The sequence below is a fragment of the Vibrio sp. CUB2 genome (assembly GCF_001557945.1).
GTDB lineage: Bacteria > Pseudomonadota > Gammaproteobacteria > Enterobacterales > Vibrionaceae > Vibrio > Vibrio owensii.
The window spans coordinates 403699-461369 of record NZ_LNRB01000003.1 but is presented as its reverse complement, the minus strand read 5'-3'; the positions used below and the strand labels follow the sequence as shown (position 1 = coordinate 461369).

Annotated in this window: 57 protein-coding genes (2 of these 57 only partly in view); 25 read left to right on the top strand and 32 right to left on the bottom strand. The window is 45.3% G+C overall.

Annotation, left to right across the window (positions count from 1 at the left end):
• The 3 genes from ATB78_RS06835 to ATB78_RS06825 form a co-directional block, all read left to right on the top strand.
• Window positions 1-459, top strand: partial view of an HlyD family secretion protein gene (locus ATB78_RS06835; RefSeq protein ID WP_049535877.1) — the end only. 648 nt of this gene lie to the left of the window's left edge; only the last 459 of its 1107 coding nucleotides appear in the window; the start codon falls outside the window, past its left edge; it ends in the stop codon at window positions 457-459.
• Window positions 449-1450, top strand: a complete 1002-nt coding sequence (locus tag ATB78_RS06830; RefSeq protein ID WP_049535876.1) for a DUF2955 domain-containing protein — start codon at window positions 449-451, stop codon at window positions 1448-1450. Before ATB78_RS06835 ends, ATB78_RS06830 begins: the two co-directional genes overlap by 11 nt.
• Before the next feature lie 133 nt (window positions 1451-1583).
• A complete protein-coding gene (locus ATB78_RS06825; RefSeq protein ID WP_061008178.1) occupies window positions 1584-2603 on the top strand; it encodes an FUSC family protein in 1020 nt (339 codons plus the stop codon).
• A gap of 66 nt (window positions 2604-2669) precedes the next feature.
• Here ATB78_RS06825 and ATB78_RS06820 read toward each other — a convergent pair whose 3' ends face one another.
• Window positions 2670-3539, bottom strand: coding sequence for a LysR family transcriptional regulator (locus ATB78_RS06820; protein WP_038868612.1), 870 nt, complete (start codon window positions 3537-3539; stop codon window positions 2670-2672).
• 112 nt (window positions 3540-3651) lie between these two features.
• On the opposite strand from ATB78_RS06820, the gene ATB78_RS06815 reads away from it, so the two are divergent.
• From ATB78_RS06815 to ATB78_RS06800, 4 genes are all read left to right on the top strand, one after another.
• Entirely contained in the window at window positions 3652-4863 is a 1212-nt protein-coding gene (locus tag ATB78_RS06815; RefSeq protein WP_061008177.1) for an MFS transporter, read from the top strand.
• An 82-nt stretch (window positions 4864-4945) separates the two neighbouring features.
• On the top strand, window positions 4946-5527 hold the full coding sequence (locus ATB78_RS06810) for a DUF1415 domain-containing protein (protein WP_039974541.1): 582 nt from the start codon (window positions 4946-4948) through the stop codon (window positions 5525-5527).
• Between the two features lie 108 nt (window positions 5528-5635).
• Window positions 5636-6211 carry a nucleoside triphosphate pyrophosphohydrolase family protein gene (locus ATB78_RS06805; RefSeq protein WP_061008176.1) on the top strand — a complete coding sequence of 192 codons (576 nt, stop codon included), beginning with the start codon at window positions 5636-5638 and terminating at the stop codon, window positions 6209-6211.
• Between the two features lie 235 nt (window positions 6212-6446).
• Window positions 6447-6770: a hypothetical protein gene (locus ATB78_RS06800; RefSeq protein WP_032802701.1), complete on the top strand. Its 324-nt coding sequence runs from the start codon at window positions 6447-6449 to the stop codon at window positions 6768-6770.
• A 53-nt stretch (window positions 6771-6823) separates the two neighbouring features.
• Here the strand turns inward: ATB78_RS06800 and btuD are convergent, their stop codons facing one another.
• The 9 genes from btuD to ATB78_RS06755 form a co-directional block, all read right to left on the bottom strand.
• Window positions 6824-7591 carry a vitamin B12 ABC transporter ATP-binding protein BtuD gene (btuD, locus tag ATB78_RS06795; RefSeq protein WP_081096572.1) on the bottom strand — a complete coding sequence of 256 codons (768 nt, stop codon included), beginning with the start codon at window positions 7589-7591 and terminating at the stop codon, window positions 6824-6826.
• The gene (btuC, locus tag ATB78_RS06790) at window positions 7578-8573 is read right to left on the bottom strand and encodes a vitamin B12 ABC transporter permease BtuC (protein WP_061008175.1); all 996 of its coding nucleotides are present in this window, start codon (window positions 8571-8573) and stop codon (window positions 7578-7580) included. The genes btuD and btuC overlap by 14 nt, the downstream gene beginning before the upstream one ends.
• A gap of 102 nt (window positions 8574-8675) precedes the next feature.
• Window positions 8676-9704, bottom strand: a complete 1029-nt coding sequence (locus ATB78_RS06785) for a succinylglutamate desuccinylase (protein WP_005439838.1) — start codon at window positions 9702-9704, stop codon at window positions 8676-8678.
• A 238-nt stretch (window positions 9705-9942) separates the two neighbouring features.
• On the bottom strand, window positions 9943-11742 hold the full coding sequence (locus ATB78_RS06780) for a M3 family oligoendopeptidase (protein WP_061008174.1): 1800 nt from the start codon (window positions 11740-11742) through the stop codon (window positions 9943-9945).
• Between the two features lie 82 nt (window positions 11743-11824).
• Window positions 11825-12439 carry an alpha-ribazole phosphatase gene (gene cobC, locus ATB78_RS06775; RefSeq protein ID WP_061008173.1) on the bottom strand — a complete coding sequence of 205 codons (615 nt, stop codon included), beginning with the start codon at window positions 12437-12439 and terminating at the stop codon, window positions 11825-11827.
• On the bottom strand, window positions 12436-12984 hold the full coding sequence (gene cobU / locus ATB78_RS06770; protein ID WP_061008172.1) for a bifunctional adenosylcobinamide kinase/adenosylcobinamide-phosphate guanylyltransferase: 549 nt from the start codon (window positions 12982-12984) through the stop codon (window positions 12436-12438). The genes cobC and cobU overlap by 4 nt, the downstream gene beginning before the upstream one ends.
• On the bottom strand, window positions 12981-13787 hold the full coding sequence (locus ATB78_RS06765; protein WP_061008171.1) for an adenosylcobinamide-GDP ribazoletransferase: 807 nt from the start codon (window positions 13785-13787) through the stop codon (window positions 12981-12983). The genes cobU and ATB78_RS06765 overlap by 4 nt, the downstream gene beginning before the upstream one ends.
• Complete coding sequence (gene cobT / locus ATB78_RS06760) at window positions 13787-14830, bottom strand: nicotinate-nucleotide--dimethylbenzimidazole phosphoribosyltransferase (protein ID WP_081096571.1); 1044 nt, start codon at window positions 14828-14830, stop codon at window positions 13787-13789. Before cobT ends, ATB78_RS06765 begins: the two co-directional genes overlap by 1 nt.
• A 19-nt stretch (window positions 14831-14849) precedes the next feature.
• Window positions 14850-15461: a flavin reductase family protein gene (locus ATB78_RS06755; protein WP_009701845.1), complete on the bottom strand. Its 612-nt coding sequence runs from the start codon at window positions 15459-15461 to the stop codon at window positions 14850-14852.
• Window positions 15462-16136: 675 nt separating this feature from the next.
• Here ATB78_RS06755 and ATB78_RS06750 point away from each other — a divergent pair.
• The 8 genes from ATB78_RS06750 to purT all read left to right on the top strand — a co-directional run bounded on the left by ATB78_RS06750 (window position 16137) and on the right by purT (window position 24477).
• The gene (locus ATB78_RS06750; protein WP_061008169.1) at window positions 16137-16832 is read left to right on the top strand and encodes an NAD(P)H-binding protein; all 696 of its coding nucleotides are present in this window, start codon (window positions 16137-16139) and stop codon (window positions 16830-16832) included.
• 192 nt (window positions 16833-17024) lie between these two features.
• Entirely contained in the window at window positions 17025-18398 is a 1374-nt protein-coding gene (locus tag ATB78_RS06745; protein ID WP_061008168.1) for an L-cystine transporter, read from the top strand.
• A 226-nt stretch (window positions 18399-18624) separates the two neighbouring features.
• Complete coding sequence (locus tag ATB78_RS06740; protein ID WP_061008167.1) at window positions 18625-19305, top strand: DUF1826 domain-containing protein; 681 nt, start codon at window positions 18625-18627, stop codon at window positions 19303-19305.
• Between the two features lie 162 nt (window positions 19306-19467).
• Window positions 19468-20889: an exodeoxyribonuclease I gene (gene sbcB / locus ATB78_RS06735; RefSeq protein ID WP_061008166.1), complete on the top strand. Its 1422-nt coding sequence runs from the start codon at window positions 19468-19470 to the stop codon at window positions 20887-20889.
• Window positions 20890-20947: 58 nt separating this feature from the next.
• Window positions 20948-21322 (top strand): CidA/LrgA family protein, encoded by a 375-nt coding sequence (locus ATB78_RS06730; RefSeq protein WP_061008165.1) that lies wholly within the window; start codon window positions 20948-20950, stop codon window positions 21320-21322.
• Between the two features lies 1 nt (window position 21323).
• Window positions 21324-22001, top strand: a complete 678-nt coding sequence (locus ATB78_RS06725; RefSeq protein WP_009705896.1) for an LrgB family protein — start codon at window positions 21324-21326, stop codon at window positions 21999-22001.
• Between the two features lie 265 nt (window positions 22002-22266).
• Entirely contained in the window at window positions 22267-23154 is an 888-nt protein-coding gene (cdd, locus tag ATB78_RS06720; protein ID WP_061008164.1) for a cytidine deaminase, read from the top strand.
• Between the two features lie 147 nt (window positions 23155-23301).
• Window positions 23302-24477 (top strand): formate-dependent phosphoribosylglycinamide formyltransferase, encoded by a 1176-nt coding sequence (gene purT / locus ATB78_RS06715; protein WP_041055525.1) that lies wholly within the window; start codon window positions 23302-23304, stop codon window positions 24475-24477.
• A 79-nt stretch (window positions 24478-24556) separates the two neighbouring features.
• On the opposite strand, the gene ATB78_RS06710 is transcribed toward purT, so the two are convergent.
• Window positions 24557-25207: a thiopurine S-methyltransferase gene (locus ATB78_RS06710; protein WP_061008163.1), complete on the bottom strand. Its 651-nt coding sequence runs from the start codon at window positions 25205-25207 to the stop codon at window positions 24557-24559.
• Between the two features lie 336 nt (window positions 25208-25543).
• On the opposite strand from ATB78_RS06710, the gene ATB78_RS06705 reads away from it, so the two are divergent.
• Window positions 25544-26320 carry a RelA/SpoT domain-containing protein gene (locus ATB78_RS06705; protein WP_041055522.1) on the top strand — a complete coding sequence of 259 codons (777 nt, stop codon included), beginning with the start codon at window positions 25544-25546 and terminating at the stop codon, window positions 26318-26320.
• A 144-nt stretch (window positions 26321-26464) separates the two neighbouring features.
• Here ATB78_RS06705 and ihfA read toward each other — a convergent pair whose 3' ends face one another.
• The gene (gene ihfA / locus ATB78_RS06700; RefSeq protein WP_005427969.1) at window positions 26465-26761 is read right to left on the bottom strand and encodes an integration host factor subunit alpha; all 297 of its coding nucleotides are present in this window, start codon (window positions 26759-26761) and stop codon (window positions 26465-26467) included.
• Window positions 26762-27287: 526 nt separating this feature from the next.
• On the opposite strand from ihfA, the gene ATB78_RS06695 reads away from it, so the two are divergent.
• Window positions 27288-28166, top strand: coding sequence for an AEC family transporter (locus ATB78_RS06695; RefSeq protein WP_061008162.1), 879 nt, complete (start codon window positions 27288-27290; stop codon window positions 28164-28166).
• A gap of 11 nt (window positions 28167-28177) precedes the next feature.
• Here ATB78_RS06695 and ATB78_RS06690 read toward each other — a convergent pair whose 3' ends face one another.
• The gene (locus ATB78_RS06690) at window positions 28178-29173 is read right to left on the bottom strand and encodes a LacI family DNA-binding transcriptional regulator (protein WP_009705891.1); all 996 of its coding nucleotides are present in this window, start codon (window positions 29171-29173) and stop codon (window positions 28178-28180) included.
• A gap of 236 nt (window positions 29174-29409) precedes the next feature.
• Here ATB78_RS06690 and ATB78_RS06685 point away from each other — a divergent pair, with 236 nt between their 5' ends.
• The gene (locus ATB78_RS06685; protein WP_061008161.1) at window positions 29410-30327 is read left to right on the top strand and encodes an aminoimidazole riboside kinase; all 918 of its coding nucleotides are present in this window, start codon (window positions 29410-29412) and stop codon (window positions 30325-30327) included.
• 84 nt (window positions 30328-30411) lie between these two features.
• Here the strand turns inward: ATB78_RS06685 and ATB78_RS06680 are convergent, their stop codons facing one another.
• Window positions 30412-32043, bottom strand: coding sequence for a glycoside hydrolase family 32 protein (locus ATB78_RS06680; RefSeq protein ID WP_061008160.1), 1632 nt, complete (start codon window positions 32041-32043; stop codon window positions 30412-30414).
• A 337-nt stretch (window positions 32044-32380) separates the two neighbouring features.
• On the opposite strand from ATB78_RS06680, the gene ATB78_RS06675 reads away from it, so the two are divergent.
• Window positions 32381-33106: a metallophosphoesterase gene (locus ATB78_RS06675; protein WP_061008159.1), complete on the top strand. Its 726-nt coding sequence runs from the start codon at window positions 32381-32383 to the stop codon at window positions 33104-33106.
• 87 nt (window positions 33107-33193) lie between these two features.
• On the opposite strand, the gene pheT is transcribed toward ATB78_RS06675, so the two are convergent.
• The 17 genes from pheT to thrS form a co-directional block, all read right to left on the bottom strand.
• A complete protein-coding gene (pheT, locus tag ATB78_RS06670; protein WP_005439803.1) occupies window positions 33194-35599 on the bottom strand; it encodes a phenylalanine--tRNA ligase subunit beta in 2406 nt (801 codons plus the stop codon).
• An 18-nt stretch (window positions 35600-35617) separates the two neighbouring features.
• A complete protein-coding gene (gene pheS, locus ATB78_RS06665) occupies window positions 35618-36601 on the bottom strand; it encodes a phenylalanine--tRNA ligase subunit alpha (protein WP_005439802.1) in 984 nt (327 codons plus the stop codon).
• Between the two features lie 284 nt (window positions 36602-36885).
• Window positions 36886-38010 carry a GGDEF domain-containing protein gene (locus ATB78_RS06660; protein ID WP_061008158.1) on the bottom strand — a complete coding sequence of 375 codons (1125 nt, stop codon included), beginning with the start codon at window positions 38008-38010 and terminating at the stop codon, window positions 36886-36888.
• Window positions 38011-38186: 176 nt separating this feature from the next.
• Window positions 38187-39368 (bottom strand): hypothetical protein, encoded by a 1182-nt coding sequence (locus ATB78_RS06655; protein WP_061008157.1) that lies wholly within the window; start codon window positions 39366-39368, stop codon window positions 38187-38189.
• A gap of 9 nt (window positions 39369-39377) precedes the next feature.
• Window positions 39378-40169, bottom strand: a complete 792-nt coding sequence (locus ATB78_RS06650; protein ID WP_041055497.1) for an outer membrane lipoprotein-sorting protein — start codon at window positions 40167-40169, stop codon at window positions 39378-39380.
• A gap of 40 nt (window positions 40170-40209) precedes the next feature.
• Complete coding sequence (locus ATB78_RS06645) at window positions 40210-42588, bottom strand: MMPL family transporter (protein ID WP_061008156.1); 2379 nt, start codon at window positions 42586-42588, stop codon at window positions 40210-40212.
• Window positions 42589-42790: 202 nt separating this feature from the next.
• Window positions 42791-43579 carry a TetR/AcrR family transcriptional regulator gene (locus tag ATB78_RS06640; protein ID WP_009705882.1) on the bottom strand — a complete coding sequence of 263 codons (789 nt, stop codon included), beginning with the start codon at window positions 43577-43579 and terminating at the stop codon, window positions 42791-42793.
• Window positions 43580-43749: 170 nt separating this feature from the next.
• Window positions 43750-44559, bottom strand: a complete 810-nt coding sequence (locus ATB78_RS06635; protein WP_009705881.1) for a helix-turn-helix transcriptional regulator — start codon at window positions 44557-44559, stop codon at window positions 43750-43752.
• A gap of 547 nt (window positions 44560-45106) precedes the next feature.
• Window positions 45107-45421: a heavy metal-binding domain-containing protein gene (locus ATB78_RS06630; RefSeq protein WP_005443150.1), complete on the bottom strand. Its 315-nt coding sequence runs from the start codon at window positions 45419-45421 to the stop codon at window positions 45107-45109.
• A 1-nt stretch (window position 45422) separates the two neighbouring features.
• On the bottom strand, window positions 45423-45812 hold the full coding sequence (locus ATB78_RS06625; protein ID WP_020194858.1) for a VOC family protein: 390 nt from the start codon (window positions 45810-45812) through the stop codon (window positions 45423-45425).
• Between the two features lie 10 nt (window positions 45813-45822).
• Complete coding sequence (locus ATB78_RS06620) at window positions 45823-46203, bottom strand: RidA family protein (protein WP_061008155.1); 381 nt, start codon at window positions 46201-46203, stop codon at window positions 45823-45825.
• Between the two features lie 15 nt (window positions 46204-46218).
• Window positions 46219-46503 carry a MazG nucleotide pyrophosphohydrolase domain-containing protein gene (locus tag ATB78_RS06615; protein WP_061008154.1) on the bottom strand — a complete coding sequence of 95 codons (285 nt, stop codon included), beginning with the start codon at window positions 46501-46503 and terminating at the stop codon, window positions 46219-46221.
• Window positions 46504-46562: 59 nt separating this feature from the next.
• Window positions 46563-47108 carry a GNAT family N-acetyltransferase gene (locus tag ATB78_RS06610; RefSeq protein WP_061008153.1) on the bottom strand — a complete coding sequence of 182 codons (546 nt, stop codon included), beginning with the start codon at window positions 47106-47108 and terminating at the stop codon, window positions 46563-46565.
• Window positions 47109-47343: 235 nt separating this feature from the next.
• Window positions 47344-47697: a 50S ribosomal protein L20 gene (rplT, locus tag ATB78_RS06605; protein WP_004727974.1), complete on the bottom strand. Its 354-nt coding sequence runs from the start codon at window positions 47695-47697 to the stop codon at window positions 47344-47346.
• Between the two features lie 40 nt (window positions 47698-47737).
• On the bottom strand, window positions 47738-47932 hold the full coding sequence (rpmI, locus tag ATB78_RS06600; protein ID WP_009705876.1) for a 50S ribosomal protein L35: 195 nt from the start codon (window positions 47930-47932) through the stop codon (window positions 47738-47740).
• A gap of 117 nt (window positions 47933-48049) precedes the next feature.
• Window positions 48050-48601, bottom strand: a complete 552-nt coding sequence (infC, locus tag ATB78_RS06595) for a translation initiation factor IF-3 (RefSeq protein ID WP_074050532.1) — start codon at window positions 48599-48601, stop codon at window positions 48050-48052.
• A gap of 3 nt (window positions 48602-48604) precedes the next feature.
• On the bottom strand, window positions 48605-50533 hold the full coding sequence (gene thrS / locus ATB78_RS06590) for a threonine--tRNA ligase (RefSeq protein ID WP_009705874.1): 1929 nt from the start codon (window positions 50531-50533) through the stop codon (window positions 48605-48607).
• A gap of 295 nt (window positions 50534-50828) precedes the next feature.
• Here thrS and ATB78_RS06585 point away from each other — a divergent pair, with 295 nt between their 5' ends.
• The gene (locus ATB78_RS06585) at window positions 50829-51818 is read left to right on the top strand and encodes a DUF3187 family protein (RefSeq protein WP_061008152.1); all 990 of its coding nucleotides are present in this window, start codon (window positions 50829-50831) and stop codon (window positions 51816-51818) included.
• 5 nt (window positions 51819-51823) lie between these two features.
• On the opposite strand, the gene ATB78_RS06580 is transcribed toward ATB78_RS06585, so the two are convergent.
• Window positions 51824-52567 carry a sporulation protein gene (locus ATB78_RS06580; protein ID WP_061008151.1) on the bottom strand — a complete coding sequence of 248 codons (744 nt, stop codon included), beginning with the start codon at window positions 52565-52567 and terminating at the stop codon, window positions 51824-51826.
• Between the two features lie 193 nt (window positions 52568-52760).
• Here ATB78_RS06580 and hutC point away from each other — a divergent pair, with 193 nt between their 5' ends.
• From hutC to hutH, 5 genes are all read left to right on the top strand, one after another.
• Window positions 52761-53468 carry a histidine utilization repressor gene (gene hutC, locus ATB78_RS06575; protein ID WP_005536165.1) on the top strand — a complete coding sequence of 236 codons (708 nt, stop codon included), beginning with the start codon at window positions 52761-52763 and terminating at the stop codon, window positions 53466-53468.
• Between the two features lie 120 nt (window positions 53469-53588).
• On the top strand, window positions 53589-54839 hold the full coding sequence (hutI, locus tag ATB78_RS06570; RefSeq protein ID WP_061008150.1) for an imidazolonepropionase: 1251 nt from the start codon (window positions 53589-53591) through the stop codon (window positions 54837-54839).
• A 1-nt stretch (window position 54840) separates the two neighbouring features.
• The gene (hutG, locus tag ATB78_RS06565; protein ID WP_061008149.1) at window positions 54841-55854 is read left to right on the top strand and encodes a formimidoylglutamase; all 1014 of its coding nucleotides are present in this window, start codon (window positions 54841-54843) and stop codon (window positions 55852-55854) included.
• Between the two features lie 69 nt (window positions 55855-55923).
• Window positions 55924-57621 (top strand): urocanate hydratase, encoded by a 1698-nt coding sequence (gene hutU / locus ATB78_RS06560; RefSeq protein ID WP_020194865.1) that lies wholly within the window; start codon window positions 55924-55926, stop codon window positions 57619-57621.
• 11 nt (window positions 57622-57632) lie between these two features.
• Window positions 57633-57671 carry the start of a histidine ammonia-lyase gene (gene hutH, locus ATB78_RS06555; RefSeq protein WP_039985177.1) on the top strand. The gene runs 1497 nt beyond the window's last position, so only the first 39 of its 1536 coding nucleotides appear in the window; it begins with the start codon at window positions 57633-57635; its stop codon lies beyond the right edge, outside the window.

The window sequence follows — 57671 nt, the reverse complement described above, 5'->3', positions numbered from 1 at the left end:
TCTGATGGCGCTGTGACCAATTTTAATTTGTCTCAAGGGGCTTATGCCACAGCAGGTTCTCCTTTGATGACGTTTGTCGAAAGCGACGGCTTATGGCTTGAAGCCTTCTTCCGCGAAAACAGCATGGGCAATATTAACGCCGGAGATAAAGTTGAAATTGCACTCGATTATGCTCCCGGACAAACCTTCTCTGGCACAGTATCTTCAGTAGATTTAGGGGTTGCATGGGGCGCGAATAATCAGCCAGGCACCTTAGCCACCGTGAAAAATCAAAATAGTTGGCTGCGCGATACACAACGTATGCCGGTGACCATTAAGCTCGATGATAAACATGCCGCTGACTTCATGCGCATCGGTGGACAAGCAGATGTGGTGATCTACACAGAGAGCAACGCTCTATTTAACTTTCTGGGTAAGGTTTGGATCAATCTAGTGAGCGTGTTCTCTTATGTTAGATAGTCTGACTCAAGCACAAGAACGTCGAATCCTGCGCTATGTTGTCACTGTAGGTTTGGCTACTTTTATCGCGTTATGGTTTACCTGGCCTTTGGCATTTTGTACGCCTCTTTTGACGGCAAAATTCATCGTCGATAAACCGCAATTTCATATTCTGCATGTCAAACAACTTGGCTATGCGTTGATCTCCACCGCGGTCATTGGCTTTTTGGTATCGAGTGGCTTGCCAGAGTACAAAATAGCTTTTCTGGCTGTACTGTCGTTGGGCATGCTGTGGAGCTATTACCTATTTACCGACCCGAAATGGGTAATGTTTGCCACTTTCTTAATGATTGCCCTGATTTTGATTCCATCGGTTACCATCATCGACAAGCAAGCAGCGTTAGACGTAGGCATCGGTTTTGCGTTTTCTGGTATCGTCGCTGTAGCGCTTTACGGGGTGTCGCATGTTTACTTCCCAGAAGAGGATGCGACTGAATTTGCTGGCTTCCCTCCCTCCCCTTTAACTCAAGGAGTTCGTTGGAATGCTGCGATTCGAGCTTGGATGATGTCGTTTCCCTTGGTTTGTTTTTATTTCTATTTCCAACTGTCACAAATATTACTCACCGTTGCGTTTGTCATGCTGCTTTCTCTGATGGCAACCAGCGACAAAGCGGGCAAAACATCATTGTTTTTTGTTATCAGTAATGTGTTAGGAGGACTACTCGCTTTCGCCGCTTTCGTTACCATTTCTCTGGTGCCAAATATGTACATCTACATGCTAGTGATGTTGGTGGTTATTACGTTACTTGGGACCAAGATTTACACCGAGCCCGCCAAAGCCCCAGTCTACGCCACTGCATTTACGGGCTTTATGGTGTTAATGGGTACCTCCATGAGCAGCGGTGCGCTAGACGATAAGTTTTACGTTCGGATATGGCAGTTAGTGTTGGTCGTTGCCTACATGGTATTTGTGACCTATTTCTTCGAATCTCGCGACAAGAAGACCGCGTAGTCGCATTAAGCTTGGGCACTTTATGCTGCTCAAGCTTTCATCACTATTGTCGCAAACTGGCAATGAATATTTCATCAAATTAGTAATCTCATACCTTCCATATTGTTATTCACTGAAGGATGGGAAATACGCCATGCTCGATTCACTCGCTCAAAAATTCATCCCGCCAAAGCCTTACCTTGTGCTAGGCAACCGCATGTTTTTGCTTTCTATCGTGCTGCTTATCATCAGTGCGTATTTTTATGATGTCGGAGAAGCTTTTGTGGCGGTGGAAGTGGGGATCATCCACTACCTATACAATCTCAAATTCAGTACGACCAAAGACACCCTACTAGGTGGCCTTCATCCTTTGGTCATGACATTAGTTGCGGTACCACTTTCCACGGTGCCTATCACTTATGCACCTTTTACTAGCGCGCTGTTTGCCTTCTTACTCGTCATAACAGAGCGCGATAAACACCACCAAGGAGTACCAAAGTACATTCTGCCGCTGACGTTTATGTTGTTATCGATGATGATGCCGGTAGATATCCCAGCCACAGAACTCATGCTACAACGCTCAGTATCGGTTGTGCTTGGCATCACTGTGGCGATCATTGCTAGTACGTTGGTTTGGAGAAACACCAACGCCCAGAGCGGCTCGACGAACACTACACATAAAATAGGTCGCGTTGATCTCAAGTACTCCAGCCGCAAAGCGCTAGGGATTGGCTTGGTGCTGTCGCTAGGTATATGGGGTGGCACAGGAGCCGTTTTAGGTGCTTACCTATTTATGATGATCCACAGCCCGTTCAGCAAAGATTTAGCACCGAAAGCTTGGCAACGTTTGAACGGAACCTTGCTTGGCGCATTAGTTTATTTGCCTGTGGGATTGCTATTGGGCTCGTTCAACTCCGACATGGCAATGACAATAACCATGTGGGTTTTGGTCATCGCTTCGCTTTATGGCATCCTTGTGTATCTCGAACACAACTACACCATTGCCACGGCTTGTATCATGCTGCTTATTCTTACTGTATCGGTAGGTCCTTTTAATCCGGAAATGGCAGAATTGATCTTTTCGCAGCGGGTATTGTTCACCGTAATCGGTGGCGCTGCCATGGTGGCTCTTGGGGTATTGATACCACTTAATGAGAAAGAGATAACTGCATAAAAAAGAAAAGCCTCCCAATTAAAGGGAGGCTTTCCATTGAACAGTTTGGTTTTAATTGGATGCAAATCAAACATACCGCTTCACAAAGTCAATAAAAGTACGGTCGGCAATGGATAGATAGCCTTGTTTTCGCCACGCGAGTGCAAGGTCGAGCTTAACGCTCGGTTCAAATGGAATACCCACCACACCCTGTTCATGTTGTGTCACCAGTTCTAGGAGAGCGGTAATAGCAAATTCTTGTTTAACGATACTCAGAATGAGCGGCAGCAAGTTGGTTTCGAATGAGGACTTCATCGTAAAGCCATGCTCTTCACTCACGTGGTCTAAGAATTCTCGGTGGAAGTAGCCATGTTGGAACATCACCAAATCATGCTCGAAAAACTGATCAAATGTGATGGCATTACGCTGAGCTAAATCATGTTCCGGAGCCACGACGGCAACCATTTGGCTAGTAAACAAGTGGTCAGTTTCTAAGTCGTCTGGTACATCGTCACAGCTGATCACGCCAATATCGAGCTGACCATTAAGTAACATTCGACGAATAGACTGAGTTCCCGCCTCCACCAGCGTCAGCTTTAAATCTGGATACTGGCTCTTAAACGCCATAACAATTCGAGGGAAAAAATAGCTGCCCATCATTGAAGGCGTGCCAAGGCGCACTTCCCCTTTGGCTAAACCCTTGAGTTCATCAATCGCTAACTGCGCATCGTGTAACTGCTGAATTACTCGCTTAGCATGAACCAACAGGGTTTCCCCTTCTTTGGTTAAGCTGATTTTCTTTTCTTCTCGGCGAAACAGCGTCACACCAAGAGACTGTTCGAACTTCTTAATTGAAATACTTAACGCTGGCTGAGCAATGTGCAAAGCCTTAGCTGCATGAGTAATGTTGCCGTGTTCCGCGACCGCCAAAAAGTGTTTGAGTTGTTTCGATTCCATTAGATCAAAAATATATACCAACCATATTTTTAATATATTTTTTCAATCCACAACTAACTGATAGATTGATCACAGTTTCTTTATGTTTGCTCGCTCGCATTAGGCAGGACTCATGGTCAGTTTCGGCACTCCGGAATACAAACGCATTACGCTATCTCTGGCGCTCGGCTCGTTTTTGGTTTTCTCGAACCTTTATCTCCTTCAGCCGATGCTGCCAAGCTTTGCGGTGCACTTTCAGATCTCGGAAACGCAGGTCAACTGGCTATTCGCCGCCACCACATTGGCTATCTCCTTTAGCTTGGTTCCGATGGCTGTGCTCTCTGAATCGATTGGGCGCAAACCCGTAATGATGTTTGGTCTGTTCTCGATCCCTGCTATCTCCGCATTAATGCTGCTTGGCGATTCGTTTTTGTTCTTAGTGGTTTGTCGCGCTTTGATCGGTATTGCGCTTGCCGCTTTTGCTGCTGTTACTGTTGCTTATATGGCGGAAGAGTTAGATAAACACGCATTTTCAATGGCGATCGGTACTTATATCGCAGCCAATTCATTGGGAGGAATCGCAGGACGTATCAGCGGAGGATTGTTGGCAGACAACTTCAGCATCGACGTCGCCATCGAAGTCATGATGCTATTCACCCTTATCGGTGTGGTCAGCGTGCATTACTTGCTGCCAAAACAGAAAAACTTCACCCCTTCTTCGAGCAGTTTAAGGCATCACAATCGAGCTATTATCGGACACTTCAAAAATCAACGTGTGTGGTTCGCTATGCTAATTGGCGGTTTGAACTTTGCCTTGTTCGTTAATCTTTATTCGGTAATGGGATTCCGCTTGGTTAGTGCACCACATAATGTGCCTGTCGGGTTAGCTTCTCTCATCTTTGTTTGCTATTTGGGTGGTACGTTTTCTTCCCGTTGTGCCGGACATTGGAGTAAACGCTTTTCACCGATACTTGGCATGTTTTTAGGCTCTATCGTCAGTATGGCTGGCATGTGGATCGCAGTAATTGAAAGCATACCTGCAATGTTGGCAGGTTTGTTATTGATCAGCTTCGGTGCGTTCTTCACTCACACGCTAGCCTACGGTTGGGTTGGACAAAACGCAACACAAGCAAAAGCGACGGCGACCGCATTGTATCTCGTGCATTACTATATTGGCGGCAGTTTAGGTGGATTCCTATTGCTCTATTGCTGGCAAAACGGCGGTTGGTCGAGTGTACTAATTGGCGGTAGCACACTGTACATTGCCATGTTCGCTGCTATCGCATTCTTAAAACACATTACAGAGCGAATTAACGCTGGCGATAACGCAGACATAACGGCTTAACAAAGCGTTAAGCCCTATAGATTTTATGTTGTGGCGTTGGTCTGCTATGCTTGCGCCACATTCATAAAAGCAAGAAAGTCGTATGCCAACGCGCTCAACACAAGAATCACCAAACACCGATATCAATGCGATCACAGAGCAAGTCGATCAATGGCTCAATGATGTCGTGATCGGGTTAAATCTTTGCCCTTTCGCCGCTAAGCCTCAGCGCAATAAACAAATCAAAATCTTCGTAAGTGAAGCCTCGCAAGAAGAAGCTCTACTTGAAGACATTTTGCTGCAACTGATCGAACTCAGTAGTACCGAGCCAGAAAAACTGGAGACAACCTTGGTTGTGGTTCCAAACATGCTGCAAGATTTCTGGGATTACAACTTCTTCATTGATTGGGTTGAAGGCTTGATCAAACAGCAAGATTGGGAAGGTATTTTCCAAGTTGCCACCTTCCATCCTGATTACTGTTTTGGCGGTGCAGAACCAGAAGATGATGAAAACCTGACGAATCGCTCTCCATACCCAGTGTTTCATTTGATCCGCGAAGAGAGCATGGAAAAGGTACTTAAGCACTACCCTGATCCAGAGTCCATTCCAGATACCAATATTGCACGTGTCTCAGCGCTTTCAGAGGAAGAACGTCAGAAGCTCTTCCCTTACCTATTCCGCTAAAACTAACTCCCCAAGAGACAGATTTCTAACCAGTTAGAATGGGAGCGCTTGGGGATTAAAGTTCGGTTTGATATGATTGCGACTTCAATCGATTCAATGGACATTAGAATGCAACTGTCAAAGCTAACCCAAGAGATTTTTGATCACCTATACCGTGACATCACCGAGTTCCGTAGCACTTTCGACCTACCAGTGGCGGATGTTGCAAGCCTAGACGCACAAGCAGATACGCTACACACTTCTCTTGCGATCGAAGAGCTTACTGAACTAGCGGAAGCGGATTGCAAAACAGAGCAAGCAGACGCAATCATTGACAGCGTTTACGTTCTAATGGGCCGTCTAGTGCACACTGGTGATAGCAAAGTTGAAGATAACCTAGCGATCAGCTACTTGATCGATCTACTGCTTAACGTAGCAGTGAACCGTGGTATCGACTTTATTCCTTGCTGGGACGAAGTGCACTCAAGCAACATGAGCAAAGTGTGTCGCAACGAGCAAGAATACGCAGAAACAGAAGCGTTCTACGCTGAACAAGGCATCAAGCTGATGGCGGTTCAAAAAGGCGAATACATCATTGCGAAATGCGCAGAAGATTTTGTATCTGAAGGCAAAACGGTACGTAAAGGCAAGGTTCTAAAGTCGGTTTACTACCGCCCTGCAGACCTTAAGCCACTTACACAGTAAGTCGTCGATTAGGCACTACAGATAAAATTCAGCGCCCACAATACTCGATATTGTGGGCGCTTTTTTATGTCCGCTCAGAGCCTCATTGCTTAAAAGTTAAGCTTCATTGAATCTCTGGTCAATGAAGCTAAATCCATGCTTTTAACGCCACTAAACATCTGTTCAGTATTTATTGATATTTCTGAGGTCTATCTCTCTGATAACCTTATCTCAGTTACCATATCGTGGATTACTTATGATTCATATATCTCAGGTGTTGCCGATAGTCGAAAAACAGCTCAAAGAATTGCAGCCTAAAGAGGCGGTAGAGTTTAAGACTTACAAAAGAGATCGCGGCTTTCTGATTTACTGTCTAGCAGATAGCGAGTTCCAAGTTGTTGAAACGGGGTATCACAATCAGACGATGATAGGAGATTTGGTCAGTACGCGTAAACACATTAAGAAAGCCCTCCGACGAGAGTTTCCGAGAAGTAATAAAGTTTGGGTGGAGTACTTTCAGGGAGTCGATAACCCATTAGATATCAAGAAGTCCCATTCACATCAGATGCCTCTGTTTTAGTCTCGCAACAAATAAACGCTTGGCATCTGGATGCTCTGTATTTCTTTAGGATACTAATCAAAAATCAGATACGGCCTTTCTTCTACCAAGACCTTCTTAACTTGAGTTTGGAACACCTCGGCTAATCCTTCTTCTGATAGCACTTCATCGGCGTTTCCGGAAGAATGCAATACGCCGTTATTGAGCAGCAGTACCTTGTCAGCATGCTTAAGCGTTCGGTTTAGGTCGTGGTTTGCGACCAACACCCCGATGCCTTGCGCAGCGACGGCATTAATGAGCTGATATAGCAGTCCTTCTTGGGCAATATCGAGCGGCGCTGCGGGTTCATCCAAAATCAATAGCTGAGAGTAAGGGTTAATTGTGCGCCACACTTGCAAACACACTCCGGCTAAACGGACACGCTGCCATTCACCGCCGGATAATGTCTGAATACTTCGATGAAGCTTGTCTTGCAGTTGTACTAGCTCAATAACAATATTAACGGCATCTCGTACTTTCGCGTCGCTGATATTGGCACCAGTTGGCAATGAAAGTGCTAAGTATTGAAAGACATCAACATTGAATGCAGGTCTTGATTGCTGACACAAATACCCACGGATATGCGCTTGTTCTGAAAGTGGCATTGTGAGCAGGTCGTTATTATCGACAAGTACTTCCCCACTCACGCCTTCACGCTGAGTTAAAGTGCCAGATATCGCGCCAAGTAATGTACTCTTTCCTGAGCCGTTTGGACCCACGACATGGACAACCTCACCCGGCTTACATTCAAAGGAGAGCGGTAGCAGTCGACTTCCCACTGCGATGTGCTTAACGTGCATCATGACTTTTCACCAGCATCCAAATGAAGATAGGTGCGCCGATAGAAGTGGTCATCACTCCAAGCGGCAGCTCAGCAGAATCGAGCAACAAACGCGCGCCGATATCAGCAAACACCAATAAGGCTGCGCCAGATATTGCAGAAAGAGGCAACAGGTAACGGTTTTCGGTACCAAACGCTAATCGAAGCAAATGCGGTACGACTAAGCCCACAAAGCTAATGATTCCCCCCAATGCAACGGAACCACCAACGAGAATGGAAATTGCCAAAATGAGCTTCCAACGCATCTGATGAACATCAATACCCAGTTGAGTGGCATGGATTTCCCCGAGCATCAACTTATCAAGCGGTTTGCCCTTGCAGCAGAGCCAAATCAGCACAGGTAGCATGACCAAAGTAACGGTATGCTGATACCAACTTGCCCCACCAATGCTGCCCATTAGCCAATACATTAACTGACGCAGGCTCAAGTCATCGCTAAAATAGAATGCCCACGTCACAATCGCACTCGACAAAATCCCCAGAGCTACACCGACGAGCAGTAACCTTGCGGTAGTGAGATGCATCGCACGCGCAATGCCAACCAATATGACGGTAAACAACATCGAACCGGCAATGGCAGCCAACATAAAAATCATTGGAGAAGGCAAAACCGGCAAGGCAAACATGGCTAGCACCATTGCCAAGCTCGCGCCACCGGAGATCCCGAGAACGCCGGGTTCGGCTAATACGTTGCCAAGCAGAACTTGTAAGGTAGCACCAGAGACCGCCAATGCAGCCCCGATAATGGCGGCAGAAACCAAACGTGGCAGACGTAGATCCAACAAGAGTTTTTGTTCAAATGCAGAGAGAGACTGAAAAGGAGAAAGGAATACCTCTCCGACCATCAAGTGGATAGCAGAGAGCAGCACGAGAATCACTGACATAATCAAAAGATTGCGTTGCCAGCGTCGTTCCTTGTTCAGGATAAGTTGTTGAAAATCCATAGTAGCCGATAAATACAAACGAGGCTTAACCTTACAGTTAAGCCTCGGTAAATTGCAAATGTGTTCTTACGCTTTATTCGCCGAAATTAAAGCGATATGGCATTAATCGTAGACTAACTCGCCATCTTCGTAGCGCGTTTTCACTTCACACACCATTAATGCTGCGCGTTGACCAATCGCGACGTGGCGGTTTGGGAAAACAACGGCTTCGTTATCGTTCTTCGCCATCAATGGTTTGTCACCATCGTGACCAAACACTTCGCCGTGAACGAATGAGGTAAAGTTCTCGACGTTGTCATCAAACATAAAGTCGAAATCTTCGTGCAAACGCACAATCGTACGACTGACACGGTACTTGATACATGGTTTAGACAAGTGCTCCGCTTTCGCCTCTGCAATTAGGTTACGCAGTGACAAATCGAATGCTGTCAGTTTGTCTAAGTCGTTTTCACCAATGCGAGCCACTCGACCCAGTTCCATCGTCAAAGCTTGAGCGCCGTAGTTCTCTGCACTGAACCAGCTAAATGTACTGGTTGGCGAGTTAGAAAGCAGCACCGCTTCAATATGCGCGCTGTCGAGAAAATCAATCAAAGCTTTGCTACGAACAGGATGACGCGTTTTCGGACTCACCGCAAAGGTGTAGTGCTTTGAATCACGGATCGCACAGTGCAAATCTAAGTGCCAGCGTGTTTCCGCTGCCGTATCTTGATAGAAATCTCTTACTAACAATTTGAGAGTATCAGCAATCGCGAGCTCTTTGGTCGGCTCGTGCTCTTTCTCATCAAACAGTCGGTTAAGGTTTTCTTCTAAAAATCGCGTGTGCGCCAGAGTCGATTCTGGGTGAGCGATAATGAATAAGCATCGAGCCTCGACTTTCTGGAAGCCAGATTCGATGTCTTTGATAATTGAATCCACCAGCTCCATCGGTGCGGTTTCATCCCCGTGGACACCACAAGAGATGATGACGTTCTTTGTTTCCTGAGTGTATTCGTCAGGAATCACTTCTAGCACACCACGCTGATAGAGTTTAAGTTTTACACCATTAGACAGCACCTGCTCCGCTGGCGCGACATCAATATGAACATCTAACGTGTCAGTTAAAAACGATTGGCGAAAGAGAGACTTCGTCATGCGTTACTCCTTAATAGCACGGCGGGTATGTTAATAAATTGTACAAAGGATTTTTGTTGTTGCGATCCCACTTATGAGTAGAAGCCACCAAATTTATTTAAAATCCCATACCTTTTCGCGCCATGCACTCAAATCAAGCATTGAGGCGTTTATTTTTTGAACAATTACAAAGTGTTAGGGCTGTGAACTTTACCACAGCCCTAAAGAAGATCATTATGATTTGATCAACTTTTAGCGTTTATTCACCACGTTGTGCGAGTAAACGTTCAAATTCGTCTACTTTGTCACGAACTAGCTCCACACTCTGCTGCCAAAATTCTGGTTCCGTCAGATCCATTGAAAGATGCTTGTCTACAACTTCTTCAGCCATCATGTTGCCAGTGTCACGTAATAGTTCTACGTAATCGTCGTAGAAACGCTCCCCTTTAGCATCACGTTGAGCGTAGATACCTTTACTGAACAAGAAGCCGAATAGATATGGGTAGTTGTAGAAGCTCACCCCAGAGATGGAGAAGTGCAGCTTGCTCGCCCAGAAATAAGGATCAGCTTCGCTCATCACATCGCCATACCAATCTTTCCACGTTTCTGACATCAGCTCACAGAAATCATCAGCTGTCAGTTCGCCCTCTTGGCGACGCTCGTAGAAAGCTTTTTCGAATTCGTAACGAACTGGAATATTGATCATCAGCGCTAACGCCGAAGAGAGCTCTTCCCACAGCATTTCGAGCTTATCATCCACAGTTTCTGCTTTTGAAATCAGATGATCGCGAACGATGTTTTCAGCGAAAATCGAGGCGGTTTCTGCCAACGTCATCGGGTAGTATGTTTGGCAAAGCGGCAAATCACGAATCACCCAGTTGTGGAAGGCATGACCAAGCTCATGAGCAAGCGTCATCAGGTCTGAGCGGCTACCACTCCACGTCATAAATACGAGCGGCGTGCGCGTCGCCGGCAGCTTAGTACAGTATGCGCCAAGGCGTTTGTTGGCATTAGGCGCGGCATCAATCCAGCCGTTTTGTACCATCATGCGGACAAACTCGGACATGTCTGGATTCACGGTTTCGAACGCTTCACAAATGACGTCGATTGCTTCATCAAATGGATAAACTTTCGCTTCGCCACTCAAAGCAGGCATCGCAGCAAGATGATTCCACGGTTTCATCTCATCCAAACCGTGGACCTTCGCCATTAGCAAACCGGCTTTTTGACCAATCTCACGGCTGTCTTTAGCGACTTTCATCATGGCATCCAATGTTTCGGCTTTGATTCGGCTGCCATGTAAGCTTGGATCAAGGAAATGAACATCACGTTTGGTAGAACGCTTTTTGTTCTCTGTTAAACGCCAACCTGAAAGCGCGTTAAGGATAGAAGCAAAAGACTCTTGGTGTGTCGCCATCGCCTTCTGAACACCACGCCACGCAGCTTCTTGGCGATCAAATTCAGAGCCATAAAGAATGCTTGCGGCTTGCGAGAAGCCGAGCTCTTCACTTTCACCATCAGCGTAGTCGAGCTTCACTTTCAAAGAGCCCGTGAGATTGTTGTATAACTTACCCCATGCAGATTTTCCATCCACGCTCATTGCCGCTAATAGCTTTTCTTCTTCGGTGCTTAAACGTGTGTCAGCCAGTTTGCGAGAGTTTAGGATTGAAAATGCCTGACCACTGATGTCTGGATTTTCATGATCCAAAACGCGAGTAATGAACTCTTCATCAGCGTGAGTCAATTTAAGCTCAAAGGCACTGTAAGCTTGAGAAAGCTCAGAGAAAATACGCGTCATACGACCCAACAGTGCTTTCGCCTCTGCATTTGTCGCATCCACTGACGCATAACAGTTAGCGAAGTTCGCAATAGTGCCAGCCAAACGGCTTGCCGCCTCGCTGGTTAAGATTGCGTTTTGCATCACTTCAACAGAGTTACAATCGGCAGACTGTTTATTGAGTAGGTCAATGCATTGCTCTACAAGGGCAATGTCATCTTGAATTCGTGGGTCAGCGAGATCGTTATAAACGATGGATAAATCCCAGCTAGGAGCGGTCATTTATGGTTCCTTTTGATGTAATCGAGCCAGCTCTTTTCTCTCTTAAACTCGGTAGAGATCCAAGCGTTGGCTACTTCCGTGACTAATTTTCAAATAGTGGTACGCCTATCGAACGAATTGAGGCGTAAATCTGATCATCGATGGTAATTGTTATATGTGTTACTGACGCATTTCCTATCGCTAATGTCGAATACCATCGCGGATTGCGCCAATCTACACCCAATACATGGGCAAGAATCATTCTAATTACGCCACCATGCGTGACAATTAGCAAGTTGTCATTGATATCATTAATGATTTGAGACCAAGCACAAGTTACACGATGAGAGAAATCATCCAAGCTCTCAGCATTCGGTAAGGTGTATTGTGCTGGTGCTTTCCAAAACGCATCGAGCTTATTCCAGTGCTCGGAAAGCATGTCAAATGGGATGCCGTCGAAATCACCAAAATCCAATTCTTGAAGTTGCGGCTCCACACTTAAAGGTAAAAGTTGCTGCTCAGCAAGTATCTCAGCAAGGTCGTGACAACGTGACAAAGGAGAGCTGATGATCCCTTCCACTTCTCGACCCGTTTGTTGCCAGGCTTGAGCAATTTTGCGCTGCTCAGCTTCATCGACTTTTAAATCGGCTTGTCCGTGTAAACCTGGGGCTGCGTTCACTCTTCCGTGTCGCAGTAAGTAGATATTCAACATTTTCATCTCTTCCCTTCCTGTGGTTTGAGCTCAAGTGGCAAGCCCGCAGCGACAAACGTGACTCGCTCACATACGGTCGCCAGTTTTTGATTCATCCGTCCCGCATTATCAACAAAGTAACGACTGACGGCGCCGAGCGGCACAATGCCCATCCCGACTTCATTAGAGACAAAAATCAGCGTCGCTTCAGCTTGTGCTGCCGCATTCACCAACAACTCAATTTGTTCCTCTAACCGCTCATTACAGCAGTCATCACCGAGTTCAAAGATCCAGTTGTTGAGCCAAAGCGTAAGGCAGTCAACTAACACAACATCTTGAGACGAAAACTCACAAATGAGCTCTGGCAAGTTACGCGGACATTCATGTTCAATCCACCCAGCCCCTCGCTGCTGTTTATGGTGAGCAATGCGCTGCCTCATCTCGTCATCAAAAGGCAATGCCGTCGCTACATAGTGAAGCGTTCCGTTTTTATTTTGTGCCCATTGTTGCGCCCTGTTCTCTGCTAAGCTCGACTTTCCTGAGCGCGCACCACCTAGAATAAGTTGCTTCATAATGAATGACTAAATGCGATAAGAGTGAGATAAACAAGCAACTCTGCAAGCTGCTGCGCAGCACCAAGGCAGTCGCCAGTAAATCCGCCGATACGTTTGGTCAGCCAGCGTTTAAAGCCGACACGAAACAGTGCCAATACCAATACAATCACTGCAGCCTGAGTCACACCCAGTAACAACGCGACAACCCCACCTGTTAAGAGCAGTATCGCGACTTCTAAGCTCGATTGTTTATTCGCTAACGGCTTACTTTTCGAGGTGTCTGCATCACTAACATAAGGCATGTCATATATAAGAGTGGCTGCCAACGCTCGACTCACGGTATACGCCACGACGACCATCAGCCAAAACTGAGGTTCATTGGCTAACTCGCTCCAAAATACAAACTTCGCTAGCAGCGCCATCATTAACGTTGCCGCTCCGTAAGTCCCGATGCGGCTGTCTTTCATGATGGTTAAGCGGCGCTCTAACGTCATTCCACCGCCAATGCCATCCGCCATATCCGTTAATCCGTCTTCATGAAAAGCGCCGGTAAGCAACAGGCTAAATGCCATGGTTAACACGATGGAAACTGAGTTTGGGAACAATAAACTTGCCAGTGAAAACACAGCTGCGCAAAGTAGCCCAAGCAACACACCGACCAAAGCAAAGTATCGCCCCGCTTGGTTCATGCGCGTTTCACTGTAAGGTAAATCAGAAGGCACTGGTATGCGGCTAAAAAAGCTTACTGCGAGCAAGAAAAGCTCACTTTGATAGCGCAAAGAACGAGTCTCTGAATGGATTGTATTATCAGAAGCAGACACTAAACCGTCACTCCCGCACTCTCAAAGCTCGCCATGTTGTTGTAAAACTGAGCCGCCGCTTTTACCAGTGGCAAAGCAAGCGCCGCTCCGGTTCCTTCACCTAAACGCAAACCAAGATCCAAGAGAGGCTCCGCTTGCAAACATTCCAGCACAAACTTGTGCCCATTCTCTTCTGAGTTATGGGCGAACAGCATGTAATCTCGCGTCTCTTCATCCAATAAAGTCGCGACATAAGCGGCTACAGAGACGATAAACCCATCAACCAAGACTGGCGTTTTATGGCGTTTCGCTTCTAAGAATGCGCCAACCATTTGCACGATTTCGAACCCACCGACTTGAGCCAACGCGCCTTTGGTATCAAGGTCACGACAGCGATTCACACCTTGCGCGACTAGCTTGATCTTACGGTTTAGCTGCTCTTGAGTAATGCCCGTGCCATAGCCAACGCAATGGTCGACTTCCAATGGACTAAGCGCAGTTAACAATGCCGATGCCGAACTGGTATTGCCAATCCCCATCTCACCAAACATCAATAAGTTCGAGCCATTAAGAATCGCCTGTTGCGCGACTTGGGCACCATATTCCAAACCCAATGCAACTTGCTCTAACGACATCGCCGTTTGTTTAGCAAAGTTTGCCGTGCCATTTCCCAGACGTTTCTCAATCAAGTTGGGATGATTTTTAAAGTCAGGAACTAAGGTATCGATCGGTGACAACATGCCACAATCAATAACCTTAAAGTCAATTTGGTTGAGATCGCAGAAACAATTAATAGCGGCGCCACCAGCGAGGAAATTCGCCACCATTTGTTGAGTTACAGCGCTGGGTGCAATGCTTACCCCTTCTTCAGCGATGCCGTGATCACCAGCGAATACCAACATGGTTGGTTTGCGAATTTCTATTGTTTCAACCGCTTGAGGCTTATCTTGGCTTTGAATTAACGCCAGTTCTAGCGCCACTTTTTCGAGCAAGCCAAGAGCGCCTAATGGTTTGGTTTTGTTATCAATGCGAGCTTGAATTTCTGAGGCAAAAGAGCGATCCATGATGATGATTCCTTATTCTTTATTTTGGACGAGCGACAGAAAAAGTTTTTTCTAACGTGGCGTATTCATTACCGCCCAACCGAGCTAATGGGTCTACAGCTAAGGCATCAACTTTTAAACGGTCACCCTCCATGGATATGACCCGCTCATCGACATAAATGTGTTCAATCTCTGCAAAGATTAAACTTTGCGGTGTCTCCCCCATCTCTATCACTTCATGCAACTTACAGCCGAATGCAATTGGCGCGCCCTCTAAGCGTGGTAATTCGAAACCTTGGAAATCAACCGTCTCAAGTTGAGTCGTCTCCAGTTCAGATTCCCCGTGTTCTAATGTGGCAGAAGATAAAGTGACTTTATCAGCGAGAGCACTGGGTGCAATATGGATAACCAACTTACCAGTTTCTAAGGCATTTCGCGTGGTGTCCTTGATGTCCCCATTGGGCTTTTTTCCCACAGAAATCATCAATAAAGGTGGACGGCTAGAAACCGCAGTAAAGTAGGAAAATGGCGCTAAGTTGAAGTTTTGCTCACCTGAGTCTGTGAGCACCCAAGCGATTGGGCGAGGAATGACAGTTTGAGTCATCAAATGGTACACCTGCGTTGGAGCAAGCGTACTGAGATCTATGTTCATACGACGTCCTTGGTCTTAGAAAACCGCGAGAGAAATGAGACTCCCGACAAATTGAGAGAACAAGTGTACCCCTCTCCCGTGCAATTTCATCTGATTTTCTCTTTTTGACAGCGCTTTTTGTCAATTCGACAGTCATATTGATAAAAATGCCACTTAAACAAGCTTGCTCCACTAAAGAAAGCATTCAACTTAAACCAACTCAGTCTCAGTCATTTATTTTTCAGCGCTCTAATTGATAACGTCTGATGGTCAACATTAGTCTAACCAAACAACTTAAAGCATTGATAAATAAAACTATCCAATAGCACGTCTAACAAAGATTGGGCGTAAATGAAACGAGAGCTAATTTCCTCATCGCCTGTATTTTGAAAGTTGGCACGTGTGATGCTTTAAATAAATCGTCCCTAACACAAAAAGCGAGAAATTATGTTTGCCAATCAAAGTCGTCGCCCCGCTAAGAGAGGCAAGCCAAACCCACCACGCCAATCTCGGCGATCCATACCCTTATCATTCTCCTAAGAAAAAAGACCCGTTTGTCCCGCGGGTCTTTTTATTTGCCTCGTTTGAAGAGCAATCAAATGGGTCGTGCGTCAAACATTGATAGCATGCCTAATGCTTGGCTGAACAATTAAGCTACAATAGCCTAAGCAACTGTTCTCTATGAGGAAGAATACAATGAGTAACGATTCAAATGCATGTGTCATTATCGCTGGCGCAACAGGACTGGTTGGTAGAGAAGTCCTCCTTCAACTGATCTCACAGCCTAGCATCGAAACTCTGTATTCCCTTTCTCGACGAGCACTCACTGACATTGCAGACCCTGATAATAAAATCATCCCACTTCTCGATGCTGAACTCGCCATTCATGACTGGGACGAACAACAGCCTACCCCTCGTGTTGGTTTCATTTGTCTTGGTACTACATTGAAGCAAGCCGGCAGCAAAGACGGTTTAAGGAAAATCGATGTCGAGTTAGTGTGTAAAGTGGCTCAGCAAATGAAGTTGATTGGCGTAAAACGCCTTGCAGTCGTATCGAGTTTGGGTGCAAAAGCCTCTTCATCATCCCACTATCTTGCTTGCAAAGGCCACATGGAAAAAAATATTGAAAAGATGGGCTTTGAAGAAGTGGTGTTCGCAAGACCAGGGCCTCTGGTCGGGCAACGAGAAAATCCTCGTACAGATGAGAAGGTTGTTCAGACTCTTTCTAAAGTAATTCGTCCGCTTATGCTGGGAAAACTGGCTAATTTTGTGCCTATTCAAGCTCAAGACGTAGCCAAAGCGATGATTTACCAAGTTTTCAGCTATCAACAAGACCCAATCGTCTATTTGCATAGAAGAGAAATGATGGACCTCATCAAGCATTATGACTAAGTAAAATCGGATAAATCTCGTGCTAAAACGTTATTGCACGAGATGTGCGTCTCACTTTTATATTCATTTTCGATCTATCTAATACCTGTTTTTCATTTTTAAAGTTATATCCCGATCGGTATCTTACGTTACCAGTATATAGCCCCGTATAAAAAACAGTCAGCATTTGGCGCTGATTAATAAGGTCAGATTATGAATTTCGCAGTGATTGCCTCTCTGGCGGTGTTTATCGTCATATTATTCTTTCTTTTTAACCAACAACAAAAAAAGAACACGTTATCTCGTCTTGTGTTAATTGGTCTTGTGACTGGTTCACTTTTCGGTCTTGCTTTACAGCTGATTCATGGTGAAGGCAGCGATGTGATTGCTCAAACGCTTGAGTGGGTTGGCATCGTCGGCAGTGGTTACGTTGGCCTTTTGAAGATGGTCATTATGCCATTGGTACTAGTCTCTATGATTTCTGCGGTTGTTAAGTTGGAAAAAGGCGGCTCTCTGGGTAAGATTTCTGGCCTAACGATTTCTGTTCTTCTCGTTACGACCGCTATCGCTGCCATGATTGGTATTCTGGTTACCACAACGTTTGGTCTTTCTGCAGAAGGCCTCACAGAAGGTGCGCGTGAAACAGCTCGTATTGCGGTACTAGAAAGCCGTGTAGGCTCAGTAAGCGACTTAACGATTCCCCAGATGCTAGTTAGCTTTATTCCAACTAACCCATTTGCTGACCTAACAGGTGCTCGCTCTACATCGATCATTGCTGTGGTTATCTTTGGTGTGTTAGTGGGTATCGCTGCACGTAAAGTGATGACAGAAAAAGAAGAGCTAGAATCTCCTATTCGCACTTTCGTTGAGGCTGCTCAATCGATCGTGATGCGTTTAGTTAAAATGATCATGGCATTGACGCCTTACGGTATCGCTGCGCTGATGGCAAAAGTCGTTGCAACTTCAAGTGCTGGTGACATCCTTAACCTGTTAGGTTTCATCGTGGCATCGTACGTTGCTATTTTACTTATGTTCCTTGTACACGGACTGCTAGTGTCTTTCGTTGGTGTGAGCCCAGCAGAGTACTTTAAGAAGATCTGGCCTGTACTGACATTTGCATTTACGTCACGCAGCTCAGCGGCAACGATTCCACTTAACGTTGAAGCACAAATCACCAAACTAAACGTGCCACCAGCGATTGCGAACTTGTCCGCATCTTTCGGTGCTACTATCGGTCAGAACGGCTGTGCAGGTATTTACCCAGCAATGCTTGCGGTAATGGTAGCGCCAACAATGGGTATTGATCCTCTAGACATCAACTTCATTTTGTCATTGATTGCTATTATCACGATTAGCTCATTCGGTATTGCCGGTGTAGGCGGCGGCGCAACTTTTGCGGCATTGATAGTACTACCTGCAATGGGCTTGCCTGTGACAATTGCTGCGTTGCTTATCTCTATCGAACCACTGATCGATATGGCGCGAACTGCACTTAATGTGTCTGGTGCGATGACAGCCGGAACGATTACTAGCCGAGTGCTAAAGTCGACCAATAGCGAAACTGCGTTGGAAGAACAGAAAGCGTAATCGCTACCCAATAAACATTTCTTACACGAGCCGATGGTTTTCCCATCGGCTTTTTTGCTTTTCAGACTCGCTAATATAAAAGCATGACGAATCTCCCCCAACCTCTTTCAAAGACTCACCGGAGTCTAAACAACATTTGCGGCAAATGGTTTTGTTAGCAACAATTGTTATGATATAACATTTCAATAAACTAAAGCCGCATACGAATAACATCGGAGGTTATATCATGACTTCAACTTTAACCGAGTCCATTACAACTGAAGCCTTGGGAAACACGCACAAAACAGCATGTTTCAGTGCACGGAAAGAACCGACGGTGTTGGCAGACATTTATCAGGAAGACATCAATATCGCGATTTGGCAGCGTCAATTTGATCAACAACTTATTGATGCAAGCAAAGCGTTTGTTACATCAAACCCCAACTTTGGTAAGTCGTTGAGCGTCTCCCCGGAAAACGCCTTAGAAACGTTGCAATTCGCAACTGACGGAAAAGCGCCAGAAGTGCTACTAAGAAATATTGCTGAGTTGGTTGATATGTTCTGCTATTTGTTTGAACTAAAAGATGCAGGATTACGCCTTGCAACGCTTAATAGCGCAATGTGCCCCCGCTTTCACGTTGACCAAGTACCTTGCCGATTGGTAACCACATATCATGGTACTGCGACACAGTGGCTAGCCAACGATGCCGTCAATCGCGCCAAACTGGGGTACGGTAGCAATGGACTCCCAGACTCGGAATCAGGTTTGTACATGAAAGAGAATGACATTCAACATTTGTCTGTGGGTGATGTTGCACTTCTGAAAGGTGAACGTTGGAGCGGCAATGAAAACAGAGGTTTGGTACACCGGTCTCCGAACATTGAATCGAGTGAGCCTCGCTTGCTATTAACCTTAGATTTTGGGTGATACAACACCTCAATAGTCTAAGCATTAGTCAATTCCGAAATATTAAGCCGACGGTTCGCCATCGGCTTTTCCATTTTCACAACATCACCTTGCATCTTTCGTTGCGAGTCAAGGCGTTGAATGGTCTAATACCCTCAATCGGTTCCGTAAACGGTAAGCAGAATGCACCAAGATAATCAGCCCACTTTTTTCTTTTTTGATTACGAGACTTGGGGAACAAGTCCAGCCAAAGATCGTCCAAGCCAGTTCGCAGGCGTTCGCACTGATGAAAACTTCAATATCATTGGTGAACCTTTGGTCATGTACTGTCGCCCACCTGCTGATTATCTCCCTTCGCCAGAAGCTGCTTTGATCACTGGTATTACGCCACAAAAAGCCATGCAAGAAGGCCTACCTGAACCTGAGTTTATAGCCAAGATCCACGCTGAGCTTTCTAAACCAAACACAACGAGCCTTGGTTACAACAGCATCCGTTTCGATGATGAAGTCACTCGTTACACTTGTTACCGCAACTTTATCGACCCGTATGCGTGGAGCTGGCAAAACGGTAACTCGCGCTGGGATTTGCTCGATGTGATGCGAGCGTGTCATGCCCTTCGTCCTGAGGGCGTGGAATGGCCGGAGAATGATGAAGGCTTTACGAGTTTCAAGCTTGAGCATTTATCCGTCGCCAACGGCATTGAACACAGCAATGCTCACGATGCGATGGCAGATGTAATTGCTACTATTGAGATGGCGAAGAAAGTCAAAGCCGCGCAACCAAAGCTGTTTGATTACTTTTACTCGATGCGTAACAAGCGCAAGCTGAACGAGTTAGTCGATATTGTAAACATGACGCCATTGATGCACGTGTCAGGCATGATGGGACGTGAGTGCCAATACACAAGCTGGATTGTGCCAGTGGCTTGGCATCCAACCAACAATAACGCCGTCATCACGATTGATTTAGCCAAAGATCCTCAGCCGATCCTTGAGCTTTCAGCAGAAGAGTTAAAAGAGCGTTTGTACACCAAACGTGAAGAACTGGGTGACTTACTGCCTGTACCCGTAAAGCTCGTGCATCTGAACAAGTGCCCTATTCTTGCTCCAGCTAAAACGTTAACGGCAGAGAACGCAGAAGTAATCGGAATCGACCGTCAGAAATGTTTGAGTAATCTAGCGCTGCTGCGTCAACACCCAGAAATCCGTGAGAAGCTAATTAGTCTATTCTCTATTGAGCGTGAGTTCGAAAAGAGCGATGATGTGGATACGCAACTGTACGATGGCTTCTTTTCACCAGCAGATCGCGCGGCGATGGACATCATTCGTGAAACAGATCCATATAACCTTGCTGCGCTGGACATTGAGTTTGATGACAAACGCATCAAGCCGTTGCTATTCCGTTACCGTGCCCGTCACTACGCAGGCACACTGGATGAACAAGAACAAAGACGTTGGGCACAACACTGTCGTGAAGTTTTCGAAAGCCAAATTGAAGAGTACATGCTGAATTTAGAAAACTTAGTTCACGAACATGAAAGTGACGAAAAGAAGATAGCGATACTAAAATCCGTCTATCGTTATGTAGAGAGCTTAGCCTCCTAATTTCTTACCTTGTTCAAGCGCACCTTCGGGTGTGCTTGTTGTTTTATATGCTGTCAAAATGATTAAAGATCGATTACTACAGCTGGTCCATTTGCTCATTTCCCTCGCACTCATCATGGGAGCACTTGGCATCGGCAACACTATTCAAAAATTCACTGGCGTTTCTGTTCCTGGAAGTGTCATCGGCATGCTAGTGCTGTTTTTCTCTATGACCCTTGGCTTTGTCAAAGTCGAATGGGTTAAGCCTGGTGCGGCGCTTTTCATTCGCTACATGATCTTATTGTTCGTCCCAATCAGTGTTGGTTTGATGCAGCACTTTGATATGTTGTTGGCGAATGCACTGCCAATTATTGCGAGTGCAGTAGGCGGCTCACTGATCGTATTGGTCAGCTTGGCGTGGTTCTTAGATTACTTACTGAAGGAGAAACACTAATATGTGGTTACTTGTCACTATTGTGGTTTTCCTTGCCGCTCGTCAAATCGCGATCAAGGTGAACAACCCAATCGCGAACCCGCTTTTAATCAGCATTGCAGTATTGATCCCTCTACTCACCTTTTTGAAAGTGCCGTTTGAAACCTACTACGCCGACAACGAGTATATTAGCTTCTTGCTTCAACCCGCTGTTGTTGCGCTAGCGTATCCGCTCTATGAGCAACTGCCTCAAATCAAAGCCAATTGGCGCATTATCGCGCTGGCTTGCTCTTTGGGCAGCGTGATGTCTATGCTAACAGCGACACTGATTGCCGTTGCATTCAAAGCAGACATCAGCCTCATCGCAAGCTTAGTGGGCAAATCGGTAACCACCCCTATCGCGATGGAAATCTCTAGTCACTTAGGTGGTGAAGCTGCTGTTGCCGCTATTTTAGTGCTTATCGTTGGCTTATTCGGGGCGATTTTGGCTTACCCAATCTTCAACCTTATCGGCATTAAGCACCCTATCGCTCGCGGCCTGACAATGGGTACTGTCTCTCACGCACTTGGGACAGCAACATGTGCTGAAAAACAGCCTGGTGATGCGGCTTTCTCATCTCTAGCTTTGGTGCTGTGTGGCATCATCACTTCTATTCTTGCGCCAAGCTTCTTTGCTTTGGCTGTTTGGTTATACCAATAAAGACCTCAATGACCTGCTCTACTTTGCTTCCCAATAAAATGAGCAGGTCATAATCTCATCCAGAAAATTCGCAGTATGAATATACGTTGATATAGTTATTAGTGGGACAGAGATAACGTTAAATCGTCGTGAAATCGAATACATGTGTGAGCTCACTCTAATTATGTAACGTAAATTATCATTACACACATTAACGTGATCTAAAGCACAGAACATTTTCATCTTTCACATAGAATAACTGTCCATGCAATAACAAGGATTCAACATGAAAAGTCGCATTGAACAGGCGCTAGCAAGCGCTCCTGAAGCACTTTCAACACATCTTGCTCCTATCGTTCTCGCTGACGATTTTGATGCCACTATTTCTGAGCAACAGTTTGATGAGCTGCTGAACGCTACCAACCTTTCAGACAAAGAGCTTCGTGTTGCTCTACTTCCTTTTGCCGCAGCGTTTTCTTACGCTCCAATTTCTGAATTCTATGTCGGTGCGATTGTTCGCGGTCTATCTGGTCGCCTTTACTTTGGTGCGAACATGGAGTTTTTCGGCGTTCAACTGGGTCAAACCGTTCATGCTGAGCAGTGTGCGATCAGCCACGCTTGGATGAAAGGCGAACATGGTGTGAAAGACATCACCATCAACTACAGCCCTTGTGGTCACTGTCGTCAGTTCATGAATGAGCTAACTACTGCAAAAGAACTCAAGATCCAATTGCCAGAACGCGAAGAAAAGTCACTACACCACTACCTTCCAGAAGCTTTTGGTCCTGCAGACTTAGGCATCGAATCTGGTCTAATGGCAGATGTAAAACACGAGTTTGTGTGTGATGAAGATGACGCTCTGATCCAAAAAGCGGTCAGCGCAATGAACATCAGCCACGCGCCTTACACTAACAACTTGAGCGGTATTGCTCTTGAAATGAACAGTGGTCGCGTATTCCAAGGCGCTTACGCAGAAAACGCTGCGTTCAACCCAAGCCTTCCACCACTTCAGGTTGCACTGATTCAAATCCTGATGGCTGGTGAGCTGTTTGAAGACATCAAAGCTGCTGCGCTGGTTGAGAACTCACAAGGCAAGATCAGCCACCTAGCCGATACTCAATCAACGCTAGAAGCGCTAAACCCTGATATTCCAGTGAGCTTTGTGAACGTTTAATTTATCCAGACGCTAAGCGAGAAGCTCTACCCAGTGTAGGGCTTTTTTATTATCAAAAAACCCTGCGCAAACGTTTGCTTCGCGCGTAAAAATCAGTATGATCCCCTGCAAATTCGGTTTCATCACTTTATTTTGTAAGGGAACACTATGTTCGGTACTGCTACTAGCACTCATGCTACCCGTGTATTACTTTTGGGCTCTGGCGAGCTTGGTAAAGAAGTGGCAATTGAATGCCAACGTCTTGGTTTGGAAGTGATCGCTTGCGACCGTTATGCCGATGCGCCAGCGATGCAAGTAGCGCATCGTAGCTACGTCATCGACATGCTTGATGGACAGGCGCTGGAAGAGATCATCAATAAAGAGCAACCTGCTTACGTGGTTCCTGAAATTGAAGCTATCGCGACCGATAAACTGGTTGAGCTAGAAGAGAAAGGCTTGAACGTTGTTCCGACAGCGAAGGCCACTAAGCTGACAATGAACCGTGAAGGCATTCGCCGCCTTGCTGCTGAAGAGTTGGCCCTAAACACTTCCCCTTATCAATTTGCTGACAGTTTTGAGGACTTTAAAGCAGCAGTAAAACACGTTGGTATCCCATGTGTTGTTAAGCCAGTGATGAGCTCTTCTGGTAAAGGCCAAAGCGTTATCAAATCAGAAGAAGATGTTCAAACGGCTTGGGATTACGCACAAGAAGGTGGTCGTACAGGTGCTGGGCGTGTGATTGTTGAAGGCTTTATTGACTTTGATTACGAAATCACACTGCTAACCGTGCGCGCAGCTGATGGAGTGCACTTCTGTGCTCCGATTGGGCATCGTCAAGAAGATGGTGACTACCGTGAATCATGGCAGCCACAAGCAATGTCAGACAACGCCATCAAAGCGGCTGAATACACGGCAGAGAAAGTCGTTAATGCACTGGGTGGCTACGGTATCTTTGGTGTAGAGCTGTTCGTTAAAGGCGATAAGGTTATTTTTAACGAAGTGTCCCCTCGCCCACACGATACTGGCATGGTAACCATGATCTCTCAAGAAATGTCTGAGTTCGCACTGCATGTTCGAGCGTTCACCGGAATGCCGATCAACAACATAGTTCAGTATGGACCATCAGCATCAGCGGTTATTTTAGGCCAAGGTACATCAACTGATATCCGCTTTGACAATGTTGCCAAGGCATTGGCTCAGCCACAAACTCAAGTACGTTTGTTTGGCAAACCTGAAATCGACGGTCGCCGTCGCTTAGGCGTTGTTTTAACGCGTCGTAAGACTATTGAAGATTCGATTGAAGATGCAGTAAATAACGCATCTAAAGTGCAGATCGTTTATTGATTTCATTAATCAGCTAAAGATAGACAAAAGCGCAGCTCAATTGGCTGCGCTTTTTCTTTCTGTGGGTTCGAAGAGTCCTTTATTCGCTCTCTATTAAGTAGACTTCTTCAGAGAAGCGGCTTAGACCTTTCTTCGCAATTTTGGGATGGTTTTCGTCGGCTTGGTCGACATTCAAACAAGTCACCTTATAACCCGCAAACAGATGTTCAATCTCTTCGACTGGCACGCTAAATGGAGGGCCTGACATCTCATCCTGTGGGTAGTTAAGAGTCACAAGTAAAATACGTCCGCCAGGGTTCAACAGTTGCTTAAGACGAGCTACGTATTCTTCTCGCATTTCTTGCGGCAAAGCCACAAGCGCAGCACGGTCGTAAATGATATCGGCTTTAGAAACAGGCGCAGTAAAGAAGTCGCCAGTGTAAATCGACAACTCATCGAACTGATACAACTCATGCATGCCGTTTAGTGATGTGACAGTCGGCGTGTAGAAGTGTTCAGCAAAAAACGCACGCACGGCGATAAGGCTGAGTTCGATACCCTGCACGTCATCATGCTTCGTCGCAAGCCATACCAAATCTTCTGACTTTCCGCACAGAGGAACTAACACGGTGTCTTCACGTTTAGGATTGGTATGCTGCCAGAATGCAGGTAACAGTGGATTCACGTCATCTAGGTGGAAACCAATTTGGTTACTCGCCCATTTACTATGCCAAAATTCTTGATCTCTCATTTTACTTCTACTTGTCGGCTGATTGTGGATTCGAGCTTTGCGCTTCGCTTTTGTGGGGTAAGACTAATGATTTTTTCAAATTTGTCTATGCCGTTCATCTTTGGTTAATACTGCAATGGTAGTATGGCTATCGTTCAAGAATGAACCCTTCCTTTATCTGGTTGTCAGAATAAAGGAAAGCAAAATGGTGATCTAGAACACGATTCCACCATAAGGCTAAAAAACGGCCTTGGAATCTATCGTAGAGCCCCCATTAACTAGGTAGTACCTGATTTGCGAATCTTAGTGACCTTTTCGTTACCCATTTTCTAAGTGCAAGCAAGTTAAGGAGAGTGAATGAGCTTATTTTTACGTACTACAGCATTGATGCTTTTAGTACTAAGCCGTGCGCCGGCGTTCGCCGCACTTCCAAATGTCCCGAGTAACGAGCAACAAAACCGTTCTGCTAGCCAAAACGAAGTTTGCTCAAAATTGTTTAAGCATAGCCTTAGTGGTTTGTATGGCATTCAGTCAATCGACTCCAAACCAACTCAACCTTATTCAGATTTCGACGTACTTTACAGCAAAGCTCACCAAGCGCAGTTCGAGTTAGAAACCATCTGTAAAAGTACTGCCCTTCTTACTGACGCCCAACCTTACTTCGCAGGCGTTAAATCTCAACATCGTGCCGAAGAAAAAATTGCTCACGAATTGGATGGTCAAGTAGAGCGAATTACAGACTTAGCACGAGCAACTATCGTCGCGGATGACGTAGCAAGCCTTGTATCTGTGTACGAAGCGTTAGAGCGTGAAACTACCATAGTTAAAGTGAAAAACCGCTTTAAGAAACCAACGGCTTCTGGCTACCGCGACTTGAACCTGTTGGTTCGTCTTCCTAAAACGAATTTGATTGCTGAAGTTCAACTGCACCTTAAAGCCATTGCTGATGTTAAGAATGGCCCGGAGCATGATTTGTACGAACAAATTCAGAAGCTGGAGCGTCAAGCTCTGGTAGAAGGCCGAAACTTAAATGATATAGAGACAGCGTCGATTCGCAATATGCGCACTCAATCGAAAAACTTGTATCAAGAAGCTTGGCATCCGTACCTGACGACACACCTAGAAGCGGCGTAAACAAGCCGTCTTTTAGAAACTGATTTCCTCAATACTGAAAAACCACCGCAATTGCGGTGGTTTTTTATTTGTTCTTTAGTAAGTAACGAAGCGTACAGACAAAAAGACCACGACAAAGCGTGGTCTCATTCCATGTTACATGGCTTACTGGTCTGCCTTTAGGTTCTCTACGCGAGCTTTCAACTTCTGACCCGGGCGGAACGTAACGACACGTCGAGCAGTAATAGGAATATCTTCACCAGTTTTCGGGTTACGACCAGGTCGTTCGTTTTTGTCACGAAGGTCAAAGTTACCAAAACCTGACAGTTTTACCTGTTCGCCACTTTCTAGTGCCTTACGAATTTCTTCAAAGAACACTTCCACCGTTTCCTTGGCGTCCCGTTTACTAAATCCCAATTTATCAAACAGGTTTTCTGCAAGTTCGGCTTTTGTGAGCGCCATAAAACTTTCCTCAAAGCTATGTTAAACAATGCTACCTAGTGTAGCGCCAGAGCAGTTTTACCCTACCAATTCAACAACATATCGGGGTTACATCAGGAAGTGTATGCCAAGCTTATGATTTTCGCCAACTTTTTTCTTTGCTAATATACCGAATGTTTTACCACTGCGGTACTTTACCTACCATCATTTCCAGATTTTACTTTAATTCCCTCTCTATCGAGAAAAATATCCAGTTTAAATTACTAGTTTAAAACCTTAAAACAACATTAATCACTATTTAATAAAAATGTCAGATACTGGCTATTTTACAAACAATTGACACAAAACTTCTCTGTTTTTCAGTAGTTTGAGTCACTTCAAAAATAGATCTGACCAGTCACATTCAGCATACTTTTTTTACCTATTCTGCTAGGTAAATTGAAAAACGAAAGCTTGAACGAAGACAAAATTCTGCGTGTTACTCCATGACGGCAAATGGAAACATTGATACTGTTTTCACATACCGCCCTCTTACTAGCGAGCCAACATGTTTCACCAAGTCGTCAGCATTCTCTTCCCTGTATTCGCTTTGGTTTTTGTTGGCTATCTCGTTGGCCGCTACATCAGACCAGATTTTCGCCCCATCAATCGCATTAATATGGATGTGTTCACGCCAGCACTCGTCTTTTCATCACTGGTAAGCATGCCCCTCGACATGGACCAAGCCCCTCTATTAGTTTCTGCTGTTATTGCTGTCGTCGTTCCCGGCATTGTGATGCTACCAATTACGAGACTGACCGGTCTTTCATTTAAAGCATGGGCACCACCACACATGTTCCGAAATAGCGGCAACTTAGCGATCCCGCTGTTCACGTATACGTTCGGTGAACTCGCTCTACCCTCGGCAGTGCTGTTGTTCGTTGTCTCTGCCTGTTTACACATCAGTTTGGGTGTAATGCTGCTCAGTAGCGGTAATCCATTCAAACAGATCATTAAGATGCCGATTTTCCTATCTGCTTCACTCGCGTTGTTCATTAATCTTTCTGGAATCGGTATTTGGAGCCCGTTGTATGAGGCGACCGCATTACTCGGACAAGCGGCGGGACCAGTGATGTTACTTTCATTGGGGGCCCAGATGTTGAACCTGAGATTAGGAGGTTTAAAAGTAGGTCTTATGTGTACAGTGCAATCGCTTGGGACTGGTGCGATCGCATTTGCATTAATCTATTGGTTGATCCCACTGCCGACGATGCAACTGCAAATGATGGTGTTGTTCACTATGCTGCCACCAGCCGTCATGAACTATTTGTTTGCAGAGCGACTGAACATTGAGCCAATGACAGTCGCTTCAATGGTGTTGTTTGGTAATTTCTTCAGCATAATCACGTTGCCGCTACTGCTGTTGTTTACCCTTTCACTCTCTTGAGCAAATCAGCCCTAGCGATAGTGGATCTTCGCAGGAAGCACCACTTGCTGTGGGGTGTGTTTTGGATCGGTTAGCAGCGCTTTGCCGGCTTCATATAAGCTTTGCGCAATCAAATCACAATCCTGTTCAATCGAATCTATCTTAATTGGTAAGCAATCCAAAATAGCGTAGTTATCGAACGTCGCAATTTTCATCTCTTCATTTAACAGTTGCTGCTCTGAAAGGAAACGCAAAACCCCTTCAAGGATAGAGTAAGAAGCAACAAACAAACGTTCTGGAAGGCGACCTAGCTCTTGATAGGTTTCCTGCATCATTTGATAGCCTGACTCGGGTTGGTAGTCCTTATGTTTGACCAATGCCGCTTCAAATTTCACACCGGCTTGTTCCAATCCTGCTTGGTAACCAGCAAAACGGTCTTTACTTGGAGAAAGCTCTAACTGACCACCAAAGTAAGCGCATTCTTTTGCTTCCTTACCCAACTTCTCCACCACTTGCTTAGCGGCGTTGTGAGCGTCGGTTTTGATTGTCGTCATCTGTTGCTGTTCAATAACACGGTCAAACAAGATCACAGGCGTAGACTGTCTGACTTCTTGATAAAAGCTATCGTCAGACATAGACGTTGCGACCATCAGTAAATCAACTTGTCTTTCTAATAGGCTCTTTACTGCTTCTTGCTCCTGCTCAGGTTCATCCTCAGAAGAGGCGATCAACAGCTGATAACCACTGCTTCGAGCGAGCTTCTCGAGTTGCTTAGCGGTTGTTGCAAAACCCATGTTGGCCAAATCAGGAATAACCAAGCCCAAGGTATACGTTTTTTTCGCTTTTAAAGCGCGGGCATAAAGGCTTGGTGCGTAATTGTGTTCCGCGACGACAGCTTGGACACGTTTTACGGTGTCTTCATTGATTCGGTGTTTCTTGGCGTGTCCATTTAAGACAAAGCTGACTGTGGATTTAGACACTCCGGCCAGTTCTGCAATGTCCGCTAGCTTTAATTTTTTGTTCTTCACCTGGTCATTCCGTGGTTATTTTAAGCTTGGGCTTTTTTATTATCCCGCCAATGATACTCAGGTTAATTATGAAAGCCATCACAATCCCCCACTTTGCGCTTGGGCAAACACTCTAGATCATGGTTAAGATCACAATTAACGTCATTTTGACCTTTTTGGTTCAAATAAACATTGATTGGCTAAAACGATTTAGCAAAAATGTAGTTAGTGATTAGATTCTATTTTAGGTAGTAGTTATGAGTAAGATTTGGGTGACTGGCGATGCCGTTGTTGATTTGATTCCAGATACAGACAGCACGTATTTGAAATGCCCTGGTGGCGCGCCAGCCAACGTTGCAGTCGCAATCTCTCGATTAGGCGGTAACAGTGCTTTCTTTGGCCGTGTTGGTCAAGATCCTTTGGGTCGTTTTATGAAAGCAACACTGGCACAAGAACAAGTCAACACAGATTACATGTTGTTGGATGAAGCACAGCGCACATCAACCGTGATTGTAGATCTAGATGACTCAGGTGAACGCAGTTTTACTTTTATAGTGAAACCAAGTGCGGACCAATTCCTAATCCCTGCTGACATCCCTGCATTTGTTCAAGGCGAATGGCTACATGTGTGTTCAATCGCACTTGCAAACGAACCGAGTCGCAGCAGCACACTAAAAGCGATGCAAGATATTAAAGCAGCCGGTGGCTTCGTCAGCTTTGATCCAAACCTGCGTGAAGAAGTTTGGGCTAACCCAGAAGAGTTAAAGCCTGTAGTTCGCCAAGCAATTGAGCTGGCTGACGTGGTGAAGTTCTCTGACGATGAGCTGCTGTTCTTGACCGACACGGACTCACTCGAAGCGGGTCTTGAAGCCATCAAAGCATTCGATAATACGCTTGTCCTTATCACTCAAGGTGCAAAAGGCGCGTTGGTTGTATTCGAAGGTGAACAAGAGCTGATTGCAGGCCAAGCAGTCAAACCAATAGATACAACAGGCGCTGGTGACGCATTTGTGGGTGGTTTGCTGGCTCGTTTAGCTCAACACAATGAGTGGGCGCACAAAGAAGCGATCCATTCAGCAGTTAACTGGGCAAATGGTTGTGGTGCTCTAGCGACAACGCAAAAAGGCGCGATGACAGCATTGCCAACTCAAGATGCTTTGTTGGCTTACATCTAAAACAACATTGCCATAGCTTGAAGCTTAGGTAATAAAATAGAAATCCCCGCAATCGCGGGGATTTTTTAATTGGTCGTTTTTAAATTAAACGTTTTGGAAAGGCGCTGTTGCCGCTTTCAAATAATGCAGAGTTGCTTCTCGCTCTCCGCCTTGTAAAGACAAACGTGTCGCATCGACATCAGTAAACACACGCGACGTCATCACCGCTTCACCACCGTTAACAAACACTTCAACAGAAGAAATATCCGCTAAGATACGCAGTTCAATCTTGCCAGACTCTAGCGGTAACTCGCGAACCGTATCTTGTGCTCGATTCAATGTTTTAGAACGATCTAAGATCAATCGACGCTCAACGTCATCCGCTTTTATTGTCAGTTTTTGCACTGTATTTTCGAAGAGGCATAACTCGTCTCCCCACTCCAACGTGATAGTTAAATCGAAAGACTTCGCTCCGATATCCATACCATCGGAGTTCAACACAAATTGGTTTGTGGATTCAATTAGCGATTCAAGCTCATGAATTGGATATTGATACAGCTTACCATCACGGAAGCTCATTTCACGCATTGTCGTCAGTTGATGTACCCAGCCATTGTCTGAACTCGGTTGATCGATTTCATCTGGTAATCCCATCCAACCACACATAACACGGCGACCATCTGGTGTAAGCATGGTCTGTGGCGCGTAAAAATCAAAACCAAAATCGAGATGCTGGAATTCGCTCAGTTGAAGGCCATCTTTATCATTCCAATTTGCCTTCACGATGCCATTATGGTGAGGAATTGAGTTGTGTTCAGAAAACGAAGGAATGCCCTGCGGGCCAATCACAACAAAGCTCTGCTCAGATAAACTGAACATGTCCGGACATTCCCACATATATCCGAAATCACCAAACTCATCGCCATACAAACCGTCAAACGTCCATTGATACAAGTCGTCTGATTTGTAAATCGCTAGGCGCCCTTTTAACTCTTCCGTCTGCGCACCCAATAGCATTAACCACTGGTTATTGTGACGAATCACCTTAGGATCACGGATGTGTGGTGTTACACCAGGAGGTAGTTCACCAATCACCGGACCATGCTTAAAGAAGTTCACACCGTCAGTTGAAGTCGCTAAGCACTGGGTTGTATGACGATCTCGTTGCGGCCCAATTCGTGTATTGCCTGTGTAGAACAACATCAATTCGTTTTCTTGGCTAAGCGCATGACCAGAAAATACACCATGACTATCGAACCAATCTGAAGGTGTGAGCGCAACGGGTTGCCATTCCCAGTTGATCAAGTCAGTACTGGTTAAATGTGCCCAATGCTTATCTTTGTGTTCGCACCCATACGGATACCATTGGTAAAACATGTGGTATTGGCCATTGTGGAACACAAAACCATTTGGGTCGTTAAGCAAACCTTGTGGTGGTGTTATATGCCATAAGGGACGGTGCTCACATTCAACAGGCTCTTGAAGTGATTCAAAACGTTTCGCTTGTTCTTTGGCGATCTCCTCTCCCAGCAGTAGTAATGCTTCCGTACTGACAGAATCTGAGCGCACAAATCTCACTTGCATTTTTCCCTGAACTTCTTGTAGTTGCTCAATCAACTCAGAGTCTTGAATTAGCGTGTGTTCACGCACTTCAAAAATAAGGTCTGAATCAGGAATCAAAACGCGAGAGATGTTTTCAACTCCCCCACAAACGGCAATGTATGGTGCTAACGACATTTACTTTAACCTAAAACTCAAATTGGGAACGTTTGCAAAATAACATATCAAATAACGAATTCATAGATAACAGCGGATCATAGACAACAAAAACCGTGATCAACCTAACGCTCTAACACATCTTTTAATTTATGGCTTAGTACTTAAGTTCTCGTTAGCTGCTACGCTGATCTTCACACTTGAGAACGTTCCCTAAAAAAATCCTATTAACCAGTGGAAGATTTAGATCTACCTTTCTTACAAAGCGGTAATAAGCAACGTAGAGGTTTACTATTAAAACCAAGAGGTTAAGTGTTACACTGAAACCATTCAACCAAACGTTACATTGCGAAATTCCATGAAGTCGATTTTCCAGATCAGCGATTGTCACTTAAGCGATCCATCTAGCTTTGAAAACCTGCGCAAAGCGCTGTTGTGTGCTCAAAATGATTCATCTTGCGATACTCTTTTTCTCACTGGTGATCTGTGTTGCAACCCTCAATCTGGCGACTACCTCAGTCTAGTCAACTTCATAGAGCAACACACCCGAGACAAGCGTATCTTCGCCATCGCTGGTAATCATGATGACCATGAACTGATGAAACAAGAACTGCGTGGAAGTTGCATCGCCGTTGTCGATAAAGCCAAGCTCCATGGACGAGAGGTTATATTTTTGGACTCAAGTGCAAAGCCATTGGATAAGCGACACCCTTTAGGCTCTGGCCGAGTTGATAACCGTGGTTTAGCAGTCCTAACTAAACAGCTTCGCCATGTCGCCAACCCGATCGTCGTTGTCCACCATCCCATTATTCCTGTTGGCTCAGACTGGATGAAAGCGATTTGCTTGGAGAACGATGCAAGCTTACTTGCGCTTTTGGCAAAGCATCGAGTTCGAGATGTAATTTGCGGGCATGGACATGATGCACTGACTGTAACGCGTCAAAGTGTGACTCAACATATGGCACCCGCAACTGCTTATGGCTTTGACCACAGTATTGACGAATACAACCGAAGTGAAAGGATTGGTGTGAATAAGATTTGCTTTGAAGGTGAGAGGATAAAAGTGGAGACAATTTGGCTATAGCTATTCCCTATTCCCTATTCCCAAAATACAAAAAACCCTGCCGAGCTGGCAGGGTTTTCATTTCTTAAGAAGATACGTTACGCGAGATTAGTCACGTAGAGACGCACCAAACTTCTCAGAAACGTGAGCAACGATAGCGTCAACCGCACCAGCGATATCTGCATCTTCAAGCGTACGCTCAAGTGACTGTAGAGTCAGAGCGATTGCTAGGCTCTTCTTACCTTCTTCAACGCCTTTACCTACGTAAACGTCGAACAGTTTTGCATCTTTAAGGAACTCGCCACCTTGCTCTAGACAAGCGTTAACGATGTCACCAGATGCAACAGCTTCATCCACTACTACCGCGATATCACGACGGTTTGAAGGGAACTTAGAAAGCGCGACCGCTTCTGGGATCACTTTGCTGTTGATTGCAGACCATTCGATTTCGAATACGATAGTACGACCGTTTAGACCGAACTTACGCTCAAGCTCAGGGTGAACGGTACCGATCACGCCCACTTCTTTGCCGTCTACGATGATTGCCGCAGATTGACCAGGGTGAAGTGCTGGGTTAGCTTTTTTGCTTTCAGGTGATAGTGCAGCGAAAGAGTACGCTTTTTCGTTCGCAGATAGCTCTAGAATTGCTTCTAGATCGCCCTTAAGGTCGAAGAAATCAACAGTGTTAGTTTCGATATCCCAGTGCTCTTCACCGCGAGTACCAGCAATAACACCTGCAAGCATAGGCTCTTGGCGCATGCCGTTTTCTGCAGATTCACATGGGATGAAACGTAGGCCATATTCGAATAGACGAACGCGTGGCTGTTGACGCTTCTGGTTGTGAACAACTGTGTTCAGCAGACCTTGGATAAGACCAAGACGCATTGCTGACATGTCCGCAGAAATTGGGTTTGGAAGCACTAGAGGCTCAACACCAGGTACAACTAGCTTTTGTTGCTCAGGCTCAACGAAGCTGTATGTAATTGCTTCGTGGTAACCACGGTCAACAAGAAGATCACGAACGCGTTTCAGTGGAAGATCCGCTTCAACGTGGTTGTGCATCTTAAGTGCTGCTGCTGGGTGTTGGTTAGGAATGTTGTCGTAACCGTAGATACGGCCAACTTCTTCAATCAGGTCTTGCTCGATAGCGATATCGAAACGCCATGTTGGCGCTACAGCCATCCAACCTTCTTCTGAAGCTTCAACAGTCAAACCTAGGCGCTCTAGGATTTCTACTACGTCAGCATCAGCGATGTGGTGACCTAGTAGGTTGTCTAGCTTAGTACGACGTAGAGCAACTTTGTTTGGCTTAGGTAGGTCTGCTTCAGACTCTACTGCAACAACAGGTGCTACTTCACCACCACAGATTTCAACTAGAAGCTGAGTTGCACGCTCCATAGCGCTCACTTGTAGTGCGTAATCCACACCACGCTCGAAACGCATTGAAGAATCAGTGTGCAGACCGTAGCTACGAGCGCGACCACGAATGTGGTCAGGTGCAAAGAATGCACACTCTAGTAGAACGTCTTTAGTCTCAGTTGTTACACCAGACTCTTCACCACCAAAGATACCTGCGATTGCAAGTGCTTTGTTGTGGTCAGCTACTACTAGTGTATCTGCGTTTAGCTCTGCTTCGCTGCCGTCAAGAAGTGTTAGCTTCTCACCTTGCTCAGCCATACGAACTACGATGCCACCTTCGATCTTCGCTAGATCGAATGCGTGCATTGGTTGGCCTTGCTCTAGAAGAACGTAGTTAGTGATGTCTACTACAGGGTCGATCGAGCGAATACCACAACGACGCAGTTTCTCTTGCATCCATAGTGGTGTTTCAGCTTGAACGTTTACGTTCTTAACTACACGACCTAGGTAACGTGGACACGCAGCTGGCGCTTTCACTTCGATAGACACTTTGTCTTCGATTGAAGCTGCTACTGCTTCTACTGATGGTTCAGTCACGTCAGCGCGGTTTAGTACACCAACTTCACGAGCTAGACCACGAATGCTGAAACAGTCAGCGCGGTTTGCTGTTAGGTCTACGTCTACTGTTACGTCGTCTAGACCTAGGAATTCACGGAAGTCGGTACCGATTACTGCGTCTTCTGCTAGTTCCATGATGCCGTCTGACTCAACGTCGATACCTAGTTCAGTGAATGAACAAAGCATGCCGTGAGATGGTTGGCCACGTAGTTTCGCTTTTTTGATTTTGAAATCGCCTGGAAGAACAGCACCAACTGTTGCTACTGCTACTTTCAGACCTTGGCGACAGTTGTGTGCGCCACAAACGATGTCTAGAAGCTCTTCTTCACCCACGTCAACTTTAGTTACGCGCAGTTTGTCTGCATCTGGGTGTTGACCACATTCAACAACGTGACCAACTTTAACGCCGTTGAACGAACCTGCTACAGGTAGCACGTCATCAACTTCTAGACCCGCCATTGTAATTTGGTGAGTTAGTTCGTCAGTGGTAATCGAAGGACTAACCCACTCACGAAGCCATGATTCGCTGAATTTCATAGTGATTTATCCCCTGGATTACTTGAACTGTTTTAGGAAACGAAGATCGTTCTCGAAGAACGCACGTAGGTCGTTTACGCCGTAACGAAGCATTGTTAGACGCTCAACACCCATACCGAATGCGAAACCAGAGTATTTTTCAGGGTCGATGCCTACGCTACGTAGTACGTTCGGGTGAACCATACCGCAGCCTAGTACTTCTAGCCATTTACCGTTTTTGCCTTTCACGTCAACTTCTGCTGAAGGCTCAGTGAATGGGAAGTAAGATGGACGGAAACGTACTTCCACTTCTTCTTCGAAGAAGTTACATAGGAAATCGTGCAGGATGCCTTTTAGCTGTGCGAAGTTCACGTTCTCATCAACCAACATGCCTTCCACTTGGTGGAACATTGGCGTGTGCGTTTGGTCGTAGTCGTTACGGTATACACGGCCTGGTGCGATGAAACGGAATGGTGGTTTACCATTTTCCATCGTACGGATCTGTACGCCTGACGTGTGAGTACGAAGCATCAAATCTGGGTTGAAGAAGAAAGTATCGTGGTCAGTACGCGCTGGGTGATCAGCTGCGATGTTTAGTGCATCAAAGTTGTGGAATGCATCTTCGATTTCTGGACCAGACTCTGTGTTAAAGCCAAGTTCGCCAAAGAACTTCTCAATACGCTCAACAGTACGAGTAACTGGGTGTAGACCACCGTTCTCGATACGACGACCTGGTAGTGTCACGTCGATCGTTTCTGCTGCTAGCTTCGCTTCTAGCTCTGCACGTTGTAGTGCATCTTTACGAGCTGCGATAGCTTGCTGAACTACGCCTTTCGCTTTGTTGATCTCTTGACCAGCTTCACGGCGCTCTTCTGGTGGTAGTTTACCTAGGCTTTGAAGTTGAGCAGTTAGCTCACCTTTTTTACCTAGATACTGAACACGCACTTCATCAAGTACGACTAGCGATTCTGCAGCTTCAATTGCTGCGCTCGCGTTAGCAATGATCTCTTCTAGATGTTGCATCGTTTCCTCATCTACCTATTGGTAGTATCCATAAGGGAGTGATTGGTTTTTTGATAGCTGTACATAGTAGCCAAACGCGCCACCAAAGCCAAATTGAATTATGAAAAGAAGAGGTTATTGAATAAAAAGAATGCAAAAACGTAAAAAAAGCAGCGTTGTCTAGGAATAACGCCCATTTTATCGAGGTTGTTTTTGCATAAGAGGCCAAAGAAAGTCACTGGTATTGTTCTTATCAAGCGAGAAAAGAAGCCGGTTTTCCTTGGCGATTGAATATGAGAAGTAATCTAGTTTAAAGGCGTGAGTTTTTGTACGGTTTGAACTCGGTTTTTACCGTTTTGTTTTGCCAAGTAAACGCCCTCATCAGCAACTCGAATTAAATCCGTGTAGGTTTCCATTTTGTCTCGACGTTCTGCGACACCAACACTGATGCTCCCTCGCCAAGGTTCGAATGAAGTAGCAACAAGCATATGGGAGACCTGCTTTCTCACCGCCTCTGCCACATGCAAACCACCCTCTAATCCGGTATCTGGACAAATTACGAAAAACTCATCGCCGCCTAAACGACACACAATGTCATCGCTGCGGAAGTAGTGCTTCAATGCTTGCGCGAGTTCGGTTAGGACTAAGTCCCCGGCTTCATGGCCACAGGTATCATTCACTTGTTTGAAGTAATCGGCGTCGATCATGATACAAACCAAAGGCAGGTCTTTGGCGTCCTCATCCTTCCACAATTTCTTAAGCGTTTTTATCGCGCTTCTACGATTTGGTAACTGGGTTAATGAGTCAGTTAAGGACAAGGCTTCTAGCTGTTTATTTGCATTCGATAACTGCTTCGTCCTTTCGTCCACCTTTTCCTCTAGAACTAGGATCAGTTTGAGTAGCTCTCGATTTCGCTCCGAGACTTGCGAAAATAGCGCATTTAACGCCTCAAGCAGCGGCTCTGTTGAGGCATTGGCCTGTTTCTCTTGCTCTTCATACGCTGCTTTTGGAGACATGCCGGATTGAATCGCCGCCACTTGTTTGGACATATTCTGATCGATGCCAAGAATATGGTACGCCAGCCAATGAATAAGGAAATCCAGCAACTGTTCGGCCGCACGCTTGTTTTCTTCATTGATGAAGCTTTGCATGCTGATGATATCGCTCATGAACGCGCGATGGACTTGGATATGTTTCTGTAGATGCTCAGGATAGATCCCCACTTCGCGCATCAAGTTCTCTTCTTCTTTGAAGTGGAACTCTGCATAACGAGAAAGATCAAACAATGCGACTTGAATATCGGTCAAGGAGATGCTGTTTTGCGCCAAAAGTTCGCCGTACTTATTGATGAAGCCGACTAAATACTGGTGTTGCTCATCAACTTGTTCGATTCCAGTTTCGAAATATGTGTCCCAACGAAATGAATTCAACGCTACTACTCCTGAGTAAAACCAGTGAGTATTGATAGTTGCTTATATACAACTATCAATACCACAATAAACATAAGGAATAGTATCGACAAATCTTCCTTAACGCTTTAGCAGTCAGTCAAAATAATGACGTGGATCTACTTGCCTCCAACTTTTCGATTAGTTTATCTACCAATTTAAAAATAATACTGGATAGAGAGTTCGATAAAGTCGTCGTCCCGTGCGAAATAAAGCAGGTCCGTTGGCGTGTCATTTTTAAACAACCAAGCATCGATTTGCCACTTGAAATGATTTGAAATGCGGCTGGAAGCCTCAAGTTTTGCGTTGTACACATCGGAGTTGTCGAGATCTTGCGTTATACCCGTAAGAATTTCTGTGCCGTCTTCGTCATTGAGTGCTAAACGAATGCCTGCAAAGACATCATTTTGACCGATGTTTTGCGCGTTGTTACCGCGGCTATCATAGAGATACTCACCAATAATGCCTACGTCCCATACCGTATCAAAAGCACCTACTATTGTGTATTCAAAACCAGTCACGACGCCGACATGATTGTCGAAGCTATCACGGTAGACACTCTCTAGCTTCCATAACCAATCGCCCACGATGCCTTGAACATCCAGCCCAACATGGCTCATTAGGGCGTAGTAAGGTTTTAACTCTCCTTGATCAAACCGAAAATACGGGTCACGGTTTGTGCCATAAACATAGCTTAAACCTACATCCCAATCGCCGAACATTTGTGCATACCGAAACGCGACATCCACATGCTTTTCTTCTCGGCTAGATTCATACAACGCATCATCAGAGACAACGGGATCAATCCTCAAACGTCCATCTTTACCTGCAAATGTTCGCTCACGAAAATAAGGCAATAACATCGCATCCACCGTCCCCCACTCTTTGATAGAAGTAAAATGAACCATAGGTTGGCCGAGCTTATCTTCTCCATCAACCGCTTCTATCGCATCAACTTGGTTTACAACATCAACTAAGTGCGCAGACTCTGTGACGCCCCAAAACACCTTACTGATGCCGACTCGGAGTTCGTAATCATCCCAATAGGTTAAATATAAAGCTTCTCGAATATCACCATGAGCGCGTTCATCATCCATGCTATCCCAGCGATAAAAAGGCGTGAAAGTGAAACTCGCATCACCGTCTTGCAGATCCCAATAAAGCTCGGGTTGCAATACAAGTGATGTTTGCCCTTTGTCTTGCCCCTGAGCACCGTCAGAGAAAAACTGGCGATGCTCGATATTGACCTGCCCCGCTAGTTCAACGCCAAGCAAAGGCGAAGAACACAGCATTGCCGTAATGCCAGCCAAGGTTCGGCTTGCAGCGATTGCCCTAGTCATTCAACCTCCCTACTTAACGCGCTTAAGGACGTTTTTGTTGAAATCGTTGTCTTTCAAACCAGTCTGGAACGTCAATTCGCTGGTCGTCAGCTCCGTACTTTTGCCCGTTTGGTGATTCGTCATCGCCATGGTGTGAGCGCGCCAGTATTGATTCAGATATTGTTTGTAGTCGGAGAATAAAAGTGTTTTTAACAACGCACCTTTACGGTCATAAAACTCTACTTTCAGAGGACGATAGTGCGCCTTGTCCAACCAAACCACCTGCTTGGTGTAACCGGAGTTTTTATCTGTCGGGATTTGCTCTAACACAAACGTCTCTTGGTCATTCACCGTTTCATCTTTTAGGTAATTGAAACGGTATTTTTCGATCTCGAATGAGCTCAGGTCTTCATAAGCAAACTCACTGCCCATAAACGGACCGGATTTATTGCGTGAAGCAATACGTTTTACACGCTTAAGAGCAGGCAGGTAGAGCCATTGGTCATCAGCACCAACTGTATGAGAATGGTTGAGGAAGGCAGTACCTTTTACATCACGAGGCTCATCAAAAATGGTCAACCCTTTGTCACCATCATCGGCAACCTCAAGTGATTTCAAGCGCATCAAACGCGTACTGCTCTCGCCTTGTGCGTTGCGAAGGATCATTTGCATGGTTGCCACCGAATCCCCCCAACCTTCATCACGAGCTTTACGCTCCTGTGCAATCTCTAATCCTTTTACCTCATCTGCCCACGCAAATGACGAAAGCAAAAGTGAAACCGATAACGCGGCGACTTTGAATGGTGTTTTAACTAGTTTCATCATGTATTCCTTGTCTTAATTCCTGAAGTTCGTTTCTCGATTACAACGGTGTCGCCGTAACGTTTTTCTCAGATTCTGAAGGTGTTTTTTTCGTCCCTGTGTTTTGTGAGTAAGCGGCCTTATCAAACAGCATCAGCAAAGTCGGTAAGAATAAGAAATCCACAACTAAAGCGATAAAGATGACAATGGCGCTGAGCTGGCCCATATCAGCGTTCAAACGGAAGCTCGACATGGCCAACACCGAAAAGCCTGCCACCAAGACAACAGTGGTAATCCAGAGCGCGCGTCCAACAGTATGGAAAGCGTAACGCACTGCCTGTTCGGCGGTTTGGCCTTCTTTTCGGGCACGCTGGTATTTAGAAAGGAAGTGAACAGCATCATCGACCACAATCCCGAGCGTCAATGTGACAACAACAGATAGCCCGAGGTTGATTTCACCAGAGATAAGCGCCCAGAGACCAAAGCCAATCACGGCCGGTGCGATGTTTGGCACCAAGCTGATCAAGCCCAGTTTAAGAGAGCGAAGCGCAAAGATAAGCAGCGCGGAAATGAGCACTAATGTAATAGGTAAAGTAGAGAGCATACTCGCCATGTTGGTCTCACCAATGTGAGCGAACATCAAAGAAGGGCTCGAAGCAACTACTTCATATTGAGGGGCATTGTCAGCAAACCACGCATAGATACGATTCTCAAGATCAACCAATTCAACACTGCCTAAGTTATCGACGGTGAGAACCATTTTAATTGACGATTTATCAACATTGATTTGGTTGTTTAGGTCGAGCCCATACGGCAAGGACATCTCATAAAGCAACAGATATTGCGCAGCCAGTTCGCGATTTTGTGGTAACGCGTAGTAGCTTTCATCGTCGCCATGCATGTTCTTGTTGAGACGTTTATACACATCCGCTAGCGTCGCAACATGGTCAGTTTCTGGCTGAACTCGCAGCCAATCCGTAAACCCACCAATAGCATTGAGAAATACCGGGTCTGCAATCCCTTGTGACTCGTTAGTTTTAATCGCAATACTGATGTTAGTCATGCCACTGATGCGCGCTTCCATAAAGTCGGCAGCTTGACGAAAATCACTGCGGTTATCGAAGTACTTCACGGATTCATCATTGACGCGATTCAAAGGAATCAAACTCGCGCTGACTGCAATAACCAAAACAGATGCAGGCAGTAACGCTTTGCGATGTGTAACAACAAAGTCGCCCAGTTTGTCCATAAAGTCAGACTTCCCGTTCGAAGGCGTTTGCTTAACATTGATAGGAAGCAACTTCAGTAACGCAGGAAGAAGCGTGACAGAAAGGAAACATGCGATCATTACACCTAACGCTGACAAGTTACCGAAGTCTCTCAATACCGGAGAATCGGACATATTCATCATCAAAAAGCCGATAGCTGTGGTCACTGAAGTGATCAGAATTGGCATGAAGTTAAGTGAAATACTTCTCTCGATAGAATGCGCTTTGCTAAAGCCATTTTGCATCGAGTGGCGCATGGTGGTGATGACATGCACACAGTCAGCAACGGCAAGTGTCATCACCAGTGTTGGCACATTAACGGTCGCCGTGCTCAAGAACATGCCCGCCCAACCAGAAAGCCCCATTGTCGCCATGACTGAGCCGATGATAACGATCAAAGTGGCGACGACACTCAAGAATGAGCGCAACATAATGGTCAAAAACACCAAGATCACTAACAGCATGGTTGGCACCAATGTCGAGCTGTCCTCCTGCGCTGCCGTCATAAACGCATAGTTCATGGCGATAATGCCTGCTTTATGGAACTCAACATCTGGGTAGTTCTGTTGGTAACGCTCTAGCATTGCGCTTATATGGGACATCACCTCTTGCACTTCGGCCGTCTTGTCTATTTCTGGCAGTTGAACAGTAATGTTCACAACCGTTACGTCCCCTTTTTCTGAAATCAATGCGCTTTTCAATACAGGTTCTGACAACGCAATGCTTTTGACTTTAGCGATGCGCTCAGCGGTTAACTCATAGTCTTCATACAACAAATCCTCGACGAGAAGATCGTCTTCAAACGCTTCGGTATGTTGGTAGTTGGCGATAGAGTCAACACGACTGGAATAAGGCACTTGCCACGAATCGACGGTGAGGCTTTGTATAAGTTGGAGGATTTCCGGAGTGAAGACGTCGTTACTGGCTGGAGCAACAACAATGGCGAGATTGTCTGTTTTAGCAAAAGTGGTTTGAATTTCATCGAACGCCAATAACTGCTTATTGGTACCATCAAAGAAGATATTGTAGTCACCACGAAAATAAAGGTTCTTTCCTCCTATTGTCGCGATAACAACGAGTAATACCGTGGCCAGTAGTACCCATATACTGTACTTGGTTGGAATCTTCCCCCATTGAGCAGAGGAAGCTTGTTGAGCTTGGTGGTGTTTCATCACACTCTCCCTTTGTGACGTTTCGTCATAAAACGGAGTTAAAAAAGCAGCTTTAGCTGTTCTCTAATTCCAGATACGTTTCTAACGCGATCTCTACACCGATTTAATTAGATGTAATGGTGTAAAAATCATCGTTATTGACGATCCGTCAAATAGTGTGATTAAAAAGCCAATCCGCTAATTTGATTGGCTTGTTGCTTACTTAACGATTGACTGAGTCAAGATAAGCAAGTTCTTCACTGAATAATTCCTGCTCTACTCGACGCCAGGTTTTGCGGTAATCCCACTCAGTTGAGAGCGGTAACCAACCCAAACCGTCAAGTAACATATTGGCGTTATGGAGCACTGAGAAAGGGTCTTGCAAGCGCTGTATGCATCGACTATTTGACGCATTTTGCGCAAGCGCATTAGAACCAAAAGCAATAGACCAGTTTGCGAATACAATGGCATCAGAGCCTACTGCGGGTGAGAATTTTAAATCTCCAACTTCTACCGCATGGTTCACTAATGCATCCGCACCAGAAATCACTTCCTCTTCAAGCTTATTCAATTCATTTAGGCGGGCCGGAGAGGCTTTCTCAATCACCCAAGGGGTTTTAGCAACAATTGCGCACGTCGATAAGACAGGCTCCATGCGAGCGTAGATTCGGTAGCCCACATGCATTGCAATGATCTTCTCACGAGTATTGCCATCAAAGTTGGCCGTGCGTTCAAAAAACACCGCCTCACTTTTTAGAGAATGGATACAAAGCGCGAGAATCACATCTTCTTTGCTGCAGAAATGGTTGTAGATTGTCCCTTTTGAGTAAGGGCTTGCGGCGGTCAGCTTATCCATGGTGAGATTCGCAAACCCCTGCTCTTGAACCAATGACTTTGCAAGTTGGATCAACTCCACCTCACGATCGGCGATCGCTTGTTGTTTCTTAGTCAAACCAGAAACCACACGACACCCTTCTTGTTTGTCATTTTTCTTGCAGCCAAAGTTAAACATATTTCCCTGTTCCGTATCCCTGTGTAACCCAAATGAAGTGTAACACGAATATGGTTTGCAGAAACGACATCACATTTCTGACGAATCGTCATAATTGACACTTCGTCATAATAGTTCAACAAATAAACATTTCAAGAATGAATTTGTAAATCATTAAAAATAACTAGAGATTATATCGAGAGACTCGGCTTATCCCCTGCGGATGCTATCGCATAACGAATATCATCAATAAAGTTTGTCTCTGTTTGAACGATACCATCTGAAAAAGTAACGGGCTGATGTGGGCCTGCAATCAAAAGGACATTGGTAAAATCGGATACGTTAAAATTCTCTGCCACTACATTCTTCGAATGAAAATCAAGCACGGTATTCGCGACCTGTTCTTCCAAGATAAGCAGTTGTTCTTCAGTGATTTTCATGCGAGACAAAGCGACTCGAACACACTTCTCGTGCGTGGTCGTTTGATCCTTGATGATCTCTGTGTACTTGTCGTTAAGCTTCGAGTTTTCAGCATAGCTGTAGTAGAGCGGACCATGCAGAGTAATGTTGTTTTCTTCATCAACATAAACCAGATCAAGTAATTCTAGCGCGCCTAAATAGTCCGACATACTTTGTTTCGAGAGGTCATACTTTTTCATTAGGATGGTATAGCCGTCTTTCCCACGAAGCATCCGTAACTCTCGATAAAAATCGTAAAGATGAGGAAATTGGAAAAAGACTTCGTCTTGCGTGTGGCTAAAGTAATCTTGATCCTCAGCTTGAAGTTGATTTGCCAGCTTCTGCAATTCATCGAGGGTGCAGTCAACCGCGCGGCAATATTCGAGTAGCTTATCTAGAGCAAGGTTAGTACTAGTTAAATGACGTTTAAAAGTGGACAACGGCATGCCCATTTTCTCAGATAACTCTCGATATGTTAGCCCTTTAGTTTTTATCGCTTGTCGTAATGCGGCTAACAAGTACTCGGGAGTGAGTTCTCTCATCTACAATTCCTTATGGCAATGTTACAGCTGTATAGTATTTGTAACAATTTAGAATCACTTCGCAAGGCATAAGTTCATATTTTTATAAGAAAACTTTGAATTAATATACTTTCATTCACATTTATGATGTTAATACTGGCACTTAAAATGCATTCAGTTTCATTATAAATTGTTATCGAAATAGATTATAAACATGTTAATCAACATGCTATTCGTCGCATTAACTACTAACTTGAGCGTTTTCTCAGAGTATTTCCGACTTAAGACATCACAAAAACTTAGAATATTCCCCCTACAAAACATGCACTCCAAAATGCATAATTATTCAAATTACATATACTAAATCTCTATCTATTATTTTTTGCGAACGCTACGATCAGGATCAATAAGGTGAGTATGTAGGAACATTAGGTAGGCGTCAGAAATGCAAACGCAGAACATCACTATCGAGATTCTGCGTTTCACTTGAAATGGATAATCGAGTTGGAACTTACTACCCCATTCTATTGATCATGAGTTAGCAACACATCGTCTTGGCCAGTCGCTCTTAGACAAGCTTTACTGCAGTGCCAAATGCAAGAATCTCTGAAGAGCCATCAACGATCGAACTGGTGGTGAAACGAATACCGACAACAGCATCTGCTCCTAGGTTCGCGGCATCCTCTACCATTCGTTGAATAGCAATATTTCGGGCTTCCGTCATCATTTCGGTGTAGCCACGAATCTCACCACCAACAATGCTTTTTAAGCCAGCCATGAAATCACGCCCAATGTGCTTTGACTGAACCACATTTCCCGTCACAACACCTTTTATCTCAGCAATCTCTCGACCAGGAATCGTCTCGGTTGTTGAATAAATCATGTTATACCTCAGTAAGATAGTTAGATAACTCAATTAAGTTACCATCTGGGTCTCTAATGTAAACCGATAGGATGTTACCAATTGCACCTGTCCGTTGAACGGGGCCATCAATAACCTCGATAGAATGGGAGTCTAAATGGGAGAGCACGTTTGCAATTGGCGTATCACATACAAAACACAAATCGGCACTCCCAGAGGCCACCTGACTCGCCTTAGGTTCAAATTCATTGCCAAGCTGATGAAGGTTGATTTTTTGTCGTCCATATACCAAAGCGACACGTCCTTCTCCAAAAGTAACACTTTCCATACCGAGAACTTGTGTATAGAAATCCAGTGTGGTTTGAATGTCTTTAACGGTTAGTACAAGGTGATCCAAGCGGTTTATTTTCATTAAAGCCTCTCTACAATGCTTCAGATGAGATGACTGCCTCAATCTCAATAGATAAGTCGGGGTGAATCAAACGTCTCACCTCGACTAAAGAACAAGCAGGTAAATACCCTTCATAGAAGTCGAATAATACCGACCGGATCTCTGGCAGTTGGTTCATGTCGGTTACAAATATCGTCAGCTTGACGAGATCGCGTTTCTCTCTTTGTTCTTCAGTGAGTATCTGCGACAAGTAAGACAGAATCGTTTTCGTTTGCTCAATTAGGCTTTCACTTTGACTTGGTGAACCCATGGCTGTCAGCCCTGAAACATACAAGGTCTCACAATGTCTTGTCGCATGAACATAAGGACCAGAAATTTGTGGCAAAAATTCGTAACTGATTCGTTGAACCATGTTGTCTCCCCTTCCCTAGCGGTTGTATTTTCGTTTGTTCAGTATCTCTTTCACTTTCTGCGTTTGTTCCAAATCTATTTCATAAACATTGGCTAATGCACAAACATAATAGAGTACGTCGTAGAGTTCTTCCGCGATTGTTCCTTTAATTGTGTCCTCTGTCGGTTGTCCAGTGGCGTCTTTCCTAATCGATTCAGACAACTCACCCACTTCTTCAATCAGTTTGAGGAAATAATGCTGTTTCTGTTCCGGGTCGTGATCAAACTCTTTTATATGCGCTTGTAGTTGTCGAATATCCATTTCTAATCCTTTTGTTTGTAATCCTAATAAACCCTATCATAAGTAGATAACAGAATGATTTAACGCGATATTCCTTTACTTAGGACAATGCAATGGTACTCGCGCCCTAACTCATGCTCAGTATCATCAAATTGCTCTATGTGATTGAAGCCTTGCTTAAACCAAAAGCGAAAAGCGTCAGTATTCTCAACGTACACATTTAGCATGGCTTTATTGAAAGGCGCATACTCAAGAGCAACGTCCAATACACTATCGACGATTTCCTTTCCTAAACCTCTACATTGATAGTCAGGAATAAGACACAGCATAGGGATCCATAAACACCCTTTGTACGGAAAATTCAGTTCGAGTTGGATATAACCTATCGGCTCCCCCTCCTGTGTCGATATTTTTCTGAGGTAAAAAGCTTCGAGGTCATCGGGATTTTTTGGTAGAGAACTCTTTGAAATCAGCGCTTGATATTCTGCAATTGGCCAATCACGAAAAGTATGGTCATAAACCACTTTTTGATGATTAGAATCGAATAGAGATTTGGCTAGCTCAGCCTGTGTTGTATCAAAAGTAGAAAAGATTAAACGCTTTGATTCCCAATAGCTCGGTAACACAGATGCTCCTTATCCATGATTTGATGAGTAGAGGCAAAATAACAAACCCAGCCACTAGAGCAACTGATTTCGTCAGAGTTGGGATATGAACGGGAAACGGGAAACGGGAAACGGGAAACGGGAAACGGGAAACGGGAAACGGGAAACGGGAAACGGGAGAGTTTATGGTAGAAGAAACAGAAAGCAATAAAAAAGGAGAGCTAATGCTCTCCTTCTCTTAATCCTAAACTGCTAATTAAAGAGCAGCTTTCGCTTTTTCAACTAGAACAGCAAATGCTGCTTTGTCGAATACTGCGATGTCCGCTAGGATCTTACGGTCGATCTCGATAGATGCTTTCTTAAGACCGTTGATGAAACGGCTGTAAGATAGACCATTTTGACGAGATGCTGCGTTGATACGTGCAATCCATAGTTGACGGAATTGACGTTTCTTAGCGCGACGGTCACGGTAAGCGTATTGACCAGCTTTAGTAACTGCTTGGAAAGCTACGCGGTAAACACGTGAACGTGCACCGTAGTAACCTTTAGCTTGTTTTAGAACTTTCTTATGACGTGCACGAGCTTGTACACCACGTTTTACGCGAGGCATTATGCTTCTCCTAAACTAAACGATTGATAACTAAAAAGAATTAAGCGTATGGCAACATACGAACAACTGCAGCAACTTCACAACGTGGAAGAATTGCATTTGGACGTAGCTGACGCTTGTTCTTAGTAGTACGCTTAGTCAGAATGTGACGTTTTGTAGCGTGCTTGTACTTAATACCACCAGCAGTTTTCTTAAAACGCTTAGCAGCACCTTTGTTGGTTTTCATCTTAGGCATGATGAATAACTCCGCATTGAGTAGGTTTAATAAACAACGTAATTAGGGCGAACAAAACCCAGCCGTTTACCTTTAAAAGGGAAACGGCCAGGTCTTAATTACTTGATGAGCCGTTAATTACTTCTTTTTAGGGGCAAGAACCATGATCATCTGACGACCTTCGATCTTACTTGGGAAAGATTCCACTACAGCAAAGTCTACAGTGTCTTCTTTCAAGCGATGAAGAACGTCAACACCGATGTCTTGGTGTGCCATTTCTCGGCCACGGAAGCGAATTGTTACCTTCACTTTGTTGCCTTCTTCAAGGAAACGCGTCAGGTTGCGTAGTTTTACCTGATAGTCTCCAATATCAGTTCCAGGACGGAATTTTACTTCCTTAATCTGAACCTGTTTTTGCTTTTTCTTCTGCTCTTTAGCAGATTTGCTCTTTTCAAAGAGGAATTTGCCGTAGTCCATAACACGACAGACTGGCGGCTCAGCGTTAGGACTGATTTCCACAAGATCCATGCCTGCTTCTTCAGCAGCTGCGATCGCTTCTTGAATCGATACAACACCAACTGATTCACCGTCAGCGCCAGTTAGTCGAACTTCACGAACGCCACGAATTTCACCGTTCATACGGTGTGGGTTTTGTTTTACCGGCTGTTGGCCGCGTCTTCCGCCTTTAATAGCTTATTCCTCCAGATTGAGCTTACGGCTAGAGATCTCGTCTTGGATGTATGCGATAAAATCATCCACTTTAAATTTACCGAGATCTTTACCTTTACGAGTACGTACTGCGATTTCGCCTGCTTCCATCTCTTGGTCACCGACTACAAGCATATACGGTACACGCTTCAAAGTGTGTTCGCGGATTTTAAAGCCAATCTTCTCATTTCTCAAGTCCGCTTTAGCTCTAATTCCACTTTTTTGTAGTTTTTGTACTACTTCTTGAACATATTCTGATTGTTTATCAGTGATGTTCATAAGAATTGCCTGTTCTGGCGCCAACCAAGTTGGGAAGAAACCAGCATATTCTTCGATAAGGATACCAATGAAACGCTCTAGTGAACCTAGAATTGCACGGTGAATCATTACCGGTACAAGACGTTCATTGTTTTCACCTACATAAGTTGCACCTAGGCGACCTGGTAGGTTGAAGTCTAGCTGAACAGTACCACACTGCCACGCACGGTCTAGACAGTCGTATAGAGTGAATTCGATCTTAGGACCGTAGAATGCACCCTCGCCTTCTTGAATTTCGTATGGGATTTCCATCGATTCAAGAGATTGTTTCAATGCTTCTTCAGATTGATCCCAGATTTCGTCTGAACCTACACGTTTTTCTGGACGAGTAGACAGCTTCACTACGATATTGTCGAAACCAAATGTTTGGTACGTATCGTACACCATCTTGATACAGTTTGTTACTTCTTCTTGAATTTGGCTCTCAGTACAGAAAATGTGAGCGTCATCCTGAGTAAAGCCACGTACACGCATAATGCCGTGTAGTGCACCAGATGGTTCGTTACGGTGACATGAGCCAAACTCAGCCATGCGTAACGGTAGGTCGCGGTACGACTTAAGACCTTGGTTAAAGATCTGTACGTGACCTGGACAGTTCATTGGCTTGATTGCGTATTCACGGTTTTCAGAAGAAGTCGTGAACATTGCATCTGCGTATTTGTCCCAGTGACCAGAGCGTTCCCAAAGAACACGGTCCATCATTAGCGGACCTTTTACTTCTTGGTAGCCGTACTCATCTAGCTTAGAGCGGATGAATACTTCTAGATCACGGAAAACAGACCAACCATTGTGATGCCAGAACACCATACCAGGTGCTTCTTGCTGCATGTGGAATAGGTCTAGTTGCTTACCGATCTTACGGTGGTCACGCTTCGCCGCTTCTTCTAAGCGAGTTAGGTGCGCTTTCAGTGCTTTCTTATCGTGGAAAGCAGTACCGTAGATACGTTGAAGCATTTTGTTGTCGCTGTTACCACGCCAGTAAGCACCCGCAACATTCAATAGAGTGAAATGTTGACAGAAGCTCATGTTAGGAACGTGAGGACCACGACACATGTCGATGTATTCTTCATGGTGGTAAAGACCTGGACGATCATCACGAGATACGTTTTCGTCTAGGATTTCCACTTTGTATGGTTCGCCACGTGATTCAAACGTATCACGTGCTTCCTGCCAGCTCACTTTTTTCTTAACAACTTCGTACTTGGTTTTCGCTAGCTCTTTCATACGCTTTTCAATCTTTTCAAGATCTTCTTGCGTTAGAGACTCATCTAAGTCGATGTCGTAGTAGAAGCCATTGTCGATGGTTGGACCAATCGCCATTTTAGCTTGTGGGTAAAGCTGCTTAAGAGCGTGACCAAGAAGGTGAGCACATGAGTGACGAACGATTTCTAGACCGTCGACTTCATCTTTTACTGTGATGATCTCAAGACTTGCGTCTTCTTCAATTAGATCGCACGCATCAACGCGGTTACCGTTTACACGACCAGCGATAGTTGCTTTTGCAAGACCAGGACCGATCGATTGCGCAACTTCCATAGTAGAAACTGGGTTGTCAAATTGACGCTGACTGCCGTCAGGAAGAGTAATAATAGGCATGCTATGTCCTTTACAGTGGTGTTGCACACCAAGCAACACATGTTATTCAAATTAGAAGATATTTCGAGAGTCGATGACGATCGCTCAGTAACACGAATACCGGACCTTCATCGGAACAAGGATTGTACATAGCTCACATTTAGAATGCAAAGTGCGATTTCAAAATGTCATTGAAACTTCATCACAACAAATTCATCGATAAGTAAAGATTGAGGAATTAATACAATTGAACGGCATTCAAAACATGATAAAACTATAGTTAATCTATTGAGTAATCTCACTTTAGGCTCTCATCATGATGGATTTAAGATGGCAACCTACGCTCATGAGTTGCACCATTCTCCTATCTGCGCCGGCAATCTGCGCTTCAGATTTGTATGGTCCACTACGTTCCTATGCTCAATCTCCAGTGCAAGTTGTCAGCCACACGAACATGCTTCGCTCCGGATATGCCCTCCCCTCTGGTTATGTTGAAGCGTATGGTTCGGGCACAATAGCGAGTGTCTGGGCGCATACCAGCGACTATTCACTCGATTATTACCACAACCAACTCGAGTTAGGCGGTAAGTGGCAAATCGATGAAAAGTGGCAATTGGAACTGAACTATCGTTGGGTCTTTGCTGCGGATAACCATTTAGATGGATTGACCGAAAGCTTTCACGACCTATTTGGTATTGGACAAAATGGACGTGATGAAGTCGACAAGAACCGCTTTTATATGTCGATGCCTGACTACGACATTTTAATAGAGGATTTTGAAGGTGAAACGCTAGCGAACAACCTCTCAACGTATATCCAATACCAAATAATACAAAATGAATATCATGGTTTGTCTGTTGGTGGAAGCCTCTACTATAACGATGTTGCTCATGGCTCTTTCAAAGGCAACAGTTTTGAGCAAGGGGTACAAATCAACTACACCTATCGATTCAATGTAGCCAATGTATTCTATTCGATGGCAGGAATGACCTTTAGAAACAGTGATAAAGCGCTCGCTAATTTCCCCTATCGACATAACACCGCCGCCTTCGCTGGCGGTTATCGCTATGCACTAAAAAACAATCACCACTTCATACTTGAATATCATTGGTATCAAGGTTCGACAGAGGGCCCGAGTGAGTTTGCCGACGCATCGAATGGGTTCGTGATCGGGGATCGTTATTTAATGGAGAACTCTGCTATCGAGGTCATGGCGATTGAGAATGCGAGGAATATGGATAACAGTACCGATATCGCCTTTACATTTGGATATCGGTACTTGTTCGCTCCAGATAATGAGAGCTAGAAATATTACAGGTTCAATGTTGGCGCAATGGCTGCCGCAACTTGTGAATCAGAAGCCCCGATCGGTAATGAGAACGAACGGTATTGGTCACCCGACATACTAAACGAGCGGTCAATCTCTGCTAAACAATGGATAGTCCCACCATCTAAGATAAAGGAAAGCTCTATCTCTTTCGTAGAAACGAAGCCGTTATTGCGGAATTCTAATTCTTGGTAAATACCCGAACGTGAAGAGAAGGTATTCCCACGCAAGAAGCCTTTTTCAACATCTGCTTTTACCATCGTAAAACCGGCTTGCTCAATTGCTTGGATTACGCGTGAAGCCACTGGTAACGGCTTGACCTCGATGTAATCTCTATCTCGAGGGTCAATTGCAAAGTCGATATCTAGCGTGGTTTCAACCCACACGTGACACTGGTTTTTATGTGCGTTAACGGCTGTGATGGGCGTTTCATCGTGCAGTTTAAGTTCAAAAGGTACTTGTTTTTCTTCATTCGGTTGAATGACAAACGGCTCAACCGCTTTCAATTGATCAATGGTGAAAGTTTGGTAGCTAACACTGTCGTCTTCTTCCACTTTCATTTCTGTGTTCAATTTAATGGTAATGGCATCGATTTGTTGTTCAACATCACCGCCTTTAATTTGAACGTGACCACGCAAAGTCGCGCCTTGATACACACTCATCTCATCTAAAATCGTATCTACTTTTGCTGAGCCGATACCGAGTGACGCTTTTAGTTTTTTAAACATGCGATTCCTTTGTGACTGTCTGTTTTCGTTATTCTGATAAGTCTCTGTTTACACAACTGATGAAACTCCTGCAAGCAATAGACGACAAGAATGCGGACTAATTCCTTTTATCACTGCACAAAATACGTATGTCTGTTTGCAATTTGTCTATAGATTACGCACTATTTGTATAGTCAATTAAAAGGAAACCTTTATGTCTGCACCACTCTATATGCAAATCAAACGATTTATCCTCGATAAAATTGATTCGGGTGAGTGGATGGTTGGTCATCGTATCGCAACAGAAATCGAATTGACGGAACAGTTTGGTGTGAGCCGTATGACCGTCAACAAAGCGATCCGAGATTTAGTGAATGAAGGCAAACTTCAACGCCGACCACGCCTCGGTACCTTTGTTTGCGATCCAGCAGAAAAGTCTGAATCTCCACTTTTAGACATTCGCAACATTGCCGATGAAATCAGCAACCGTGGACGAGAGCATCACAGTGAAGTGTTGCAACAAATCTCCATCAAAGCCGATGACAGTATTGCGACCAAACTTGGCGTCATGCTTGGCACCACAGTGTTTTACAGTGAGATTGTCCATTTTGAAGATCACACTCCGATCCAACTAGAACTGCGTTGGGTCAACAGCCAATATGCGCCCAACTACTTGCAACAAGATTTCACTTGTATGACGCCAAACCAGTACTTGTCGGGCAACTGCCCACTCAGTGCCATCGAACACACTGTCGAAGCGATTATCCCCGACGCTCGTGTAAAACAAGACCTAAAAATGCAAGCCAACGAACCGTGTTTGCTGCTTAATCGCCGTACATGGAGTCAAGATAAACTGGTCAGCACAGCTCTCCTTTATCATCCGGGCAACAAGTACAAATTAAGCTCTAAGATCCTGCTATAAACTAGGCGTTACTTCTTCGTTTTGATCACATTTCAGCAACATTAGCCTTGTCAGTGATGCTTTTTTCTCCTATTTATTTGTATATACATTTAAAGATACAAATCAGAAGGAAACATCAGAATGGATTTGCTGATTGAAAATGCACGCCTCGTCACTATGCAAGAAGGAGAACAAGGTTACCTACCCTCTCCCCTTGCTCGCGTCGGCATTCGGTCAGGAAAAATTGTTGCACTCAGCACCGCAGCAAAAGGCGAAGACAGTGCAGAAACCGAATCCATCCTGAATCCGGACTACTACGAACAAACCATTGATCTTCAAAGCAAGCTTTTGTTGCCAGGTTTGATTGATTGTCACACTCACCTCGTTTACGCCGGAAATCGAGCCAACGAGTTTGAAATGCGCCTCAATGGTGTGCCTTATGAAGAAATCGCCAAGCAAGGCGGCGGTATTCTCTCTACCGTTCATGCCACTCGTGCCGCCACTGAAGAACAACTTATCGAGCTCGCTCTACCACGTTTAGATGGGTTACTTGCCAGTGGCGTTACCTCTATCGAAGTTAAGTCTGGTTACGGTCTCACGCTAGATGATGAAATCAAGATGCTGCGAGCAGCCAAAGCTTTAGAGCAAGAGCGCAAAGTAAAAATCACCACAACCCTGCTCGCCGCTCATGCACTTCCACCAGAATTTAAAGACCGAGCTGATGATTACATCCAACATATTTGTGATGACATTATTCCCCTCGTGGCAGAAGAAAAGCTCGCCACCAGCGTCGATGTGTTTTGTGAATCGATTGGTTTTAACTTAGCGCAAACAGAGCGGGCCTTTGAGGCAGCAAAAAAACATGGCTTGCATGTGAAAGGCCATACTGAGCAGCTCTCTGATTTAGGTGGTACGGCTTTAACCGCCCAATACAATGGCCTTTCTGCCGATCATATTGAATATCTGGATGAAATGGGCGTACGTGCACTTGCTAACTCTTCTACCGTCGCAACCTTGCTACCTGGTGCATTTTACTTCTTACGTGAAACCCAATTACCACCTATCGATTTGCTTAGAACGCACAAGGTGCCAATGGCAATAGCGACAGATATCAACCCTGGCACGTCACCGTTCGCAGATTTAACCCTGATGATGAACATGGCTTGCACTCTGTTCCGCTTAACGCCACAAGAAGCGCTGCGTGGTGTTACCCAGAATGCAGCAAAAGCATTGGGTTATGGGGAATCTCGTGGCGTGATTGAAGTCGGTTATGACGCTGACTTCTCAATTTGGGATATCGAACACCCAGCAGACCTTAGTTACCAAGTCGGCGCAAAACGTTTGGTAGGTCGTATAGTCAATGGTGAATATGTCTCTCACGGAGGACTGTAACATGGCTCAATCAGATCCAAATGCCGCTCCATTTCACTGGCAAGGTCGCCACGATGCAGAAGATGGAGAACTGGGTAAACGTGTTCACCACGTGATTAAAAATATTTCTGTCGAAGAGTTACCGAGCAAAAGCGAAGGCGTCTCGATCCTTGGTTTTGCTACCGATGCAGGTGTTGCCAGAAATAAAGGCCGTATTGGTGCGAAAAAGTCACCGGATTTGATCCGTCGTGCCCTAGCCAATCTCGCTTGGCACCAAGATGCACCACTTTACGATCTCGGCACCGTCGTTTGCGAAGACGACTTACTAGAGAGCAGCCAATCGCAATGCGCAGCCACGGTTGCTCAAGCACTACCCCATACGCCGGTCGTCGTCCTAGGTGGCGGGCACGAGATCGCATGGGCGTCATTTTCTGGTTTGGCCGAATACTTTAAAACTCATCACCCAGAAAAGCAGCCGAAGATTGGCATTATCAACTTCGACGCACATTTTGACCTGCGCGCTTTTGAAAGTTCGCTGGCAGATGTAAAACCGAGCTCAGGGACACCATTTAATCAAATCCATGACTTCTGCCAACGCAATGATTGGAAGTTTCACTACGCTTGCATTGGCGTCAGTCGCAGCAGCAATACCAAAGCCCTATTCCAGAAAGCGGACGAACTCAACGTTTGGTATGTGGAAGACAAACAGCTTTGCTACATGAACCACAGCTACCATTTAACGCAGCTACAGCACTTCATCGATGACTGCGATTACCTCTATCTAACGATTGATTTGGACGTGTTCCCTGCGGCAACTGCTCCGGGTGTAAGCGCTCCAGCAGCGAGAGGGGTCAGCTACGACATCATTTCGCCGTTTCTCGACCGAATCCTACATTACAAAAACAAACTCATGCTTGCAGACATTGCCGAGTACAACCCCACTTATGACGTCGATAGCCAAACAGCTCGATTGGCAGCCCGCCTTTGTTGGGACATCGCCAATGCCATGGCAGAGAAAAACCACAAGCCTAAATAACCAAACCCAATAACGATTAAATAGCCAAGCACAGACTTGGTACACACGTGAAACTAAAGGAGTCTTAAAATGACACAGCGCCAAGGACAAGATCCACGACTTGATACCAGCAGAACAATTCGTGCTCCACGCGGTACCGACCTGCGCGCCAAATCTTGGCTGACGGAAGCCCCACTTCGTATGCTGATGAACAACCTTGATCCAGACGTAGCCGAGCACCCTCACTCGCTCGTTGTATACGGTGGTATCGGTCGAGCAGCACGAAATTGGGAATGCTTCGATAAGATTGTTGAAGTGTTAGAAAGGCTCGACGATGACCAAACTCTTCTCGTTCAATCAGGCAAGCCCGTGGGCGTTTTCCCGACTCATAAAAATGCGCCACGCGTTCTGATTGCGAACTCAAACCTAGTACCACATTGGGCCAACTGGGAGCACTTCAATGAGCTCGATAAAGAAGGCCTGATGATGTACGGACAAATGACTGCAGGTAGCTGGATTTACATCGGCTCACAAGGCATTGTTCAAGGCACTTACGAGACCTTTGTCTCGGTAGCTAAAAAGCACTTTAACGGCGATGCAAAAGGTCGTTGGATTTTAACTGGCGGCCTTGGTGGTATGGGCGGCGCTCAGCCACTAGCTGGGACAATGGCAGGTTTCTCAATGATTGCTGTTGAGTGTGACGAGTCACGCATAGATTACCGCCTACGCACAGGCTACGTCGACAAGAAAGCCACATCTTTAGATGAAGCGCTGGCGATGATCAAAGAGTCTGACACGCCTATTTCTGTCGGTCTACTAGGTAACGCAGCAGACATCTTCCCTGAGCTTGTGGAACGTAACATCACGCCAGACGTAGTAACAGACCAAACCTCTGCGCACGACCCATTGAACGGCTACTTGCCTCAAGGTTGGAGCATGTCTCATGCAGCAGAAATGCGCTTGCAAGATGAAGCCGGCGTAGTGAAAGCGGCGAAACAATCAATGGCAGTGCAAGTTCAAGCCATGCTAGAGCTGCAAAACCGCGGCGCTGCAACATTGGATTACGGAAACAATATCCGTCAAATGGCGTTGGAAGAAGGCGTAGAAAACGCGTTTGATTTCCCAGGTTTCGTACCAGCTTACATTCGACCTTTGTTCTGTGAAGGTATTGGTCCTTTCCGTTGGGCAGCGTTGTCTGGCGACCCAGAGGACATCTACAAAACCGACCAAAAAGTTAAAGAGCTGATTCCAGATAACCCTCACCTACATAACTGGCTAGACATGGCACGTGAACGCATTCAGTTCCAAGGTTTGCCTGCACGTATCTGTTGGGTGGGTCTGAAAGACCGTGAGCGCCTAGGTCAAGCCTTTAATGAAATGGTGAAAAACGGTGAACTGAAAGCACCGGTTGTTATTGGCCGTGACCACTTAGACTCAGGCTCGGTAGCCAGCCCAAATCGCGAAACTGAAGGCATGATGGATGGCTCTGATGCCGTATCAGATTGGCCATTACTTAACGCCCTATTGAACACCGCAGGCGGTGCAACTTGGGTATCACTTCACCATGGTGGCGGCGTTGGCATGGGCTTCTCTCAACACTCAGGTATGGTGATTTGTTGTGACGGTAGTGATGATGCGTCTGAGCGTATTGCTCGTGTACTTCACAATGACCCAGCGACGGGGGTTATGCGTCATGCCGATGCGGGATATGACATCGCAAAACAATGTGCAGCTGAGCAAAAACTGGATTTGCCAATGCTCAATGAAGAACTGAAAAAGCTGAAGTAAGGATGAAAGACATGCTCAATTTAACGCTAAAGCCAGGCCATATTAGCTTA

Excerpts from the sequence above, each read along its gene's own strand:
- ATB78_RS06745 (WP_061008168.1), top strand. The coding sequence starts at position 17,025 with ATGAATTTCGCAGTGATTGCCTCTCTGGCGGTGTTTATCGTCATATTA.
- ATB78_RS06710 (WP_061008163.1), bottom strand. The coding sequence starts at position 25,207 with ATGAGAGATCAAGAATTTTGGCATAGTAAATGGGCGAGTAACCAAATT.
- ATB78_RS06780 (WP_061008174.1), bottom strand. The coding sequence starts at position 11,742 with ATGACCGCTCCTAGCTGGGATTTATCCATCGTTTATAACGATCTCGCT.
- cobC (WP_061008173.1), bottom strand. The coding sequence starts at position 12,439 with ATGAAAATGTTGAATATCTACTTACTGCGACACGGAAGAGTGAACGCA.
- ATB78_RS06730 (WP_061008165.1), top strand. The coding sequence starts at position 20,948 with ATGATTAAAGATCGATTACTACAGCTGGTCCATTTGCTCATTTCCCTC.
- ATB78_RS06695 (WP_061008162.1), top strand. The coding sequence starts at position 27,288 with ATGTTTCACCAAGTCGTCAGCATTCTCTTCCCTGTATTCGCTTTGGTT.
- ATB78_RS06645 (WP_061008156.1), bottom strand. The coding sequence starts at position 42,588 with ATGAAACACCACCAAGCTCAACAAGCTTCCTCTGCTCAATGGGGGAAG.
- sbcB (WP_061008166.1), top strand. The coding sequence starts at position 19,468 with ATGCACCAAGATAATCAGCCCACTTTTTTCTTTTTTGATTACGAGACT.
- rpmI (WP_009705876.1), bottom strand. The coding sequence starts at position 47,932 with ATGCCTAAGATGAAAACCAACAAAGGTGCTGCTAAGCGTTTTAAGAAA.
- btuC (WP_061008175.1), bottom strand. The coding sequence starts at position 8,573 with ATGGATTTTCAACAACTTATCCTGAACAAGGAACGACGCTGGCAACGC.
- ATB78_RS06615 (WP_061008154.1), bottom strand. The coding sequence starts at position 46,503 with ATGGATATTCGACAACTACAAGCGCATATAAAAGAGTTTGATCACGAC.
- rplT (WP_004727974.1), bottom strand. The coding sequence starts at position 47,697 with ATGCCTCGCGTAAAACGTGGTGTACAAGCTCGTGCACGTCATAAGAAA.
- ATB78_RS06580 (WP_061008151.1), bottom strand. The coding sequence starts at position 52,567 with ATGTTTAAAAAACTAAAAGCGTCACTCGGTATCGGCTCAGCAAAAGTA.
- ATB78_RS06640 (WP_009705882.1), bottom strand. The coding sequence starts at position 43,579 with ATGTTTAACTTTGGCTGCAAGAAAAATGACAAACAAGAAGGGTGTCGT.
- ATB78_RS06725 (WP_009705896.1), top strand. The coding sequence starts at position 21,324 with ATGTGGTTACTTGTCACTATTGTGGTTTTCCTTGCCGCTCGTCAAATC.
- ihfA (WP_005427969.1), bottom strand. The coding sequence starts at position 26,761 with ATGGCGCTCACAAAAGCCGAACTTGCAGAAAACCTGTTTGATAAATTG.
- hutC (WP_005536165.1), top strand. The coding sequence starts at position 52,761 with ATGTCTGCACCACTCTATATGCAAATCAAACGATTTATCCTCGATAAA.
- cdd (WP_061008164.1), top strand. The coding sequence starts at position 22,267 with ATGAAAAGTCGCATTGAACAGGCGCTAGCAAGCGCTCCTGAAGCACTT.
- purT (WP_041055525.1), top strand. The coding sequence starts at position 23,302 with ATGTTCGGTACTGCTACTAGCACTCATGCTACCCGTGTATTACTTTTG.
- thrS (WP_009705874.1), bottom strand. The coding sequence starts at position 50,533 with ATGCCTATTATTACTCTTCCTGACGGCAGTCAGCGTCAATTTGACAAC.
- ATB78_RS06655 (WP_061008157.1), bottom strand. The coding sequence starts at position 39,368 with ATGACTAGGGCAATCGCTGCAAGCCGAACCTTGGCTGGCATTACGGCA.
- ATB78_RS06585 (WP_061008152.1), top strand. The coding sequence starts at position 50,829 with ATGATGGATTTAAGATGGCAACCTACGCTCATGAGTTGCACCATTCTC.
- cobT (WP_081096571.1), bottom strand. The coding sequence starts at position 14,830 with ATGGATCGCTCTTTTGCCTCAGAAATTCAAGCTCGCATTGATAACAAA.
- ATB78_RS06630 (WP_005443150.1), bottom strand. The coding sequence starts at position 45,421 with ATGATTTATTCAACAACCGAGACGATTCCTGGTCGAGAGATTGCTGAG.
- ATB78_RS06755 (WP_009701845.1), bottom strand. The coding sequence starts at position 15,461 with ATGAACATAGATCTCAGTACGCTTGCTCCAACGCAGGTGTACCATTTG.
- ATB78_RS06635 (WP_009705881.1), bottom strand. The coding sequence starts at position 44,559 with ATGAGAGAACTCACTCCCGAGTACTTGTTAGCCGCATTACGACAAGCG.
- ATB78_RS06650 (WP_041055497.1), bottom strand. The coding sequence starts at position 40,169 with ATGAAACTAGTTAAAACACCATTCAAAGTCGCCGCGTTATCGGTTTCA.
- cobU (WP_061008172.1), bottom strand. The coding sequence starts at position 12,984 with ATGAAGCAACTTATTCTAGGTGGTGCGCGCTCAGGAAAGTCGAGCTTA.
- ATB78_RS06625 (WP_020194858.1), bottom strand. The coding sequence starts at position 45,812 with ATGAAAATAAACCGCTTGGATCACCTTGTACTAACCGTTAAAGACATT.
- ATB78_RS06705 (WP_041055522.1), top strand. The coding sequence starts at position 25,544 with ATGAGCTTATTTTTACGTACTACAGCATTGATGCTTTTAGTACTAAGC.
- ATB78_RS06800 (WP_032802701.1), top strand. The coding sequence starts at position 6,447 with ATGATTCATATATCTCAGGTGTTGCCGATAGTCGAAAAACAGCTCAAA.
- pheS (WP_005439802.1), bottom strand. The coding sequence starts at position 36,601 with ATGCAACATCTAGAAGAGATCATTGCTAACGCGAGCGCAGCAATTGAA.
- hutG (WP_061008149.1), top strand. The coding sequence starts at position 54,841 with ATGGCTCAATCAGATCCAAATGCCGCTCCATTTCACTGGCAAGGTCGC.
- ATB78_RS06740 (WP_061008167.1), top strand. The coding sequence starts at position 18,625 with ATGACTTCAACTTTAACCGAGTCCATTACAACTGAAGCCTTGGGAAAC.
- ATB78_RS06820 (WP_038868612.1), bottom strand. The coding sequence starts at position 3,539 with ATGGAATCGAAACAACTCAAACACTTTTTGGCGGTCGCGGAACACGGC.
- ATB78_RS06680 (WP_061008160.1), bottom strand. The coding sequence starts at position 32,043 with ATGTCGTTAGCACCATACATTGCCGTTTGTGGGGGAGTTGAAAACATC.
- ATB78_RS06675 (WP_061008159.1), top strand. The coding sequence starts at position 32,381 with ATGAAGTCGATTTTCCAGATCAGCGATTGTCACTTAAGCGATCCATCT.
- ATB78_RS06825 (WP_061008178.1), top strand. The coding sequence starts at position 1,584 with ATGCTCGATTCACTCGCTCAAAAATTCATCCCGCCAAAGCCTTACCTT.
- pheT (WP_005439803.1), bottom strand. The coding sequence starts at position 35,599 with ATGAAATTCAGCGAATCATGGCTTCGTGAGTGGGTTAGTCCTTCGATT.
- hutU (WP_020194865.1), top strand. The coding sequence starts at position 55,924 with ATGACACAGCGCCAAGGACAAGATCCACGACTTGATACCAGCAGAACA.
- ATB78_RS06805 (WP_061008176.1), top strand. The coding sequence starts at position 5,636 with ATGCAACTGTCAAAGCTAACCCAAGAGATTTTTGATCACCTATACCGT.
- hutI (WP_061008150.1), top strand. The coding sequence starts at position 53,589 with ATGGATTTGCTGATTGAAAATGCACGCCTCGTCACTATGCAAGAAGGA.
- ATB78_RS06815 (WP_061008177.1), top strand. The coding sequence starts at position 3,652 with ATGGTCAGTTTCGGCACTCCGGAATACAAACGCATTACGCTATCTCTG.
- ATB78_RS06620 (WP_061008155.1), bottom strand. The coding sequence starts at position 46,203 with ATGGTTCAACGAATCAGTTACGAATTTTTGCCACAAATTTCTGGTCCT.
- ATB78_RS06785 (WP_005439838.1), bottom strand. The coding sequence starts at position 9,704 with ATGACGAAGTCTCTCTTTCGCCAATCGTTTTTAACTGACACGTTAGAT.
- ATB78_RS06810 (WP_039974541.1), top strand. The coding sequence starts at position 4,946 with ATGCCAACGCGCTCAACACAAGAATCACCAAACACCGATATCAATGCG.
- ATB78_RS06750 (WP_061008169.1), top strand. The coding sequence starts at position 16,137 with ATGAGTAACGATTCAAATGCATGTGTCATTATCGCTGGCGCAACAGGA.
- ATB78_RS06685 (WP_061008161.1), top strand. The coding sequence starts at position 29,410 with ATGAGTAAGATTTGGGTGACTGGCGATGCCGTTGTTGATTTGATTCCA.
- btuD (WP_081096572.1), bottom strand. The coding sequence starts at position 7,591 with ATGATGCACGTTAAGCACATCGCAGTGGGAAGTCGACTGCTACCGCTC.
- ATB78_RS06830 (WP_049535876.1), top strand. The coding sequence starts at position 449 with ATGTTAGATAGTCTGACTCAAGCACAAGAACGTCGAATCCTGCGCTAT.